The sequence below is a fragment of the Pseudoflavonifractor phocaeensis genome, assembly GCF_038439875.1.
Taxonomy (GTDB): Bacteria; Bacillota; Clostridia; order Oscillospirales; family Oscillospiraceae; genus Vermiculatibacterium.
The window spans coordinates 223,968-279,214 of sequence record NZ_JBCDMT010000004.1 but is presented as its reverse complement, the minus strand read 5'-3'; the positions used below and the strand labels follow the sequence as shown (position 1 = coordinate 279,214).

The 55,247-nt window shown below is 60.9% G+C and carries 59 protein-coding genes, 1 other RNA gene and 1 other annotated feature (2 of these 61 cut by a window edge); of the genes, 44 read left to right on the top strand and 16 right to left on the bottom strand.

Annotated features, from left to right (window positions below; translation table 11 throughout):
• The 6 genes from pknB to spoIVA all read left to right on the top strand — a co-directional run.
• A protein-coding gene (gene pknB / locus AAEU42_RS08580; RefSeq protein ID WP_342233123.1) for a Stk1 family PASTA domain-containing Ser/Thr kinase crosses the window boundary here: on the top strand, positions 1-1,829 show its 3' portion. It extends 220 nt beyond the left edge of the window; only the last 1,829 of its 2,049 coding nucleotides appear in the window; the start codon falls outside the window, past its left edge; its stop codon occupies positions 1,827-1,829.
• A 2-nt stretch (positions 1,830-1,831) separates the two neighbouring features.
• A complete protein-coding gene (rsgA, locus tag AAEU42_RS08575; protein WP_342233122.1) occupies positions 1,832-2,710 on the top strand; it encodes a ribosome small subunit-dependent GTPase A in 879 nt (292 codons plus the stop codon).
• Entirely contained in the window at positions 2,695-3,342 is a 648-nt protein-coding gene (locus AAEU42_RS08570; protein WP_342233121.1) for a thiamine diphosphokinase, read from the top strand. The genes rsgA and AAEU42_RS08570 overlap by 16 nt, the downstream gene beginning before the upstream one ends.
• An 88-nt stretch (positions 3,343-3,430) precedes the next feature.
• Entirely contained in the window at positions 3,431-3,586 is a 156-nt protein-coding gene (locus AAEU42_RS08565; protein ID WP_342233120.1) for a hypothetical protein, read from the top strand.
• Between the two features lie 160 nt (positions 3,587-3,746).
• Complete coding sequence (locus tag AAEU42_RS08560) at positions 3,747-5,273, top strand: DUF3794 and LysM peptidoglycan-binding domain-containing protein (RefSeq protein WP_342233119.1); 1,527 nt, start codon at positions 3,747-3,749, stop codon at positions 5,271-5,273.
• Between the two features lie 13 nt (positions 5,274-5,286).
• Positions 5,287-6,765 carry a stage IV sporulation protein A gene (gene spoIVA, locus AAEU42_RS08555; RefSeq protein WP_342233118.1) on the top strand — a complete coding sequence of 493 codons (1,479 nt, stop codon included), beginning with the start codon at positions 5,287-5,289 and terminating at the stop codon, positions 6,763-6,765.
• Between the two features lie 47 nt (positions 6,766-6,812).
• Here the strand turns inward: spoIVA and AAEU42_RS08550 are convergent, their stop codons facing one another.
• Positions 6,813-7,709: an EamA family transporter gene (locus tag AAEU42_RS08550; RefSeq protein WP_342233117.1), complete on the bottom strand. Its 897-nt coding sequence runs from the start codon at positions 7,707-7,709 to the stop codon at positions 6,813-6,815.
• Between the two features lie 298 nt (positions 7,710-8,007).
• On the bottom strand, positions 8,008-8,622 hold the full coding sequence (locus AAEU42_RS08545; RefSeq protein WP_342233116.1) for a Crp/Fnr family transcriptional regulator: 615 nt from the start codon (positions 8,620-8,622) through the stop codon (positions 8,008-8,010).
• 98 nt (positions 8,623-8,720) lie between these two features.
• Between AAEU42_RS08545 and leuC the strand changes: the two genes are divergently transcribed.
• Genes leuC through leuB form a run of 3 tightly spaced genes read left to right on the top strand, consistent with a single transcriptional unit; the run spans position 8,721 to position 11,563 of the window.
• Positions 8,721-9,980: a 3-isopropylmalate dehydratase large subunit gene (gene leuC, locus AAEU42_RS08540; RefSeq protein WP_342233115.1), complete on the top strand. Its 1,260-nt coding sequence runs from the start codon at positions 8,721-8,723 to the stop codon at positions 9,978-9,980.
• 15 nt (positions 9,981-9,995) lie between these two features.
• Positions 9,996-10,481 (top strand): 3-isopropylmalate dehydratase small subunit, encoded by a 486-nt coding sequence (locus tag AAEU42_RS08535; protein ID WP_342233114.1) that lies wholly within the window; start codon positions 9,996-9,998, stop codon positions 10,479-10,481.
• On the top strand, positions 10,478-11,563 hold the full coding sequence (leuB, locus tag AAEU42_RS08530) for a 3-isopropylmalate dehydrogenase (protein WP_342233113.1): 1,086 nt from the start codon (positions 10,478-10,480) through the stop codon (positions 11,561-11,563). The genes AAEU42_RS08535 and leuB overlap by 4 nt, the downstream gene beginning before the upstream one ends.
• Positions 11,564-11,577: 14 nt before the next feature.
• On the opposite strand, the gene AAEU42_RS08525 is transcribed toward leuB, so the two are convergent.
• A complete protein-coding gene (locus AAEU42_RS08525; protein WP_342233112.1) occupies positions 11,578-12,432 on the bottom strand; it encodes a glycosyltransferase family 2 protein in 855 nt (284 codons plus the stop codon).
• 125 nt (positions 12,433-12,557) lie between these two features.
• Here AAEU42_RS08525 and AAEU42_RS08520 point away from each other — a divergent pair, with 125 nt between their 5' ends.
• Genes AAEU42_RS08520 through ruvX form a run of 4 tightly spaced genes read left to right on the top strand, consistent with a single transcriptional unit; the run spans position 12,558 to position 14,476 of the window.
• Positions 12,558-12,842 carry an ArsR/SmtB family transcription factor gene (locus AAEU42_RS08520; protein WP_342233111.1) on the top strand — a complete coding sequence of 95 codons (285 nt, stop codon included), beginning with the start codon at positions 12,558-12,560 and terminating at the stop codon, positions 12,840-12,842.
• Complete coding sequence (locus AAEU42_RS08515; RefSeq protein ID WP_342233110.1) at positions 12,839-13,696, top strand: NAD(P)/FAD-dependent oxidoreductase; 858 nt, start codon at positions 12,839-12,841, stop codon at positions 13,694-13,696. The genes AAEU42_RS08520 and AAEU42_RS08515 overlap by 4 nt, the downstream gene beginning before the upstream one ends.
• Before the next feature lie 30 nt (positions 13,697-13,726).
• A complete protein-coding gene (gene trxA, locus AAEU42_RS08510; RefSeq protein WP_342233109.1) occupies positions 13,727-14,047 on the top strand; it encodes a thioredoxin in 321 nt (106 codons plus the stop codon).
• 12 nt (positions 14,048-14,059) lie between these two features.
• Positions 14,060-14,476 (top strand): Holliday junction resolvase RuvX, encoded by a 417-nt coding sequence (ruvX, locus tag AAEU42_RS08505; RefSeq protein ID WP_342233108.1) that lies wholly within the window; start codon positions 14,060-14,062, stop codon positions 14,474-14,476.
• Position 14,477: 1 nt separating this feature from the next.
• On the opposite strand, the gene AAEU42_RS08500 is transcribed toward ruvX, so the two are convergent.
• The 6 genes from AAEU42_RS08500 to AAEU42_RS08475 form a co-directional block, all read right to left on the bottom strand.
• On the bottom strand, positions 14,478-14,837 hold the full coding sequence (locus tag AAEU42_RS08500; protein ID WP_342233107.1) for a TSUP family transporter: 360 nt from the start codon (positions 14,835-14,837) through the stop codon (positions 14,478-14,480).
• Entirely contained in the window at positions 14,837-15,199 is a 363-nt protein-coding gene (locus AAEU42_RS08495; protein ID WP_342233106.1) for a TSUP family transporter, read from the bottom strand. The genes AAEU42_RS08500 and AAEU42_RS08495 overlap by 1 nt, the downstream gene beginning before the upstream one ends.
• Positions 15,200-15,241: 42 nt before the next feature.
• Positions 15,242-15,970 carry a tRNA threonylcarbamoyladenosine dehydratase gene (locus tag AAEU42_RS08490; RefSeq protein ID WP_342233105.1) on the bottom strand — a complete coding sequence of 243 codons (729 nt, stop codon included), beginning with the start codon at positions 15,968-15,970 and terminating at the stop codon, positions 15,242-15,244.
• 68 nt (positions 15,971-16,038) lie between these two features.
• Positions 16,039-17,799, bottom strand: a complete 1,761-nt coding sequence (locus tag AAEU42_RS08485; RefSeq protein WP_342233104.1) for a peptidylprolyl isomerase — start codon at positions 17,797-17,799, stop codon at positions 16,039-16,041.
• A 182-nt stretch (positions 17,800-17,981) separates the two neighbouring features.
• Positions 17,982-18,174: non-coding RNA, 6S RNA (ssrS, locus tag AAEU42_RS08480), on the bottom strand.
• Between the two features lie 17 nt (positions 18,175-18,191).
• On the bottom strand, positions 18,192-18,497 hold the full coding sequence (locus AAEU42_RS08475; protein WP_342233103.1) for a DUF1292 domain-containing protein: 306 nt from the start codon (positions 18,495-18,497) through the stop codon (positions 18,192-18,194).
• A 215-nt stretch (positions 18,498-18,712) separates the two neighbouring features.
• On the opposite strand from AAEU42_RS08475, the gene AAEU42_RS08470 reads away from it, so the two are divergent.
• The 29 genes from AAEU42_RS08470 (at position 18,713) to fba (ending at position 46,076) form a co-directional block, all read left to right on the top strand.
• Positions 18,713-21,424, top strand: coding sequence for a transglycosylase domain-containing protein (locus AAEU42_RS08470; RefSeq protein WP_342233102.1), 2,712 nt, complete (start codon positions 18,713-18,715; stop codon positions 21,422-21,424).
• A gap of 198 nt (positions 21,425-21,622) precedes the next feature.
• The gene (locus tag AAEU42_RS08465) at positions 21,623-22,063 is read left to right on the top strand and encodes an ACT domain-containing protein (RefSeq protein WP_342233101.1); all 441 of its coding nucleotides are present in this window, start codon (positions 21,623-21,625) and stop codon (positions 22,061-22,063) included.
• A gap of 42 nt (positions 22,064-22,105) precedes the next feature.
• Positions 22,106-23,320 (top strand): homoserine dehydrogenase, encoded by a 1,215-nt coding sequence (locus AAEU42_RS08460; protein ID WP_342233100.1) that lies wholly within the window; start codon positions 22,106-22,108, stop codon positions 23,318-23,320.
• A 59-nt stretch (positions 23,321-23,379) separates the two neighbouring features.
• On the top strand, positions 23,380-24,612 hold the full coding sequence (locus tag AAEU42_RS08455; RefSeq protein ID WP_342233099.1) for an aspartate kinase: 1,233 nt from the start codon (positions 23,380-23,382) through the stop codon (positions 24,610-24,612).
• Positions 24,613-24,725: 113 nt separating this feature from the next.
• Positions 24,726-26,324, top strand: a complete 1,599-nt coding sequence (hisZ, locus tag AAEU42_RS08450; RefSeq protein WP_342233098.1) for an ATP phosphoribosyltransferase regulatory subunit — start codon at positions 24,726-24,728, stop codon at positions 26,322-26,324.
• A 7-nt stretch (positions 26,325-26,331) separates the two neighbouring features.
• Positions 26,332-27,606 (top strand): histidinol dehydrogenase, encoded by a 1,275-nt coding sequence (gene hisD / locus AAEU42_RS08445; RefSeq protein WP_342233097.1) that lies wholly within the window; start codon positions 26,332-26,334, stop codon positions 27,604-27,606.
• A gap of 12 nt (positions 27,607-27,618) precedes the next feature.
• Positions 27,619-28,197, top strand: coding sequence for an imidazoleglycerol-phosphate dehydratase HisB (hisB, locus tag AAEU42_RS08440; protein WP_342233096.1), 579 nt, complete (start codon positions 27,619-27,621; stop codon positions 28,195-28,197).
• 11 nt (positions 28,198-28,208) lie between these two features.
• Positions 28,209-28,817, top strand: a complete 609-nt coding sequence (gene hisH, locus AAEU42_RS08435; RefSeq protein WP_342233095.1) for an imidazole glycerol phosphate synthase subunit HisH — start codon at positions 28,209-28,211, stop codon at positions 28,815-28,817.
• Positions 28,814-29,542, top strand: a complete 729-nt coding sequence (gene hisA / locus AAEU42_RS08430) for a 1-(5-phosphoribosyl)-5-[(5-phosphoribosylamino)methylideneamino]imidazole-4-carboxamide isomerase (protein ID WP_342233094.1) — start codon at positions 28,814-28,816, stop codon at positions 29,540-29,542. The genes hisH and hisA overlap by 4 nt, the downstream gene beginning before the upstream one ends.
• Entirely contained in the window at positions 29,532-30,287 is a 756-nt protein-coding gene (hisF, locus tag AAEU42_RS08425; RefSeq protein ID WP_342233093.1) for an imidazole glycerol phosphate synthase subunit HisF, read from the top strand. Before hisA ends, hisF begins: the two co-directional genes overlap by 11 nt.
• A 55-nt stretch (positions 30,288-30,342) precedes the next feature.
• The gene (gene hisI / locus AAEU42_RS08420; RefSeq protein WP_342233092.1) at positions 30,343-30,669 is read left to right on the top strand and encodes a phosphoribosyl-AMP cyclohydrolase; all 327 of its coding nucleotides are present in this window, start codon (positions 30,343-30,345) and stop codon (positions 30,667-30,669) included.
• Position 30,670: 1 nt separating this feature from the next.
• Positions 30,671-30,997: a phosphoribosyl-ATP diphosphatase gene (gene hisE / locus AAEU42_RS08415; RefSeq protein WP_342233091.1), complete on the top strand. Its 327-nt coding sequence runs from the start codon at positions 30,671-30,673 to the stop codon at positions 30,995-30,997.
• Between the two features lie 3 nt (positions 30,998-31,000).
• On the top strand, positions 31,001-31,456 hold the full coding sequence (locus AAEU42_RS08410; protein ID WP_342233090.1) for a GNAT family N-acetyltransferase: 456 nt from the start codon (positions 31,001-31,003) through the stop codon (positions 31,454-31,456).
• A gap of 105 nt (positions 31,457-31,561) precedes the next feature.
• On the top strand, positions 31,562-32,095 hold the full coding sequence (gene ruvC, locus AAEU42_RS08405; protein ID WP_342233089.1) for a crossover junction endodeoxyribonuclease RuvC: 534 nt from the start codon (positions 31,562-31,564) through the stop codon (positions 32,093-32,095).
• 13 nt (positions 32,096-32,108) lie between these two features.
• Positions 32,109-32,714, top strand: coding sequence for a Holliday junction branch migration protein RuvA (ruvA, locus tag AAEU42_RS08400; RefSeq protein WP_342233088.1), 606 nt, complete (start codon positions 32,109-32,111; stop codon positions 32,712-32,714).
• On the top strand, positions 32,714-33,070 hold the full coding sequence (locus tag AAEU42_RS08395; protein WP_342233087.1) for a DUF6054 family protein: 357 nt from the start codon (positions 32,714-32,716) through the stop codon (positions 33,068-33,070). The genes ruvA and AAEU42_RS08395 overlap by 1 nt, the downstream gene beginning before the upstream one ends.
• Positions 33,067-34,113, top strand: coding sequence for a Holliday junction branch migration DNA helicase RuvB (gene ruvB, locus AAEU42_RS08390; protein WP_342233086.1), 1,047 nt, complete (start codon positions 33,067-33,069; stop codon positions 34,111-34,113). The genes AAEU42_RS08395 and ruvB overlap by 4 nt, the downstream gene beginning before the upstream one ends.
• Positions 34,110-34,859 (top strand): AAA family ATPase, encoded by a 750-nt coding sequence (locus tag AAEU42_RS08385; protein ID WP_342233085.1) that lies wholly within the window; start codon positions 34,110-34,112, stop codon positions 34,857-34,859. Before ruvB ends, AAEU42_RS08385 begins: the two co-directional genes overlap by 4 nt.
• A 20-nt stretch (positions 34,860-34,879) precedes the next feature.
• Complete coding sequence (gene glmM, locus AAEU42_RS08380; protein WP_342233084.1) at positions 34,880-36,232, top strand: phosphoglucosamine mutase; 1,353 nt, start codon at positions 34,880-34,882, stop codon at positions 36,230-36,232.
• Between the two features lie 86 nt (positions 36,233-36,318).
• Positions 36,319-36,951, top strand: a complete 633-nt coding sequence (locus AAEU42_RS08375; protein ID WP_342233083.1) for a sigma-70 family RNA polymerase sigma factor — start codon at positions 36,319-36,321, stop codon at positions 36,949-36,951.
• A 77-nt stretch (positions 36,952-37,028) separates the two neighbouring features.
• Entirely contained in the window at positions 37,029-37,310 is a 282-nt protein-coding gene (locus AAEU42_RS08370; RefSeq protein ID WP_342233082.1) for a zinc-ribbon domain containing protein, read from the top strand.
• A gap of 128 nt (positions 37,311-37,438) precedes the next feature.
• On the top strand, positions 37,439-38,221 hold the full coding sequence (locus AAEU42_RS08365) for a type III pantothenate kinase (RefSeq protein WP_342233081.1): 783 nt from the start codon (positions 37,439-37,441) through the stop codon (positions 38,219-38,221).
• A gap of 88 nt (positions 38,222-38,309) precedes the next feature.
• Positions 38,310-38,909, top strand: coding sequence for an ECF transporter S component (locus AAEU42_RS08360; RefSeq protein ID WP_342233080.1), 600 nt, complete (start codon positions 38,310-38,312; stop codon positions 38,907-38,909).
• Positions 38,910-39,027: 118 nt separating this feature from the next.
• Complete coding sequence (locus AAEU42_RS08355; protein ID WP_342233079.1) at positions 39,028-39,390, top strand: BlaI/MecI/CopY family transcriptional regulator; 363 nt, start codon at positions 39,028-39,030, stop codon at positions 39,388-39,390.
• Positions 39,383-41,179: a M56 family metallopeptidase gene (locus tag AAEU42_RS08350; protein WP_342233078.1), complete on the top strand. Its 1,797-nt coding sequence runs from the start codon at positions 39,383-39,385 to the stop codon at positions 41,177-41,179. Before AAEU42_RS08355 ends, AAEU42_RS08350 begins: the two co-directional genes overlap by 8 nt.
• A gap of 144 nt (positions 41,180-41,323) precedes the next feature.
• Positions 41,324-42,517, top strand: coding sequence for a pyridoxal phosphate-dependent aminotransferase (locus tag AAEU42_RS08345; RefSeq protein WP_342233077.1), 1,194 nt, complete (start codon positions 41,324-41,326; stop codon positions 42,515-42,517).
• A 135-nt stretch (positions 42,518-42,652) separates the two neighbouring features.
• Positions 42,653-44,089 carry an adenylosuccinate lyase gene (purB, locus tag AAEU42_RS08340; RefSeq protein WP_342233076.1) on the top strand — a complete coding sequence of 479 codons (1,437 nt, stop codon included), beginning with the start codon at positions 42,653-42,655 and terminating at the stop codon, positions 44,087-44,089.
• Between the two features lie 23 nt (positions 44,090-44,112).
• Complete coding sequence (locus tag AAEU42_RS08335; RefSeq protein WP_342233075.1) at positions 44,113-45,102, top strand: ATP-dependent 6-phosphofructokinase; 990 nt, start codon at positions 44,113-44,115, stop codon at positions 45,100-45,102.
• 38 nt (positions 45,103-45,140) lie between these two features.
• A complete protein-coding gene (gene fba, locus AAEU42_RS08330) occupies positions 45,141-46,076 on the top strand; it encodes a class II fructose-1,6-bisphosphate aldolase (RefSeq protein ID WP_342233074.1) in 936 nt (311 codons plus the stop codon).
• A 94-nt stretch (positions 46,077-46,170) separates the two neighbouring features.
• Here fba and AAEU42_RS08325 read toward each other — a convergent pair whose 3' ends face one another.
• From AAEU42_RS08325 to AAEU42_RS08310, 4 genes are all read right to left on the bottom strand, one after another.
• A complete protein-coding gene (locus AAEU42_RS08325) occupies positions 46,171-46,629 on the bottom strand; it encodes a phosphate-starvation-inducible PsiE family protein (RefSeq protein WP_342233073.1) in 459 nt (152 codons plus the stop codon).
• 13 nt (positions 46,630-46,642) lie between these two features.
• On the bottom strand, positions 46,643-47,671 hold the full coding sequence (locus AAEU42_RS08320; protein ID WP_342233072.1) for a threonine aldolase family protein: 1,029 nt from the start codon (positions 47,669-47,671) through the stop codon (positions 46,643-46,645).
• 24 nt (positions 47,672-47,695) lie between these two features.
• A complete protein-coding gene (locus AAEU42_RS08315) occupies positions 47,696-49,378 on the bottom strand; it encodes a glutamine--tRNA ligase/YqeY domain fusion protein (RefSeq protein WP_342233071.1) in 1,683 nt (560 codons plus the stop codon).
• Positions 49,379-49,453: 75 nt separating this feature from the next.
• Positions 49,454-49,807 (bottom strand): arsenate reductase family protein, encoded by a 354-nt coding sequence (locus AAEU42_RS08310; RefSeq protein WP_342233070.1) that lies wholly within the window; start codon positions 49,805-49,807, stop codon positions 49,454-49,456.
• 101 nt (positions 49,808-49,908) lie between these two features.
• Positions 49,909-50,151 (top strand) — a binding site (T-box leader).
• A 64-nt stretch (positions 50,152-50,215) separates the two neighbouring features.
• On the opposite strand from AAEU42_RS08310, the gene tyrS reads away from it, so the two are divergent.
• Entirely contained in the window at positions 50,216-51,442 is a 1,227-nt protein-coding gene (gene tyrS, locus AAEU42_RS08305; protein WP_342233069.1) for a tyrosine--tRNA ligase, read from the top strand.
• Positions 51,443-51,483: 41 nt separating this feature from the next.
• Positions 51,484-52,641, top strand: coding sequence for an AI-2E family transporter (locus AAEU42_RS08300; protein ID WP_342233068.1), 1,158 nt, complete (start codon positions 51,484-51,486; stop codon positions 52,639-52,641).
• A gap of 38 nt (positions 52,642-52,679) precedes the next feature.
• On the opposite strand, the gene dapB is transcribed toward AAEU42_RS08300, so the two are convergent.
• The 3 genes in view from dapB to asd are tightly spaced (at most 30 nt apart) and all read right to left on the bottom strand, a layout consistent with a single transcriptional unit that may run on beyond the window.
• A complete protein-coding gene (dapB, locus tag AAEU42_RS08295) occupies positions 52,680-53,444 on the bottom strand; it encodes a 4-hydroxy-tetrahydrodipicolinate reductase (protein WP_342233067.1) in 765 nt (254 codons plus the stop codon).
• A gap of 27 nt (positions 53,445-53,471) precedes the next feature.
• The gene (gene dapA / locus AAEU42_RS08290) at positions 53,472-54,362 is read right to left on the bottom strand and encodes a 4-hydroxy-tetrahydrodipicolinate synthase (RefSeq protein WP_342233066.1); all 891 of its coding nucleotides are present in this window, start codon (positions 54,360-54,362) and stop codon (positions 53,472-53,474) included.
• Positions 54,363-54,392: 30 nt separating this feature from the next.
• A protein-coding gene (gene asd, locus AAEU42_RS08285; protein ID WP_342233065.1) for an aspartate-semialdehyde dehydrogenase crosses the window boundary here: on the bottom strand, positions 54,393-55,247 show its 3' portion. The gene runs 231 nt beyond the window's last position; only the last 855 of its 1,086 coding nucleotides appear in the window; its start codon lies beyond the right edge, outside the window — the gene reads right to left on this strand; its stop codon occupies positions 54,393-54,395.

The following is a 55,247-nucleotide window of genomic DNA, read 5'->3' as shown; positions in this document are numbered from 1 at the left end:
TCTCGGTGTACGACGTGTCCCGTTCCCCGGAGCTGGATTATATTGTCATGGAGCTGATCGAGGGAATCACCCTGAAGCAGTACATGCAAAAGCGGGGCGGAAAGCTCTCCTGGAAGGAATCGCTCCACTTTATCACCCAGATCATGAAGGCGCTCTCCCACGCCCACAGCAGGGGCATTATCCACCGGGACATCAAGCCCCACAATATTATGGTCCTGCGGGACGGGAGCGTGAAGGTGGCCGATTTCGGCATCGCCCGCCTGGTCTCCGCCTCCCAGAACACCATGACCCAGGAGGCTCTGGGCTCGGTGCACTATATCTCACCGGAGCAGGCCCGGGGCAGCCGGATCGACGCCCGGAGCGATATCTACTCCGCCGGCGTGGTCCTCTATGAGATGCTCACCGGCCGTCTGCCTTACGAAGGGGATTCCCCGGTGGCGGTGGCCATTCAGCATATTAACTCCATCCCGCTCTCTCCCAGGGAGCTGGAGCCCTCCATCCCGGAGGCTATGGAGGAGATCACCATGAAAGCCATGGCCTCCGACATGGATAAGCGGTACCTCTCCGCCGACGCCATGCTGGCGGACCTGGAGGAATTTCGGAAAAATCCCAATATCAGCTTTGAGTACACCCCCGCCGATCTGCTGGTGGGGGAGGGGGACGAGCCCACCCAGGTCCTGGGGGCCAATACGCCCCAGATGGTGGCCGGCCGCCCGGTCCATACGGAGCGCTATGAGGAGCCCAAGGCCAAAAAGGAGCGGCCCGCGCCGGTGCGGGAGCCCGCCGAGGACGAGGACGACTATGACAGCGACGGCGGGGGCAAACGGGCCTTGGTCATTGTTATTGCCCTGCTCCTGTGCGCGGCGGGGATCGGCGCTTTCCTGTGGGTCACTGTGTTCAGCGGCATGACCGGCAATAAAACCTATACCGTCCCGAACCTGGAGGGCTACACCCTGGAAGAGGCCCGGGAGTTGCCGGAGATCAAGGAAAACGGCTTTACCGTAGTTGAGGGCAAACAGGTCGTCAGCGAGACGGTGAAGGCCGGCCAGATTGCCTCCCAAACCCCTGCCGCCGAGAGCGCGGTCAAAGAAGGCAACCGGGAGATCTCCGTAGACATCAGCATCGGAAACGGCGGTCTCTCCATGCCCGACGTCTACAACCAGGATCAGCGGGTGGCCACCGCCACTCTGAACGGGATGGGCCTCCAGGTCAATGTAGAGCAGTCCAACTCCTCCGAGATCACCAAGGGTAACGTGATGTCCCAGTCCCCGGCGAAGGGAGAGCGCGTGAAGGAGGGCCAGGATGTCACCATCGTGGTCAGCCTGGGCGTGGACGTGGATCAGGTCACCTTGATCCCGCTGACCGGAATGACCCTGGAAAAGGCGACCCAGGCCGTCACCGACCTGGGCCTGAAGCTGGGAAAGGTGGATCCGGTGCCCAGCGCGGAGTTTGAGGCGGGACAGGTCTGCTATCAGAGCATTCCCGTGGGGACATCCGTCCCCGCCGATACGGTCATCAACCTTCAGGTCAGTACCGGACCCGATACCGGGGCGCCCACGGAATCCGAAACCCCTGCGGAGTCCGTTTCGCCGGAGCCCACGGCACAGCCCACCGCCAAGCGCAAGGATGTGGTCGTCCCCCTGCCGGATGACCGGGAGACCGTCTATGTGCGGATCACCGTGGGCGGGGTGGAGCAGATCCCCAGCCAGCCGGTGGACACCCGGATCAGGCAGGCCCGCTTCACGCTGGAGGGCACCGGGACCCAGCAGATCGTGGTCTATATCGACGAGGTGCAGACCCAGAGCTATGCCCTCAATTTTGACGAATGAGCATGGAAGGGATCATTTTTAAAGCCCTCTCCGGCTTCTATTACGTGGACTGCGGCGGCCGGACCGTCACCTGCCGGGCCCGGGGGAAATTCCGCCACGAAAAGATAAAGCCGCTGGTGGGGGACCGGGTCTCCGTCACGGTCCAGGCGGATGGGTCGGGCACGGTGGATACCGTTCTGCCCCGAAAAAATGAGTTTCAGCGGCCGGCGGTTGCCAATATCGATCTGTTGGTGGTGGTGGCCTCCGGCGCCGTCCCGGTGACGGATCCCTTCCTCATTGACCGTGTGGTGGCCATGGCGGAGCGCCGGGGCTGTGAAAGCGTGATCTGCTTCAATAAGTGGGATCTGGAGCAGCCCCAGGGGCTCTTTGAGACCTATCAGAAAGCCGGTTTCCCCACCCTCCGGGTGAGCGCGGAGAACGGGGAGGGGATCGATGCCCTCTCCACACTGATTGCCGAAAAGGTATGTGCCTTTACAGGGAATTCCGGCGTGGGCAAATCCAGCATCCTGAACGCTCTGGAGCCGGGGTTCCACCTCCAGGTGGGGGACGTCAGCGACAAGCTGGGCCGGGGGCGGCACACCACCCGTCACGTGGAGCTCTACCGGCTGAAAAATGGCGCAGTTGTGGCCGACACCCCGGGATTTTCTTCCTTTGAGGAGGAGACCGGCGTGGGCTGCGCCCCGGAAGAGGTCCAGTATGCCTTCCGGGAGTTTGCCCCCTATCTGGACCGGTGCAGGTTTGTGGGCTGCGCCCATGTAAAGGAAAAAGGCTGTGCGGTGCTGGAGGCCCTGGCGGCTGGGGAGATTGCCCAAAGCCGGCATGACAGCTACGTCCGGCTCTATGAACAGGCCAAGGAGGTGCCCGAATGGGAACGGAAATGACCGCCCTCATTTTCGGCTCCATCCCTTCCGAGGGCTGGGATTATCTGAAAACCTACTGCCCGGCTCCCGGACTGGTGATCTGCGCGGACGGCGGGATCAAGTGCGCCAGGGAGGCGGGGTATGCTCCGGACCTTCTGGTGGGGGACTGGGACTCAGGCGGCGGGCCGGAAGAGGGGATCCCCTCCGTCACACTGTCCCCGGAGAAGGACCTGACCGATCTCCAAGCGGCCGCGGAGCTGGCCTTGGAGCGTGGATTCCGGCAAATCGTCTTTTGTGCCTGCGTGGGCGGTCGGCTGGACCAGACCGCCGCCAACCTGACCCTTTTGGAGTGGGTCCATGACCATGGGGGAGAGGCTAAAATCCTGGACAGGGGCAACGAGGTCCGCTTTTGGGACGGCAGGCCCCTGACCCTGGACGGGGACGCCGGTTACCGCTATCTCTCTTTGGTCCCGCTGGACCGCACCATCACGGGAGTCCGTCTGCGGGGGGTAAAGTACCCCTTGACGGACGCCACGTTGACCCGGGGGGACACCCTCTCCATCAGCAACGAGGTGTCCGGGCCACAGGCCGTCCTCTCCGCGGACACCGGGCGCATGCTGGTCATTCGCAGTCAGAAATACACGGAAAAGTGAATCATAAGGCGCAGAACCAACGGCCGCTCTCTTTCGTATACTGGGGTATCCAGGAAGAAAGGGGGCGGCTTTTTTGCTGTCGGATGAGATGAAACGGAATTTAGGCCTGGCCGCGGCCTGTACCGGAGGGGTGGCCGTGCTGCTGTTTCCCGCCAGTCTGGTCACGTTGGGACTGGGCGTGGCGCTTGGCTATAAGGGCCAGGACTACATCAAGTCTCTGCTGGGGGGAGGTGAGGGAAAGTGAAGATCGTCGTGGTAAAGTCTCCGAAGGCCCTGCGCGGGATCCTGAAAAGCATCTTTGGTTTAAAGTAGACTTTCCAAAATGACATACCGGTCCACCCTTGTACATATAAATGCACAGAAGAAACGAGGCGGGATGCCTGTACAAGGAGTGGAACACGCTTATGGAATTAGAATTGGACAGGACGCAGATGAATGGTTATGATGCCCTGCTGGACACTACCCTGCTCCGGGAAGAGACCCTGGAGATGATCGTGCCGGACGCCTGCCCCGATATCCTTCGGGTCGTAGAAACCGATGGAAAGGTCCTTCTGCGCAGCAAGGAGGCCATGGAAGGGCGGGTGGAGATCTCCGGGACCTTTAAGGCTTGTGTGCTTTATCTCCCCGACGGGGAGAGCGGTCTGCGGCACCTGGAGGTCTCCATCCCCTTCACGTGCAGCGCCGAAGGGCGGGAGATCGGCCCCAGCTGCAACGTGGTGGCCAGTCTCCGGCTGCACCATGCCGACACCAGGGCGGTAAATCCCCGCAAAGTCCTGGTGCGGGCGGAAGCGGCCGTAGATGTGGCCGTCTACGCTCCCATGACGGAAAGTGTCTGCGGTCAAGTGCTGGACGCGGCGGAGCAGAGCGTGGAACAGCTCACCGAGACACGGGAGGTCTACGTCACCGCCTGCGTCCAGGAAAAGCCCTTCTCGCTCTCCGACGAGGTGGCCCTCTCCGCCAGCAAGCCGGCGGCCGCGGAACTGCTCAAAAGCCGGGTGGAGCTGTGCCGGGGGGAGTCCAAGATCATCGGGAACAAGCTCATTTTCAAAGGGAGCGCCAACGTCAGCCTTTTCTACCGGGGAGAGGATGACGGCGTATATTCCTCCTCGGCGGAGCTGCCCTTCTCCCAGATCATGGAGGTCTCCGGGGTGGGGGAGAGCGCGGAGTGTGACCTGTCCTTCACCCTGACCGGCGCCAGCTGTTCCCTTGATCCCGGAGGGGACGGGCGGACCGTGTCGGTCTCTCTGGAGGCGCTGTCCCAGTCGGTGGTGCGGGAATCCAGGATGCTGGAAGTCCTGAGCGATGCGTACAGCACCAGCCAGCCCATGGCGGCGGACTGGGAGAATTACCCCATGTCCGAGCGCGTGGACCGGGGTGTCCGCAGCCAGAGCGTCCGGGAGGTCTGGGAGACCGGCGGCCCCATCCGGGACGTGCTGGACTGCCGCCTGGCAGTGGGCCAAATCGTGAAAAGCAGGGAGGGGGAGCGGATGGTCCTCACCGCCCAGGTGGAGGTGACCGCCCTCTATATCGGGGAAGACGGGAGTCTTTACTCCGCCCAGCGGCAGATGAGTGTGCCCTGCGCCCTGGACCTCCCGGAGGAGAGCCAGTGCTTCTGCCAGTGCGAGGGGGTGGGAGATGTCTACGCCACCCCAGCCGCCGGAGGCATCGAGGCCCGGTTCACCTTGGACTTCCGTTACTGCGCCACGGCACGGCGGCAGATCACGGCCCTTTCCGCCCTCCGTCCGGCCGAGGCGGCGGAGGTGGAGGGCCCCCAGCCCTCCCTGGTGCTGCGGATGCTGGAGGGGGGAGAGCGGCTGTGGGATGTGGCGAAGGCTTACGGCACCACCATCGCCGACATCATGAGCGCCAATGAATTGGCAGACGAGGCCGCCGCCATGGGCAGGCTCCTGCTCATTCCCAGGAAGCGGTAAGGGGGAGAGGAAAATGGAAGAAAATAAGCTCTACGACGATATTGCCCAGCGCACAGGAGGGGACATCTACATCGGTGTGGTGGGGCCGGTCCGCACGGGCAAGTCCACCTTCATCAAGCGGTTCATGGAGACTCTGGTCATCCCCAACATCGAAAATGTCTACCGGCGGGAGCGGGCCCGTGACGAGCTGCCCCAGAGCGGCTCAGGCCGGACGGTGATGACCGCCGAGCCCAAGTTCGTACCCGAGGAGGCCGTCCGGGTGGATATGGCTGACGGGGCCTCCTTCGCCGTCCGCCTCATCGACTGCGTGGGTTATATGGTCCCCGGCGCCGTGGGCCAGACCGAGGACGACGCCCCGCGGATGGTGACCACCCCCTGGTATGACCACGACATCCCCATGACTGAGGCTGCGGAGATCGGGACGAGAAAGGTCATTGCCGAGCACTCCACCATCGGCATCGTGGTCACCACCGACGGGACCATCACCGACATTCCCCGGGAGGACTACATCGAGGCGGAGGAGCGGGTCATTACCGAGCTCAAGGAGCTGGGCAAGCCCTTCCTGGTCCTCCTGAACTCGGCCTATCCCCAGTCTGACCGGGCCAAGGCCATCCAGGCCGACATTATGGACCGCTACGACGTGACCTGTATGCGCTGCAACTGCCTGGAGCTGGATGAGGAGGACGTCACTTCCATCATCAAAGGGGTCCTCTATGAGTTCCCCGTCAAGGAGCTGGACCTTTTCCTCCCCCCCTGGGTGGACGCCCTGCCCTATGACCACCCCATCAAAAACGGCCTCTACGCCGCCATCCGGGAGGGCTCGGCGGAGATGCGGCGGGTCCGGGACGTGGATGGAGCCATGGCGGCCATCGGCGCCTGTGAGAGCGTCAGCAGCACCAGAGTGACCACCATCAACCTGGGCGCCGGTCTGGCCGCTGCCACACTGGACCTGCCCAGAAGCCTCTTTTACGATACCATCTCGGCCCAGTCCGGCTTCACGATTGCGGACGACGGGGATCTCATGAGCCTGCTCACCGATTTGGCCAGCGTAAAACGGGAGTACGACAAGGTGGCCCAGGCCCTTCAGGAGGTCCGGGAGACGGGCTACGGCATCGTGGCCCCCAGCCCGGAGGAGCTGAAGCTGGAGGAGCCGGAGATCGTCAAGCAAGGGGGCCGCTACGGCGTGCGCTTGAAGGCTTCCGCCCCCAGCATCCATATGATTCGGGCGGACATCGAGACCGAGGTGTCCCCCATCGTGGGCAGCGAGAAGCAGTCGGAGGAGATGGTGGGCTATCTGCTCCAGGAGTTCGAGGGAGACACGGCCAAGATCTGGGACTCCAACATCTTCGGAAAATCTTTCCACGAACTGGTGGGAGAGGATTTGAACACCAAGCTCAAGCGGATGCCGGACGATGCCCGGGAAAAACTCCGGGAGACCCTGCAAAGGGTCATCAACGAGGGATCCGGCGGGCTCATCTGCATTATCCTGTAATGAAGAAGCGGGGAGACGAAATTTCGTCTCCCCGCTTCTTTGATTTGTTACTCCTGGCCCAGGATCACGATGCCGATGGCCGCCACGGCGATGACGGCGTACTGGGCTTTGGTGAGCTTCTCCTTCAATATGATTCGGCTCCACAGCAGGGAGGCCACACAATAGGAGGAGATCATGGGGGCGGCCACGATGACGTTGTCCCCGATGGCGAAGATGTAGGCGAACTGGCCGGCGGTCTCACAGAGGGCCGCCGTCAGCTTGTACCCCTCCCGGCGCTCCGGCCGGATCTTCTGCTTTTTGATGAACACCACGTAGATGAAGGCGAAGACAGCCATCATCAGGAAGGTGAGCTCATAGGCGATATTGGCCTGCTCCTCGGCGATGACGGTCCCAAGCAGGAGGCCGTCCACGAAGGTGCCCAGGCCGTCGATGAAGCAGTAGAGGAGAGGAAAGGCGATGGCGATGATGCTTTTGGAGTGCTTGGCGTCGGCCGTAAGGCCCTCCGCGGCCCGGAGAGCGTCGTCCTTCCGTTTTTCGATGACCGACAGGGCAAAGACGCCGGCGCACACCAGAACCACGCCGAAAAGCTGAAGGCCCGACATAGTCTCGCCCAAAAAGAAGAAGCACAGAATGGCGGCCACCGCGCCGGAGGAATTGCAGACGGGGGAGGAGATGGACAGCTCGATGTACCGAAGGCCCACATACCCGATGATCATGGAGAGGATATAGCAGAAGGAGGCGGGCAGGTAGGTGATGATGTCCCCCAGAGAGAAGGGGGTGCCGGTGGCGATGAGGATGATGGCATGGGCGCCCATCACGAGGCCCACGGCCATGACCATCTTCCAATGACTGTACTTATCGTCGGGCTTGGAGCCCATCTTGGAGAAGAGATCGGAGCCGCTCCAGAAAAGAATGGCGATCAGGGACAGGATGAACCAATTCATATAATGTTGTCCTTTCAAATAGTTAACTCATTTTCCTTGAAAGGACAGTGCGGGAGGCGGCCTGCGGGGGAACCGGGTGTTGTGCCAGCACTGGACACGTTTGGCTGGTCGGTGGATCATAAGGCAAAGCCGCCTCCTTTCCTTGGCCTAAAAGGGCCATCGGAAAGGTATTATACTGGATTTTCCACCTCTTCGCAATCTTTTTCTTTCTCCGGTCAGTAACGGCAAGGAAGATGGCGGAGCCCTCTAAGGCTGTACTATATGACACAAAAAAGAAGGCAGAACCCGTCTGGATTATTTACGGCTCGGACGCGGCGAAGCGTTCCATGGCCCCACGGTCCAAAAGGCGGAGGGAGCGGTATCCCGTCTCCAGCCAGCCCTGGACGGAAAAGCGGGAGAGAACCCGGCTCACCGTTACCCGGCTCACTCCCACGGCGGAACCCAGCTCCTCGTGGGTGACGCGGATCACGCCGTCCTCGCCGGCCCGCTCCAAAAGGACGCTGGCCAGCCGGTGATCGGCAGGACGAAAAGAAATATCGTCCACGTGGCCAGACAGCATCCGCACCGTCCGGGCCAGGTAACGGAGCATGGGGAAGGCCAGCTCCGGGTGGGACTGAAAGACCCGGTCCAGCTGGGCCCGATCCACAGCGACCGCCCGGCACTCGGAGACAGCCACCGCGGAGGACACCCGCGGGCACTGGTCAAAAAAAGAGGCCTCACCCATCAAATCGCCGGCCTGATGAATGGTGAGGAGCCGCTCTGAGCCCTCGGGGGAGCTGATAAAGCTTCTGACGGTCCCCTCCGTCAGGTAGTAAAAGGAGTCCGCCTCCGTTCCCTGGAGGTAGATCATCTGTCCGGCGGAATAGCGCTTGGCCTGCCGTCCCTCCGCCAAAGGGGACCAATCCTGTCTCATATCCTTCACCTCTTTCTGGAATTGTAGCACGTGTTACATTCTTTTGGCAAGAACTCTGTCATACTGTTTTCAACAAAACCGCAAGGAGGGACCCGAAGATGGGAATGACCATGACGCAAAAGATCCTGGCCAGGCACGCCGGGCTGGAGCAGGTGGAGGCCGGACAGCTCATCGAGGCCAAGCTGGATCTGGTGCTGGGCAACGACATCACCACCCCGGTTGCCATCACGGAGTTTGAGAAGGCGGGGCTGACCCAGATCTTTGACAAGGACAAGATCGCCATTGTCCTGGACCACTCCACCCCCTGCAAGGACATCAAGTCCGCCCAGCTGTGCGCCCAGGCCCGGGAGTTTGCCCACCGCTTCCAGGTCACCCATTTCTACGACGTGGGCCAGATGGGCATTGAACACGCGCTGCTGCCCGAGAAGGGCCTCGTCGCCCCAGGGGAGGCAATCATCGGGGCGGACTCCCACACCTGTACATACGGCGCGCTGGGGGCCTTCTCCACCGGCGTGGGCTCTACCGACATGGCCGCGGGCATGGCCACCGGCCTGGCCTGGTTCAAGGTGCCCTCCGCCATCAAGGTGACCTTGACGGGCAGACTGCCCCAATATGTGGGCGGTAAGGATGTGATCCTCCACCTCATCGGCACCATCGGTGTGGACGGCGCCCTTTACAAATCCCTGGAGTTCGCCGGCGAGGGCGTGGCCTCCCTCTCCATGGACGACCGCTTTACCATCGCCAACATGGCCATCGAGGCGGGGGCCAAAAACGGCATCTTCCCCGTAGATGAAAAGACCCGGGCCTATCTGAAGGACCGGGTGGACCGCCCCTGGGAGGCCGTGGAGCCCGACGCCGACGCGGTCTACGACCAGGAGGTGGTCATCGATCTCTCCGCCCTGCGGCCCACTGTGGCCCTGCCCCATCTGCCCTCCAACACCAGGACGGTGGACGAGGCGGCGGGGATGCCCGTTCAGCAGGTGGTCATCGGCTCCTGCACCAACGGACGGCTGAAAGACCTGGCGGAAGCTGCCGAGATCCTCAAGGGGAAAAAGGTTTGCGACGGGGTGCGGTGCATCGTCATTCCCGCCACCCAGCAGATCTACATGGACGCCATGAAGGCGGGCTACGTGGAGATCTTCATCGAGGCTGGCTGCGCCGTCTCCACCCCCACCTGCGGCCCCTGCCTGGGCGGGCATATGGGCGTCCTCTCCGACGGGGAACGAGCGGTTTCCACCACAAACCGCAATTTTGTGGGCCGCATGGGCCCCGTCAGCTCGGAGATCATCCTGGCCAGCCCCGCCGTGGCGGCGGCCACCGCCATCACCGGCGTCATTACCGACCCGGCCAAGGTCTAACGGAGGTGTAAAGGAATGAAAGTTTACAAGTATGGCGACAACGTGGATACCGACGTCATCATCCCCGCCCGCCACCTGAATAACCCGGACCCCAAGGCCCTGGCCTCCCACTGCATGGAGGATATCGACGCCGCCTTTGCCTCCACTGTAGAGGAGGGGGACATTATGGTAGGCGGCGCCAACTTCGGCTGCGGCTCCTCCCGGGAGCATGCCCCTTTGGCCATCAAGGCCAGTGGGATCAAATGCGTCATCGCCAAGAGCTTCGCCCGCATCTTTTACCGCAACGCCATCAACATCGGTATGCCTATTCTGGAGTGTCCCGAGGCGGTGGACGGTATCGGGGCGGGGGATACGGTCAGTGTGGACTTTGCCACCGGCAGGATCGTCAATGAGACCAGCGGGGCCTCCTGGCAGGCCGCGCCCTTCCCGGCGTTCATCGACGGCATCATTCAAAGCGGGGGCCTGCTGAAGTCCTTGAAAGCCCGGGGGGTGGCGAAATGAACTATAAGATCGCGCTCATCCGGGGCGACGGCATCGGCCCCGAGGTGGTGGACGAGGCGGTGGGTGTCCTGAACACCGTTGCGGAAAAGTTCGGCCACCAGGTGGAATATGTGGACGTCCTGCTGGGCGGCTGCGCCACGGACGCGGTGGGAAAGAGCTATCCCGACGGCACCGCCGAACGGTGCAAGACCTGCGACGCCGTCCTGCTGGGCGCCGTGGGCGGCCCAAAATGGGGGGCCGACAAGCCCGCCGAACAGCGGCCTGAGACGGCTCTGCTGGCCCTCAGAAAGGATCTGGGCCTGTATGCCAATCTCCGACCCGCCAGCCTGCGCCCCGCCATGACGGACGCCTGCCCGCTGAAAAAAGAGACGGCGGATAAGGGCATCGACCTGATGATGGTCCGGGAACTCACCGGCGGTATTTATTTCGGCAAGCGGAATAAATACCAGACCGAGGACCGGGGAATGGAGGCCACCGACCTGATGGCCTACTCCGAACAGGAGATCGAGCGCATCGGCCGCCGGGCCTTTGAGCTGGCCCGGCTCCGCCGGGGCAAGGTGTCCAGCGTAGACAAGGCCAACGTATTGGAGACCTCCCGGCTGTGGCGGAACGTGATGCACCGCCTGGCGGCGGAATATCCCGACGTCCAATATGAGGATGTGTTGGTGGACAACTGCGCCATGCAGCTGGTACGGGACCCCGGCCAGTTCGACGTGGTGGTTACCGAGAACATGTTCGGCGACATCCTCTCCGACGAGGCCTCCATGGTCACCGGGTCCATCGGGTTACTGCCCTCCGCCTCCATCGGGGACGGCGCCCCCGGCCTTTATGAGCCTATCCACGGTTCCGCCCCCGACATCGCCGGGCAGGACAAAGCGAATCCCATCGCCACCATCCTGTCTGTGGCGATGATGTTCCGCTACTCCTTCCAGAGGGCGGCCGAGGCCGACGCTATCGAAAGGGCGGTCGATGCCGTCTTGGCGGAGGGCTGGCGCACACCTGACATCGCCAAGCCCGGCGAAAAGGCGGTCGGCACCCGGGAGATGGGACGTCTCATCCGTGAAAAAGTAAATATGATATAAAAAAACCGCCGGTCTCAGACCGGCGGTTTTTCTTCCATGCCCAGCTTGGGGGAGAGGGGAGGGACGGACCCGTCCGTGGCGGCGGAGAGGAGATAGCGGTAGATCCCCGCTTTTTGCTCCTCGTAGAGGTCCAGCTTTTGATAGAGCTCCTTGTAACAGTCAAAAGTCATCCGCTTGGTGGCGATGGTCCTGCGGAGCGAAGCCTGTGTGTTCACCAGGCTGTCCTCCCGCTTGCGGTAATAATAAAGGGGCTTGGGCACGGTGGCGATGAGACGGGCATATTCGATGTAGTCCAGGTTGAACAGAAAGTCCTCGCACCAGCTCACCTGAGAGGAACAGCGCAAATGCTGTGCCTCCACGATGGAGCGGCGGTAAAACTTGTTCCAGAGCACGCCGTAATAATAGTTGGCGGGAGCCTTCATCATCTCCCCGGCAAATTCCTGGCGGGTGAGGACTCCCTCGGTCTTGATATGCCCCCTCTGAATAAGACGGCCGCCGGCAACCCGGTAAAAATGCACCAGGACCAGGTCGGCCCCCGTACTCTCGGCGGTATGGACAAAGGTCTCGGTGGCGTCGGGCGTGAGCCAGTCGTCCCCGTCCACAAACTGAAGGTACTTTCCCTGGGCCTGGTCCATGGCCTGGTTCCGGCTGTCGGAGACGCCGGAGTTTGGCTTGTCGATGAGACAGAACCGGCTGTCGGCACGCTCATAAGAGCGGCAGATGTAAGGGGAGGCGTCGTCGCTGCCGTCGTTGACCAGCAAGACCTCAAACTCCCGGTAAACCTGTGCCTTGATGGAGTCCAGGCATTGCTCCAGATAGGGAGCTACATTATAGACGGGGACGATGATGGATACCAGTGGTTTTCCCATGGAGGCACCTCGCTTTTCATGATTCCGTGTGCCTGTCTATTGTAGCAAAAAATTTTTTAAAAAGAAAGGGTTGACAAATTAGAACATTTGAATATAATGATATTGTAAACGATGGAGGTGAGGACGTGGAACCCCAATACGAGGAGGAGGCAGAGCTTCTGAAGGCACTGGCCCATCCGGTACGGCTTGAGATTGTCCATGGACTTTTGACCTGCGGCTGCCGAAACGTGGGATGCATGGTGTCTCACACCGGCCAGTCCCAATCCTGCGTATCCCAGCACTTGGCCCGTCTGAAGGCCGCCGGGGTCGTGAAAGCGGAGCGGTCCGGCAATGAGGTCTATTACGATCTGGACGATCCCCGGGTGGCCGGTCTGCTTCGGGCCCTGTTCCGGGAGGAGGGAAACACATGAGCTATGATATCATCGTCATCGGTGCCGGCCCCGCGGGGCTCTCCGCCGCCGTTCAGGCCCGGGCTAGGGGAAAGACGGTCCTGGTGGTGGCGGGAAGCGATAAGGACAACGCCCTGTACAAAGCCCAGCGGATCGACAACTACCTTGGGCTGCCCGGGCTGACGGGAGCGGAGATGCTGGCCCGTTTTTCCGACCACGCCCGGGAAAACAGGGTGGAGCGCCGGATGGGGAGAGTCCTCTCCATCATGCCGGTGAAGGACCGCTTTTATGTCAGCATCGACGCTGATATGGAGGAGGCGGGCGCCGTCATTCTGGCTCTGGGCGTGAGCCGGGGAAAGAAGTACTCCGGCGAGGCCGAGTTCCTGGGCCGGGGAGTCAGTTATTGCGCCACCTGTGACGGCGCGCTCTACCGGGGCAAGCCGGTGGCCGTGGTGGGCCTCAGCGCCGACGCCCCCGAGGAGGCGGCCTTCCTCTCCGGCCTTGGCTGCCAGGTAACCTATGTGGCGGTGAAACGGCCTCAGGAGTTGGAGGAGGGCATCCCCTTCGTCAAGGGCGTCAAGCTGGAGATCCGGGGGGAGAAAACGGTCACCGCTCTGGTGGCCGACGGGGAAGAGCTCCCCTGCGACGGTATCTTCCTGCTCCGGCCCTCCCTGGCGCCCACCGACCTGCTGCCCGGACTGCGCGTGGAGCAGGGTTACATCACCGTGGATCGGAACGGACAGACCAGCGTCCCCGGCGTCTTTGCCGCCGGAGACTGTACCGGATTGCCCCTCCAGGTCTCAAAGGCCGTGGGAGAGGGAATGATGGCTGGGCACCGTGCCGCGGAATATTTGGACCGTCAGAGACAAAACTAATACCAACACACAGAAAGGGAGAATTTTATTATGGCACTCATTCATTTCAATCAGGCGGGTTTTGATAAGGCTCTGAACGCCGGCGGGCTCATGATGGTGGACTTCTGGGCCACCTGGTGCGGCCCCTGCAAGATGCTCACCCCCGTGATGGAGAGCCTGGCCCAGGATTACGAGGGCAAGGCCGTCACCATCGGGAAGGTGGACGTGGACGAAGAGGGCGCGCTGGCCCAGCGATACGGCGTCATGAGCGTCCCCACCGTCATCTTCTTCAAGAACGGTGAGGAGATCGACCGCAAGGTGGGCGCTATGCCTCCCGCCGTATACTCCGCCGCCATCGACGCGAATCTGTAATTCATGAGGATCATGGCCATCGATTACGGCGACGCCCGCACGGGCGTCGCCGTGTCCGACCCTACCGGGTTTCTTGCGGGGTTCACCACCGTGATCCAAAGCCATAACGCCGACTTTGTGGCCGCCGAGCTGGCCCGTCTGGCCAGGACCCAGGGGGCGGAGGAACTGGTGATGGGCTTTCCCCGGAATATGGACGGCACGGAGGGCCCCCGGGCGGAGCTCTACCGGGCCTTTGCCCAAAAGGTGGAGGAGACGGCCGGGATGCCGGTCCGCCTCTGGGACGAACGCCGCACCACCGTGGAGGCCCACGCCATCCTGTCCCAGGCGGGGAAAAAGACCAAGCAGCACAAAAAAAACGTGGACGCCGTAGCGGCCACGTTGATTTTGGAGGGATACCTCATATACAAAAAGGCGCACCCCGACGGCTGAGTCACTGTTCCTCAGCCGGTTTTCGAAAGAATTCGGAGATCCCTACATAGATCAAAAAGTACCCGAAAAACCGGTGCAGCTGATCCACGTCCAGACTGGTGGCCACCCAGGCCGCCAGGGCCGTGCCTACCAGGCCCGTCAATATGGCCGGGATAAGAACGGCCTTTTCAATGAAGCCGTTTTTGATATGGGCGGGGAGGGCGGCGGCGGCGGTGGGGAGAAAGTAGACCAGATTGATGCCTTGGGCCAAGGTCTGGGGGACCCCCGCCCAGGCGGTCATATAGATGAGCAGCAGGGTCCCCCCGCCGATGCCGAACCCGGAGAGTACCCCTGTGACCGCCCCGGCAAAAAAGGCGGCCATCAGCGGAAAAAGGCGGCCTGGACGCCTGCGTAGAGAATGAACAGGGCAAAGATCCGCCGCAGCCAGAGCATGTTCAATTTTTTAAAAAGCTTTCCCCCCAGGATCCCGCCCAGACAGCCTCCCAGCAGATAGGGGAGGGCCTGCATCAGATCCAGCCCTCCCCGGAGCAGATAAATAACGGAGGATAGGGCGCACAGGGGCAGGATCACGGCCACGGAGGTGGCAAAGGCCTTCCGGTCACCCAGTCCCCGCCAGCGGGAGAGGAGGGGGACCAGGAGCATCCCGCCGCCGCCGCCGAAGAAACCGTTGATCAGCCCGGCGGTACCGCCCGCCACCGCCGAGCGCAATGTATTTTTCTCCATAAAGCATCTCCTCCCCGCCTAGTTTGGCAGGGAGGAGATTTTTTATACCGGAGAGAGCCGTTCCGTTTCCGTCAGGCGAAGCACCACATCCCCCGCCAGCATGAGCCCGGCGCAGGAGGGGACCCAGGCCACACTGCCGGGAACACTCCGCCGTCCGGGCGGAGGAGCCTCCGGCTGGCTGGGCTTTTGGGGCGGCTCGGCGGACCAGAGCACCCGGTGATGGAGGATGCCCCGCTCCCGCAGCTCCTTGCGGACCACCCTGGCCAGAGGACAGCCCTGGGTCTTGGAGATATCCGTGATGCGGAACTGGGTGGGATCCAGCTTGTTGCCTGTGCCCAGAGCGGAAATGATGGGAATTTCTCTGGACAGGGCGGTCTGGATCAGATCCAGCTTACAGGAGACAAGGTCGATGGCATCGACGATATAGTCGTAGTTTCCGGCAAAGAAAGTTTCCCGGTCCTCCGGCGTATAGCGGTAGTTCATCGGGCGAAGGCGGCAGAAAGGGGAGAGCTGCTCAATCCGCCGGGCCATGGCGTCGGCCTTGGGCTGGCCGATGGTGGCGTGGGTGGCCTCCAGCTGCCGGTTCAGATTGGAAAGGCCCACCTCGTCGCAGTCGGCCAGCGTCAACGCCCCGACACCGGAGCGGGCCAAGGCCTCCGCGCACCAGCTGCCCACGCCCCCCAGCCCCAGCACGGCCACGTGGCTGCGCGCCAGCTTATCCATGGCCTTCCGGCCCAGGAGCATTTCCGTGCGGAGAAACGCTTCATCCATAGTATCACCTCTTTCAAAAAGAGACCGCCCCGCGGAAGTGTCCCACGAGGCGGTCCCAACTATTCAAATCAAGCCGCGGGGCTCTCGGAGGGCTCGCCGCCCTCACTCTCAGCGGGAGCGCTCTCCGCGGGCTCGCCGCTTTCAGTGGGAACTTCGCTCTCCGCGGGGGCGATGGTGTTCTTGTCGCCCACGTACTTCATGCCATCGGCGGCCACGGCCTCCACGCTGGCGTCGATCTCCTCCATCCAGGCGGACTGGTCAGAGCTCTGCTTGGCGGAGATGGCCACGCTCTTCCAGTAGGGCTCCTCTACCTTTTCGAAGTAGATGATGTGCCAGCCCTGCTGGCCGGACTGGGTGTTCTCCACCAGGCCGGTATCCCCCGGCTGGCGGGCGGGATCGAAGATCCATTCGTCAAAGGCGGGGAACATCTGGCCCTGACGGACATAGGTGTACTCGCCGCCCTTGGAGGCGGAACCGCCGTCGGCGGAGTGCTCCTTGGCCAGCTTGCCGAAGCTCTCTTCCGTGGCCTCACCGGACTTCCACTCCTCCAGCAGGGCCTCGGCCTCCGCCTTGGCGGCGTCTAGGGCCTCCTGGGTGGGGGTGTCGGAGGACTCGTCCACGTCGGCGGTCTCGGGATCGTCCTTGGGAAGCTCAGCCTTGATGAGGATATGACGGATATCCACGGTGGAGTCCTGCACCAGGTGGCGGTCCATAAACAGAACCACGTAATAGCCGCTGGAAGCCTCCACGGAGGCCACGTCGCCGGCCTTGCGGCCGGAGTCCATCAACCAGGAGGCGATGGCGGAGTTGTTGTTGGTAAGGACACTGCCCTGGACCTCTTCGCTCAGGGAGTAGTTGGGATCCGCATAGGCCTCTTTGGAGGTCTCGGAGACATACTTGGGCGCGGCGGCGATGAAAGCGTCCTCCGAATCCGCGGCGGATTTGATCTCCTCCACGGCGGCTTCAGCCTTGGCCTTGGCGGCGTCCTTGGCGGCCTGCTTCTCCTCGTCGGTGGCGGTCACTGTGTTGCCGTCGGCGTCGGTGAGGGGATCACCGTTCTCGTCGGTGGGATTGGCGGCGGTGCCGTCGACGAAGAAAGAGCGGTAGGTGTAGCTGTCCAGATCGTTGGGATGCTCGTCATAGTAAGCCTGGAGATCCTCGTCGGCATAGGAGATATTGTCCTGATGATACTGCTGATACTCAGAGGCCAGAACGGCGTTGGTCAGGTTGCGGGTAAAGACCTTCTCATTCACGCCGTTGCCGTAGACCTGGGCAAAGTAGGAGCCCCGGGTCAGTCCGTTCTGCGCGCAAATCTTGTCGATCTGGGCCATGGTCTCATTGATCTGCGCCTTGCCGTCCTCAGAGAGGGTGTAGCCCTCCGCCTTGGCGGCCTTGCACAGCGCGGTGACCTGCTTCAAGCTCTCCAGCGCGGACTCACGGAAGTAGTCGGCGTAGGTCTGGCCGTCGGCTTCGCTGTGCCACTGGGCCCCGTCGGCCTTGGAGGGGTCGTAGCCGGAGGAGATCCCGTACTGGGCGTAGAGCTGATACATGGAATACTCATTGTTGCGGGCCTGCACGTAATAGTACTGCAGGTCGGGCACTTTGTAGTCCACGCCGTCCACGGTTGCGGCCACAGCGCCCTTCTCCCAAAAGCTGGAGTTCCACACCAGAAGGGCTACGGCGGCGACGGCGCAGATGACGCCCACCACCGAGTAGATCACTTTTTTCCGCTTGGCGGCTTCGGCCTCGGCCAGCTCTTTCAGCTCACGCTGGGTCAGCCCCGCACCGGCCATGTCCTTGCGCTGCTTTTTCTTATCGGATGCGCTCATGCAGTTCAGTCCTCTCATTTTTTACCTGTCCTCAGGAAGATATCCTCCTGAAACGGGGCGCCCTGGATACCAGAGCGCTCAACGCATTTTGTTATTATACAGGAAAGCCAACTTCCTTGCAAGACCTAAACCGTCTGAAAAAAGAAAAAACCGCTGAAAACAGCGGTTTTAGTCAAGACAAAGATTCCCCCGCCACAGCCGTGTGGACTCATTTAAAACCTGCACGTCTCCGGCAGGTGGGTCGCCTCCACGTCGCTTTACCGCTTCCAACTTCCAGCCCAAGGGCCGGGAGGCCTGCGACCCGCTAAGTGAGTGGGCGTCCCGTTTCATAAATGTGGGTTTAAATAAAGCCCATCACGCACCAGGCAGGGGAGAGCCATATGCGGAGGGGATCACTCCCCCTCGTTTCCTTCTTCCTCACGGAACAGATCTTCCATGAATCTGTCATAGACCTCTTCCAGTTCTTCCTCGCTGTCCAAAGTGGAAAGCTGCTCCTCACCGTTCTCCTCGACGACCTTCAGAATGATGAGACCGCTCTCTTCTTCGTCGTTCTCCTCTTCGCTCTCGTCGGTGTCGGCAGGGAAAAAGGCCATGTAGACCTGTCCCTTGTGCTCTATGGTGTCCACATGTTCCAGCTCAAATTCATTCCCGTCCTCGTCGGTGATGGAGATAAAATCGGGGCCGTATTCTTCGCTCATGCCGCTCGCCTCCCTTTCGTGCCTTTATTGTACCCCGGCCAGTTTAAAAATGCAAGGCCGGAGGTTTGAATTTTTTGTCATGTCACTTGTCATCTGGATACATATCCAAAAAATGTAAATTTTTAGGGTGGACAAACTGGCAACTCGTGGTATAATGTAAAAACTAGTCCCAGTCCATTTGTTCTATCTCAGACCACCATTCCGGAGGTGTCACCGTGGCTGAACAACATACGAACCATCCCCAGGAGCCGACCAACGGCCAGCCCCCCCGCAAGCGCAAACGCAAGGGCGGCGTTGCCCGCAGGATCCTGACCGTGATCGGCACGCTGTTTCTGGTATTTGCCATCACAAGCTCGTTTCTGGCCTGCTTTGCCGCCGTCTATATCAAGAACGTGATCCTGCCCGAGACGGCGCTGGACGTGGCCGATTATCCCATGAACCTCTCCAGCACCATCTATTATACCGACCCTGTAACGGGGGCGGTGTCGGAATATGAGACCCTCCACGGGGATCAGAACCGGGTGTGGGTGGAATATAAGGACATTCCCCAGGACCTGATCCACGCCGCCGTGGCCATCGAGGACAGGCGGTTTTATGAGCATCACGGTGTGGACTGGATCCGAACGGCGAAGAGTGTTCTCACCATGTTTACGGGCGGGAAGATCCAGGGCGGCTCCACCATCACCCAGCAGCTTATCAAAAACCTGACCACCTATGACGACGTGACGGTCAAGCGCAAGATCCTGGAGATCTTCCGCGCGCTGGAGTTTGATAAGAAGTACTCCAAGGACGTGACCCTGGAGTGGTATTTGAATTATATTTACTTCGGCCGCCGCTGCTACGGCGTATATACCGCCGCCCACGAGTACTTCGGCAAGGACGTCTCCGAGCTGAGCCTGGCCGAGTGCGCCAGCCTCATCAGCATCACCAACAATCCCTCTTTGTATAATCCCTATACTTACCCCGAAAACAACAAGTTCCGCCAGGGGCTTGTTTTGGACGCCATGTGCAAAGAGGGCTATATCAGCGAGGCGGAACGGGACGCCGCCAAAGCCGAGGTCCTGGATTTCCACAGCGCCCAGGCCGGAGAGCAGAACAGCACCGTTTACAGCTGGTACACCGAGCAGGTCATCACCGATGTTACCAACGACCTGATGGCCCAGTACGGGTACTCCGAGACCGTCGCGAAGGACCGGGTCTATTCCGGCGGCCTGTCGATTTACGCCTGTGTGGACCCCAACGTCCAGAAGGCTGTGGACAACATTTATTCCAACGTGGAGAATCTGCCCTATACCTCCGCATCGGGCCAGCAGCTTCAGTCCTCCATCGTCATCGTGGACCCCCAGGGCAACGTGGTGGGTCTGTCCGGCAAGATGGGGGAGAAGACCCCCAAAGACACCCGGGGCTGGAACCGTGCCACCCGCAGCCTGCGGCAGCCCGGCTCCGCCATCAAACCGCTCTCCGTATATGCCCCCGCATTGGAGATGGGTCTTATCACGCCCTATACCGTCTTTGATGACAGCCCCCCCATGCTGTTGGAGGGGAAGCCATGGCCCTCCAACGTCAACCACCGCTACACCGGACTGATGACCGTCAACGAGGCCGTGACCAACTCCACCAATACGGTGGCGGTCCGGGTCCTGGAGGAGGTCACGCCCAAAGTCTCCTATGAATATCTGGTGGACAAGTTCGGCGTGGATTCGAACCATCTGGTGATGAGCCGGATCATCAACGGGAGAGAGTATTCCGACGTGGGCTATGCCCAGCTGGCCCTGGGCGGCCTGACGGACGGCGTGTCCACCCTGGACATGGCCGGCGCCTACGCTGTGTTCCCCCGCAACGGCGTCTATATCCAGCCCCGCACTTATTCCAGGGTATTGGACGTCAATGAGAAGGAGATCCTTACCAAGGAAGCCGTGGGGGAGCCGGTCCTGAAAGAGGGTACGGTCTACTATATCAATCAGATGCTCAAAAACGTGGTCAGCCAGGGCTCCGGCACCTACGCCAACTTCTCCGGCATGACCATCGCCGGTAAGACCGGTTCCACTACCTCCAACAACGACCGGTACTTTGTGGGCTATACCCCTTATTACACCGCCGCCGTCTGGGTGGGCTATGACAATCCGGAGCGGGTAAGGGCATCCGGCAACCCGGCGGCCACGCTGTGGAAGCAGGTCATGAGTCAGGTCCACGAGGGGCTGGAAAAGAAGGACTTCCCAAAACCGGATAATTTGGTGCCGGTGGCGTACTGCCTGGACAGCGGGCTGCGGGCCACCGACGAGTGCAAAATCGATATGCGTGGAAACCGCACCGCCACAGGCTATCTGCTGCCGGAGGACGTGCCCTCTGAAAACTGCAACGTCCATAAGGCCGTAGAAGTATGTACCGCCGATCCGATCCTCAACGACGCGGGGGAGGCCACCGGCCGGTATCACCTGGCCGGGGAGTTCTGCCCGGATGTCACGGCCGGGGCGGATGGACAGACCACCAAGGGGCGGACCAGAGTTTCCGTCGTGGATATGGCCCGGGACTACCTTGGAGGCGTGATTCCCGAGGACAACGGGTATTTCCTCAGCGCCCTGGAGGAAGCGGGTACCTGCCACGTCCACACCTCTGAAATCATCGACGAGCCGGAACCCTATGATCCTGCAAAATTCGATATCACAAATCCCTCCACTTGGCCCTCCAAGAGCGATGATCCCAATTTTGATCCCGGCGACCCTGCTACCTGGCCAAATGTTGGGGGGCACGTTCCCCCGCCTACCGTCCCGCCGGAGGAAAGCAGAACGCCGACTCCGGATGTGACCCACTCGCCTCAGCCCTCACAGCCGCCCAGCACCCCGCCTCCGGCTGTGAGCAGTACTCCGGAGCCTCAGCCCCCCACCGGCGGCGGGGATGACGATCCGATCCTGCCTCCGGAGGCATAAAGATACCATTTTCGAAAGAGCACGCGCAAGCGTGCTCTTTCGTGATTTCCGGCAAAATAACTTCACTTTTTTGTGTGGATGTTAGGCATATTTTTATGCCGCCGTCCATTGCGCTTCCCGCTTCACTGTGCTAAAATATATTTCAGCTCACATACAAATGACTTCCTCATGTGGACAAATGGGAGGCACAGACATAAGATGGGAAAGCTGCCACAATACTTTATCGTAGACGCCGAGGCACTGCCTGAGATCTTTCTCAAGGTGGCGGAGGCAAAGCGCCTGCTGGAAACCGGCGAGGCCGGGACCGTCAATCAGGCCGCCCGGAAAGTGGGCATCAGCCGCAGCGCCTTTTACAAATACAAAGATGCCGTGCGCCCCTTCAACGACATGCTCAACGGACGTATCGTCACGTTTCAAATCCTGCTGAAAAATGAGCCGGGCGTCCTGTCGGCCGTTTTGAACATTTTTGCCCTCAGCGGAGCCAACATCCTGACCATCAATCAGGGCATCCCCGCCGGCGGCGGCGCCGCGGTCAGCATCGGTGCCGAGACCTCGGGGCTTGCCATGACGATGGAGGAGCTTCTGGCTCAGGTGGCCCGGGAGAAGGGCGTGGTCCGCTGCGAGATCCTGGCGGGCTGATCTGACATTTTGCTGGGCCAAGGCCCGAAAGGAGAAAATTCAATGACGAATGTAGCCATCCTTGGGTTTGGCGTTGTGGGTTCCGGCGTGGCCGAGGTGCTCAAACGCAACGGCCCCCATATCGACGCTAAGGTCCACGCCCCTGTGGAGCTGAAGTATATCCTGGACGTGCGGGATTTCCCCGACAGTCCTTTCGCGGAGTTTATCGTCCACGATTTTTCCGTGATCGAGAACGACCCCGACGTAAACGTGGTGGTGGAGACCATCGGCGGCGCCAAGATTGCCAAGGAGTTTACGGAACGGGCGCTGAGGGCGGGGAAGAGCGTGGTCACCTCCAACAAAGAGCTGGTGGCTGAGCACGGGTACGAGCTGATGCGTCTGGCTCAGGAGCACGGGGCCTGTTACCTTTACGAGGCCAGCGTGGGCGGCGGCATCCCCATCATCCGCCCCCTCAAGCAGTGCTTGGCCGCCAACGAGATCACGGAGATCTGCGGTATCCTCAATGGAACCACCAACTATATCCTTACCCGCATGATTCGGGCGGGCCTGTCCTTCCAGGACGCCCTGAAAGAGGCTCAGCAGAACGGCTACGCGGAGCAGGATCCCACGGCCGACATCGAAGGCCATGACGCCTGCCGCAAGATCTGCATCCTGGCCTCCCTGGCCTTCGGCCGCCATATCTATCCCGCCCAGGTGCCCACCGAAGGGATCACCGGGGTCACTCTGGCCGATGTGGCCTACGCCGAGTCCTGCGGCAGGAAGATCAAGCTGCTGGGCCGGGCCATCCAGGGAGAGGATGGCAAAGTCCGGGCCTTCGTGGCTCCCCACCTGGTCCACGGGGAAGCCCCTCTGGCCGGAGTAGAGGACGTATTCAACGCCATCGCCGTCAAGGGCAACGCCATCGGAGACGTGATGTTCTACGGCCGGGGCGCCGGAAAGCTGCCCACAGCCTCCGCCGTGGTGGCCGACGTGATGGACGCCGCCCGGAACGCGGACCGGCCCAAATATCTGGACTGGGGTCCCGGCGGCGAGGATGTGACAGTCCCGCCCGAGGATGTATCCAGCCCATGGTATGTCCGGGCGGACGCCGCCGCCGATCAGATCCGCTCGGCCTTCTCCGAGCCCGCTTTCCTGGCCCGGGCAGGCGCGCCCGCGGGGGAGACCGCCTTCCTGACCCGGTCTATGACCCGGGGAGAGCTGATGGAAAAGCTGGAGGGGCTCCAGCCCCGTTCCGTCTTTCGTATCCTGGAGAACTGACGGCGGCACCCGCCCCGGCATAAAATAGTCTAGAAGCCTACAAGGGGGTACTTGTTCACATGGGACTCATTGTGCAAAAATTCGGCGGGTCTTCCGTTGCGGATGCGGACCGCATCCGCAACGTGGCCCGTATTATTACTGAGACATACAGGCGGGGACACAACGTGGTGGCCGTCCTCTCCGCCCAGGGCGACACCACCGACGACCTCATCTCCAAAGCCAAAGAGATCAATCCCCACGCCTCCAAGCGGGAGATGGATATGCTGCTCTCCACCGGCGAGCAGATCTCCTGCTCCCTGTGCGCCATGGCAATCGAGGCCATGGGCTATTCGGTGGTCTCGCTCACCGGCTGGCAGGCAGGGGTACAGTCCAACTCCTCTTACGGGAACGCCCGCATCAAGCGGGTGGTCACGGAGCGGATTCTGACCGAGCTGGACAAGCGATCTATCGTCATTGTCACTGGCTTCCAGGGCATCAACAAATACGGGGATATCACCACACTGGGACGGGGCGGCTCGGACACCTCGGCGGTGGCCCTGGCCGCCAGCCTGCACGCCGACCTCTGCCAGATCTACACCGACGTAGACGGCGTCTATACCGCTGATCCCCGGCTGGTCCCCGAGGCCCATAAGCTGGAGGAGATCACTTTCGACGAGATGCTGGAGCTGGCGACTCTGGGCGCCCAGGTCCTCCACAACCGTTCGGTGGAAATGGCAAAACGTTATAACGTCAATCTGGAGGTCCTCTCCAGCTTCTCCGGCAATCCGGGGACGAAAGTCAAGGAGGTTGTGAAAATCATGGAGAAATCCCATGTCAGCGGCATCGCCAAGGATAAGAACGTGGCCCGGCTGGCCCTGGTCGGCCTGGCCGATGAGCCCGGCATCGCTTTCCGGATCTTCTCTCTGCTGGCCAAGGAGAAGATCAACGTGGACATCATCCTTCAGTCCATCGGCCGGGGCGATACCAAGGACATCAGCTTCACCGTGGCCAAAAGCGACACGGGGGAGGCCACCCGCCTTCTGGAGGAGAACCGGGACTACATCGGGTTTGACCACATCGACGTCAACGACAACATTGCCAAGATCTCCATTGTGGGCGCCGGCATGATCAACAACCCCGGCGTGGCCGCCACCATGTTTGAGGCCCTTTTCAACGCCGGGATCAATATCCATATGATCTCCACCAGTGAGATCAAGGTTTCCGTCCTGGTCGATCTGGAGGACGCCGACCGGGCCGTCCAGGTGGTCCACAAAAAGTTCTTTGACGAGATCGAGATGCAGAGCGCTATTTAAAATAAGGGGCAGGGGAGGGGCGAGAGACAAAATCTCGCCCCTTTTCCTATTGACAGCCGCACAATAATGTAGTATATTAGCGTGGTAAAGTGCAAAAGCAAGAGGTGGAGCATATGAACATCATTACCACGCCGGAGGGGACCAGGGACCGTCTGTTTGCCGAGTGCCAGCGGTTTCGCGGCGTCCAGCGGGAACTGACGCAGCTGTTTCACGCCAATGGGTACGAGGAGATCAGTACCCCGGAGGTGGAATATTACGACCTGTTTCTCCAGTCGGGCAACCCCATCCCGCAGGAGGCCATGCTGAAAATCGTGGACCGCTCCGGCAAGCTGATGGTGATGCGCCCCGACTGCACCGCCCCCATTGCCCGGGTAGCCGCCACCAAGCTGAAAACGGTGCCGCTGCCCCAGCGTCTCTACTATAACGAGACGGTCTTTCGATCCGGTGACGCCAACCGGGGCGGCAGCAGTGAGATCCCCCAGTGCGGCATCGAGCTCCTGGGTGAGGGCGGGCTGGAGGCCGACGTGGAGGCCGTCTCCATGGCGGTGGCCGCACTGAAAGCGGTATGCCCCAACGGGTTCCACATCGAACTGGGACACGCCGGGCTTTTCCCGGTCCTGGCCGACCAGATGGAGATGCCGCCGATCCAGGTGGAGGAGATGCGCAAGCTCATCGAGGGCAAGCATTTCGCCGCTTTGGATGATTTCCTCCAGAGTTATAAGGGGAAGCCCGCCTATGCGCTGCTCTCCCGGCTCTCCCGGCTGTTTGGCGGCGTGGAGGTGCTGGATGAGGCCGAATCCCTGGTGGGTCCCAGGCCCGAACTGCGCTATCTCCGCGACCTTTTCGACGCCCTGTCCCAAACCGGGAACCAAGATTATGTCCGCTTTGACTTGGGCCTGGTGCATCAGATCGATTATTATACCGGGGTGATCTTCCGGGGCTACGCCCAGGGAGCGGGAGCCCCAGTCCTGTCTGGGGGCAGGTATGACAACCTGTTGGGGGCTTTCGGCCGGCCGGCGCCCGCCGTGGGCTTTGCCATGGACGTGGATCTTCTGTCAAGGGAAACCTCTGTACAGCCTTCCACTGCCCGGCTTCGGGTGGCCCTCACCAAGGGCCGGCTTCAGGATAAGACTGTGGAACTGCTGGAACGGGTGGGGCTGGACTGTTCCCCCGTGAAAAATCCCGGGCGGCGGCTCATCCACAGCCTTCCCAACTACCCGCTGGACGCCGTGCTGGCCAAGGCCCCCGACGTCATCACCTACGTGGAGCACGGTGTGTGCGACCTGGGCGTGGTGGGGAAGGACACCATTCTGGAACATGGGAGCCCCTTCTATGAAGTGCTGGACCTGGGCTTCGGAAAATGCCGCTTCGCCCTTGCGGTAAAGGAAAGGACGGACTTCTACGGCACCTACAAGACCCGCCGCGTCGCCACAAAATACCCCAATGTGGCCCGTCGCTTCTTCGAGGGGAAGGACATGGATGTGGAGATCATCAAAATCGAGGGCTCCGTAGAGCTGGCCCCCATCCTGGGTCTTGCGGACGCCATCGTGGATATCGTGGAGACCGGCGCCACCCTGCGGGAAAACGGTCTGGTCCCCATTGAGGACGTGGCCCCCGTCTCGGCCCGTCTTATCGTGAATACCGCCGCCATGAAGCTGAAAAAGGCGGAGATCCTAGATTTTATTGGCAAGTGCCAATCCGGATTGGAGTGAGGGCCCTATGCTGAATATCGTCACCGCCAACGGCTCGGAGGAGCGGGCCGTCATCGCCGCCATGCGGGCCCGGGCCGCCCAGGTAGGGGCGGACATTGATGCGGCCGTCCAGGCCATTATGAATAGGGTAAAGGAAGAAGGCTTTCCGGCTGTCGCCCGATACAGCCGCCAGTTTGACTGCCAAGAACCCTATGAGATCTCCCCGGCGGCCTTACAGTCGGCCTATGACCGCTGCCCCCAATCGCTGATCCAGGCGATGGAACGGGCGGCTGCCAACATCCGGGACTATAATGAAAAGCTGTTGATCCGCTCCGAGACCTGGACCTCCCCGGACGGCGGCAAGGTAGGCAGAATTGTCCGGGGCTTGAGCCGGGTGGGGATCTACGTTCCGGGGGGGACTGCGGCCTATCCCTCCTCGGTGCTCATGAACGCCGTGCCTGCCAAGGTAGCGGGGGTGGAAGAGATCATTATGGTCACTCCGCCCACCGAGAATTTGAACGATGCGGTCCTGGCCGCCGCCAAGATCGCCGGGGTGGACCGGGTCATCGCAGTGGGCGGGGCCCAGGCGGTCGCCGCCCTGGCCTATGGTGCGGGCTTCATCCCAAAAGTGGATAAGCTGGTGGGGCCCGGCAACGCCTTTGTGGCCGCCGCCAAGCGGATGGCTTACGGGACCCTGGATATCGATATGGTGGCGGGACCCTCGGAAGTTTTGGTTATCGCCGACGAAACCGCCAACGCTAAATTTGTCGCCGCCGACCTTTTGAGCCAGGCGGAGCACGACAAGCTGGCCTCCGCCGTGCTCCTCACCACCAGCCCCGGACTTTCCCGGGCGGTGGACGCCGAAATGATACGCCAGACCGGCTACCTGGAGCGCTCTGAGATCATGGAGGACTCCATCCGGGACTATGGCTGCGCCATCGTATGCGAAAACATGGAGCAAGCGGTTTCCCTTGCCAACGAGATTGCCCCGGAGCATTTGGAAATCGTCACCCAGGACCCGGAAGGGATACTGCCCGGCATCAAAAACGCCGGGGCGGTGTTCCTGGGCGGCTGGTCTCCGGAGCCGCTGGGGGACTATCTGGCCGGACCCGACCATGTGCTCCCCACCTCCGGAACTGCGCGGTTCTTTTCTCCGCTGTCCGTGGCCAGTTTCCTCAAGACCATGAGTGTGATACAATATGACCGTGAGACCCTGGCCCCTGTGCGGGATGAGATCATCACCCTGGCGGAGAGTGAGGGGCTCACCGCCCACGCCAATTCCATCAAAGTCCGTTTTGAGTAAGGGGGAAAACCTATGTCCCGCACCGCTTTGATTACCCGGGAAACCAAAGAAACCAAAATCACTCTCGAGCTGACTCTGGAGGGCGGCACCGTGGCGGTGGATACCGGCATCGGCTTTTTTGACCACATGCTCACGGCGATGGCCTTCTACGCCGGGTTTGGTCTGAAGCTGAAGGCCGTGGGAGACCTGTACGTGGATGGACACCACACGGTGGAGGACGTGGGGATCTGCCTGGGGCTGGCCCTGAAAGAGGCTCTGGGAGAAAAAAAGGGCATCGCCCGGTTCGGCACCGCTTTTGTTCCTATGGACGAGGCCCTTTGCCGCACGGTTTTGGATATCTCCAACCGTCCCTTTTTGGTCTATGAGGCTCCGATGCCCCAGCCCATGATTGGAAGCTACGACTCCTGCCTGACAGAGGAGTTCATGCGGGCGTTTTCAGTGAATAGTGGAATCACTTTACATATCGTATGTCTCTATGGTGGAAACGCCCATCACATAACCGAAGCCATTTTTAAGTCCCTGGGGATGGCGCTGAAATCGGCTGTTCTTGTAACAGGCGGCGGCGTCACTTCCACCAAGGGTGTACTGTAACGGGTGGGGCCATGGGACAAATCGTAATCGTGGATTATGGTGTAGGGAATTTGAAAAGTGTCTCCAACGCGATGGGCTATTTAGGTTTTTCCACCTGCATTTCCGGCGACCGCACTGATTTGGAGCGGGCTGACGCCATTATCCTTCCAGGGGTCGGGGCCTTTCCAGACGCGGCGGAAAAGCTGAAAGCGCAAAATCTGGATAGGGAACTTGCTTTACAGGCTGACAAAAAGCCCATCCTGGGCATCTGCCTGGGGATGCAGCTTTTATTTGATATGGGCCGCGAGGGCCGCCCCACCGCGGGCCTGGGCTTTGTCCCCGGCTGGGTGGAACGGATCGAGACCCCTTATAAGCTGCCTCACATCGGCTGGAACAGTCTGAGGTTTCAGAACGACAGCCCCATTTTCCGTGGTCTGTCCGACGGCACTTTCGTCTACTTTGTGCACTCCTTTTGCGGACAGGCAAAAAATGACTCGGATGTCGCCGCCTGGACGGACTACGGCCCGCCGATGGTGGCGGCAGTCCGGCACGGAAATGTGTTCGGCTGTCAATTTCACCCGGAAAAGAGCGGAGAGGCCGGCCTTCAAATCCTAAAAAACTTCGGGGAGTTGAACCAATGATCCTGTTACCTGCCATCGATTTGAAGGACGGACAGTGTGTTCGTCTGCAAAAGGGAGACTTTTCCACCACTCATCAGGTGGCGGACAGCGCCGTGGAGACCGCCGCCCTCTTCGCCGCCGCGGGGGCGAAGTGGCTCCATATGGTGGATCTGGATGGGGCCAGGCACGGGCAGAACAAGAACGCCGCCCTGGTGGCCCAGGTGGCCGGGCACTCCGGCCTGCAGGTCGAGTTGGGGGGAGGGCTCCGTTCCATGGAGGATTTGGCTGCCGCCGACGCCATGGGGGTCTCCCGCATGGTCATCGGTTCCGCCGCCGTTAGTGATCCAGATTTTGTTGCCCGGGCCGTCAAACACTATGGGGATCGGATTGCTGTGGGGATCGACTGTTTGGGCGGAAGCGTCCGCACCGCGGGCTGGGAGCGGGATTCCGGGCTGGATGGGGTCTCCTTTGCCCAGGAAATGGAACAAATCGGTGTAAAGTATATTATTTATACAGATATTGATACAGACGGCATGTTGGCGGGCCCATCCTTTGAACAGCTGGAGAAACTCCGCTCCAGCGTGTCCTGCCGGATCATCGCCTCGGGAGGCGTCACGACCCTGGCGGACATCGGGCGTCTGCGGGATATGGGGCTCTACGGCGCAATCGTTGGAAAAGCCTATTATGCCGGAACCCTCGATTTACAACAAGGGATCGGAGAGGCGGGGGATCAAGATGCTGGCTAAACGGATCATCCCATGCCTGGATGTGAGAGACGGCCGGGTGGTAAAAGGCGTTAACTTTGTTCAGATCCGGGACGCCGGAGACCCGGTGGAACTGGCAAAGTTTTATTCCGACCAGGGCGCTGACGAGATCGTGTTTCTGGACATCACTGCCACCAGCGACGGCCGGGCCACGGTGGCGGATGTGGTGGAGCGTACCGCCGGGCAGGTCTTTGTCCCGCTGACGGTGGGGGGCGGCATCCGCACCTTGGAGGATTTTCAGCTTCTCCTGCGGGCGGGGGCGGATAAGATATCCATCAACTCTTCCGCGGTCCAGGACCCCACCCTGATTTCCAGGGCGGCGGAGCGTTTCGGCTCCCAGTGCGTGGTGCTGGCCATCGATGCCAGAGGACGGCAAGACGGCACCTGGGAGGTAGTGACCGCCGGCGGCCGTGTTTCTACGGGACTGGACGCCGTGGTGTGGGCCAGGGAAGGACAACGGCTGGGCGCCGGAGAGATTCTGCTGACTTCCATGGACGCGGACGGCACAAAGAAGGGCTTTGACCTCCCTCTGACCAGGGCGGTCACCTCCGCCGTCTCCATTCCCGTCATCGCCTCCGGGGGCTGCGGCTCCCTGGAGCATTTTGCGCAGGTGTTTGAGGAGACCGGCTGCGACGCCGCTCTGGCCGCTTCGCTGTTCCATTTTGGGGAGCTGACCGTCCCCCAGGTCAAAGACTATCTGAGAGCCCGAAATATCCCCGTACGATGAGGAGACGCCGCCGGATACCAGCGGCGCCGCGCACACCCGAGAGAGGAGGAGCCCCTTGTTTGATTTGGATCAACTGTTTCAAAAGTCTGACTTGATTCCCGTCATTATCCAGCATTTTGAAACTGGAAACGTCCTGATGCTGGGCTTTACCAATCGGGAAGCGGTGGAGCTGACCCTAAAGACCAAGACCGCCTGGTTCTGGTCCCGAAGCCGGGAAAAGCTATGGAACAAGGGGGAGTCCTCCGGCCACTTTCTGCATGTAAAGCGGGTTTTGACCGACTGCGATACGGATACCCTGCTTTATTTTTGCATCCCGGAGGGGCCCACCTGCCACACGGGGAAGGACTCCTGCTTTTTCAATTTGATTTGGGAGGAACCGTAACATGAACGATACCCTTCAGACGCTTTACGATGTGATCCTCAGCCGGAAGGCGGAGCCCCAGGAGGGGTCCTACACCGCCTATCTCTTTGACAAGGGTTTGGACAAAATCTTAAAAAAGGTGGGGGAGGAGTGCGCCGAGACCATCATCGCCGCAAAGAACGGCATGGAGGAGGACACGGTGGGGGAGATCTCCGACCTCATCTATCACCTGATGGTGATGATGGCGGAGCTGGACATCCCCCTCTCCGCCGTGCTGGCGGAGCTGAACCGGCGCGGGCAGAAGATCGGCAATCTCAAGCAGTTCCACGTCACGGACAAGGAGAGCTGACCTGTGGTCATCCGGCAGATTTACAGCCACAAAAAAGCCTATCTGGACCTGCTTCTCCTGGGAGATGAGCAGGAGGATATGATCGACCGTTATCTGGATCAGGGAGAGCTGTTCGTCTTGGAGACCAACGGTACAGCGGCGGCGGAATGCGTCGTCACTCAGGTCGGCGGCGGCATCTATGAAATCAAAAACATCGCCGTATCGCCTCCGTACCAGCGCAGAGGGTTTGGAAGGGCCTTAGTGGATTTTCTGATCCGTCACTATCCCGACTGCACCGCCCTCTGGGTCGGGACAGGGGAGAGCCCCGCCACGCTGGATTTCTATCATGCCCTCGGCTTTCGGGAGTTTCGCCGCGTCAAAGATTTTTTCCTCCAAAATTATGACCACCCCATCCTCGAGGGGGGCGTACAGCTCAAAGATATGGTCTATTTGAAGCGGGAGGGTCCCGCTTCGTCATAAAACGCACTCTCACACCGTTGAGAGTGCGTTTTATTGGGTTGCGTTACAGGGTGAGAAATGATAAAATAATTATTATCTGTGGCTGAGAAAGGGGAGGGGCGAAACTTGATCGTTTTGGGCATCGACCCCGGCTTTGCCATCGTGGGTTTCGGCGTGCTCCGCTCGGAGCCCGGAAGCCAGTCTCTTGTCAGCTGCGGCGCCATTACCACCCCGGCGGGGCTCCCCCTGCCCACCCGCCTGCTGCAGATCGACCGGGACATGGGTGAATTGCTGGAGACCTTTCATCCCGACGCCATGGCGGTGGAGGAGCTCTTCTTTACCAATAACCTTACCACCGGGATCGGCGTGGCCCAGGCTCGGGGCGTGATCCTGACCGCCGCGGAGCGGGCGGGCGTGCCGATCTATGAGTACACGCCCTCTGAAGTCAAGCTGGCCGTGGTGGGATACGGCAAGGCGGAAAAGAAACAGGTCATGGATATGACCAAGCGGCTTCTCCGACTGAAATCCGTCCCCAAGCCGGACGACGCCGCCGACGCCGTGGCCATCGCCCTTTGCCACGCCCGCTCCCACACCTCCCGGCTCCAGGCGCCGGACGACGCCAAGCCCGGCAGCGGCCGGTACGCGGTGCGAAACAAATAGGAGAGATATTGATATGTTTTATTATCTTAACGGCACCGTCACCCACGTGGCCCCCTACCTGGCCGTCATCGACTGCGGCGGCGTGGGTTATGCCTGTCACACCACGAACGTCACCTTGTCCGCACTGAAGCTGGGAAAGCCCGGGAAACTGTTTACCCACCTGAATGTCCGGGAGGACGCCATGGAGCTTTACGGCTTCGCCACGGAGGAGGAGCTCAACTGCTTTCAAATGCTGATCGGCGTCTCCGGCGTGGGGCCCAAGGCGGCGCTGTCCATCCTCTCCTCAGCCACCGCCGAACAGCTGGCCCTCGCCATCATTACCGGGGACGAGAAAGCCCTGACCATAGCTCCCGGGATCGGGAAAAAAATTGCCCAGCGCATCATTCTGGAGTTGAAAGATAAGCTGGCGAAGGGCCAGCTTGGGACGATGTCCGGGGAGCGTTACGGCGGTACCGGGGTCACGGTCATCCCGGAGAACAAGGCCAGCGAGGCCTCCGCCGCCCTGGCTGTTTTGGGATACGGCCAGAGCGAGATCGCCGTGGCGCTCAAGGGCATCGACATGGACACCCTCACGCTGGAACAGGTTATCAAGCAGGCGCTGAAAAAGATGGTGAAGTAATGGCGAAATATGAGTGCCGTCTGACCGGCGATTTTGACCGGGTGCTGGCCCTCCTGGACCACGGGATCCTGGAGGGCAGCATCTCTGCCTCCTTTGAGGACGGAAGCGATTTCAGTTCCGGCGAGGTTCGCTGCGCGGTCCGGGTCTATGAGCGGTTCAGCTACGCCGGCGGCAACCGGGTCAGCCTCAATCTGACCTTGGTGGGAAGGGGAGAGGAGCTTTATCTCTCCGCCATCACCTCCGGCGGGAGCCAGGCCATGTTTTTTAAAATCAATACCTGGGGCGAAGAGGCCTTTCTGGACTGCCTCGTAGAGGTCGTTTCACAATACCAAAAGGAAGGGGGCCAGGGACATTGAGCATCGATTTTTCCGACAGCGGCTTTGAGACGGAGGAGCCGCTGGTCGCCACATCACTCCTTCGTGAGGACGAAAACGAGGGGTCTCTGCGCCCTAAGACCCTGGCCGAATATGTGGGCCAGCAAAAGGCCAAGGGGAACCTGGAAATTTTCATCCAGGCCGCAAAAATGCGCAATGAGCCGCTGGACCATGTGCTCCTTCACGGCCCCCCGGGCCTTGGCAAAACCACGCTGGCGGGTATCATCGCCAATGAGATGGGGGTCAATATCCGTATTACCTCCGGCCCCGCCATTGAAAAGCCGGGGGACCTGGCCGCCCTGCTGACCAACCTCAATGAAAACGACATCCTTTTCGTCGATGAAATCCACCGGCTCAACCGCCAGGTGGAGGAGATCCTGTATCCCGCCATGGAGGACTACGCCATCGACATCATCATCGGAAAGGGGCCGTCGGCCAACTCCATCCGGCTGGACCTGCCCAAATTCACCCTGATCGGCGCCACCACCCGGGCCGGTCAGCTCTCTGCCCCGCTGCGGGACCGGTTTGGCGTCACCCTCCGTCTGGAGCTCTATACTCCCGCCGAACTGAGCCGCATCGTGGCCCGTTCCGCCGGGATCCTGGAGGTCCCCATCGAGGGGGATGGAGCCATGGAGATCGCCAGGCGGAGCCGGGGGACCCCCCGGATCGCCAACCGGATGCTCCGCCGGGTCCGGGATTTCGCCCAGGTTCGGGCGGGGGGTGTCATTACCCGGGGGGTGGCCGACGAGGCCCTGTCCGCCCTGGAGGTGGACCACCTGGGGCTGGACGCCGTGGACCGGCGTATGCTGGAGAGCATCATAGAAAACTACCGGGGCGGCCCGGTGGGTCTGGAGACTCTGGCCGCCACCATCAATGAGGAGGCCGTCACCCTGGAGGACGTCTATGAGCCCTATCTGATGCAGCTTGGTTTCCTCACCCGCACGCCCCGGGGCCGCTGTGTCACCCCCAAGGCCTATGAGCACCTGGGCATCCCCTTTCTCGGGATGGAACAGCTGTCTCTATGAACCGGCAATATCTGCGGGAGATCCTGCTGCGAAGCCCCCTTCCGCCGGACTCCTATTTGAATGACCTCCCAGCGGTCCGCTATCTGGCTCAGGGGCACCGGCTTATCTTAGACGCCCCTGTCTCTTTTTTGGTCGGGGAAAACGGCACGGGAAAATCCACGCTGCTGGAGGCTGCCGCCGTAGCCTGCGGCTTCAACGCCGAGGGCGGCTCCCGCAATTTCCGTTTTTCCACCAGGGACACTCATTCAGAGCTGGGCGGATATCTCACTGTTGTGCGGGGCGATTACCCTCAGGACGGCTTCTTCCTGCGGGCGGAGAGCTTCTATAACGTGGCAAGCGAAGTGGATGACCTGGATCGCATAGACGACCTGCTGGACAGCTACGGCGGCGTCTCCCTTCACAAGCAGTCCCATGGGGAGAGCTTTCTCGCCCTGGTCCAAAATCGGTTCGGCGGGCACGGTTTATATCTGCTGGATGAGCCGGAGGCCGCCCTGTCTCCCACCCGGCTCATGAGCCTGATGATCCTGCTCCGCCAGCTGACGGAGAAAGGCTCCCAATTTCTGATCGCCACCCACTCGCCCATCCTCATGGCATTTCCAGGCGCCCGCATCTACGAGCTGTCGGATACGGGGATCCGCCAGACGGCATATCGGGAGACCGAGCACTACCGCCTGACCAAGCGCTTTTTGAATGACCCGGAGTCCATGCTGCGGGAGCTATTCGAGGACAGCGACGAAACCAACTGACGGAAAGGACTGTCATCACTATGGGAAAATTGTTCGGTACCGATGGGATCCGCGGCGTGGTCAACGAAAATCTGAACGCCGATCTGGCCTTTGAGGTGGGCTGCGCCGCCGCGCAGGTCCTGTCCAAGGATACGGGGAAGGCAAGGCCCCTGGTCACCATCGGCAAGGATACCCGTATCTCCTCCGATATGCTGGAGGGCGCCCTCATCGCGGGGCTGTGCTCCGCCGGGGCCGACGTGCTCCACCTGGGCGTCATCCCCACCCCCGCCGTGGCCTTTCTCACCATCGCCAACAAGGCCGACGCCGGGATCGTCATCTCCGCCTCCCACAACCCCTTTGAGCACAACGGCATCAAGATCTTCAACGGCCAGGGCTTCAAACTCTCCGACGCGCTGGAAAATGAGATCGAGGACATCGTGCTGTTCAACAAAAAATCGCCCCTGCGCACCGGGGCCGATATCGGCCAGGTCACTTATGCCGACCAGCAGGAGGCCGACGCCTATATCGACCATCTGGTGAGCACCGTGGACACCGATCTGGCCGGCCTGCGCATCCTGGTGGACTGCGCCAACGGCGCCGCCTCCGCCACCGCCGGACGGCTCTTTGACCGGTTCCCCAAGCTCCACACCGATATCATCAACGCCGACCCCAACGGTGTCAATATCAACCAGGACTGCGGCTCCACCCATATCGGCCACCTGGCCGCCATGGTCAAGGCCGGCGGCTATGACCTGGGCATCGCCTTTGACGGCGACGCCGACCGCTGTCTGGCCGTGGACGATCTGGGGAGCGAGATTGACGGCGACCAGGTCCTGGCCATCTGCGGCACCGACCTCCACGACCGGGGGCTGCTGGACGGGAATACCCTGGTGGCCACCGTTATGAGCAATCTGGGCCTTCACCTTTTTGTGAAGGAAAAAGGCCTTACCCTTCTCTGTACCGATGTGGGGGACCGCAACGTGCTGGAGCAGATGGAGGCGGGAAACTTTGTCCTGGGCGGGGAGCAGTCCGGCCATACCATCTTCCGCAGATACGCCACCACCGGCGACGGGGAGCTCACCGCCCTCCAACTGCTGGCCGTGGTCCACAAGTCCGGCCAGAAGGCCTCCCAGCTGGCCTCTATGTGCAGCCGCTACCCCCAAATACTGGTGAACGTGCCCATCGCCAGCAAGGAGAAGAAAGAGGCCATCATGGCCTCCCAGCAACTCCTGGACGCCGTCTCTCAGGTGGAGGGCGAGCTGGGGGGCAACGGCCGCGTTTTGGTGCGCCCCTCGGGCACGGAACCGCTGATCCGCGTCATGGTGGAGGCCAAGGAGGAGGGGGACGCCCTTTCCTTTGCGGAAAAGTTGGCAAATATCATAAAAATTCTGTAACTGTTTTTCCTTTTCGGAAATAAACTGCATAAAATATTCTTGACAAACCTCTGTTTCTCTGGTTATAATGAAAAAGGAGATTTGAAATGGAGCCATTTCCCGCCCTCCAAGGACAATCAGATGAGTCGCTGTGTACCCGTGCCGCATCAGGTGATCGTGTCGCAGAGGAGTACTTGGCCATGCGGTATAGTCGCTTGGTGCGTATTTGCGCCCGTCCCTACTTTCTGGCAGGGGGGGACAGCGAGGATCTGATCCAGGAGGGAATGATCGGACTGCTCTCCGCCATCCGGGGGTTTGAACCCGGAAAGGAGGCCGGCTTCCGCACCTACGCGGAGGTCTGCATTCGAAACCGGCTCCGCTCCGCCATTAAAGCTGCGGCAAGAGACAAGCACACACCCCTCAATCACTCTGTCTCCCTCGGTACCCCTCTGTTTGACGGGAATCCCGAACCCTATGCCTATGGCCCAGATTACCAGTGCGCGGAAAACCCTGAGGACATGGTCATCAGCAGGGAAGAGCGGCAAGGCCGGATGCAGGCCCTTCGGGGCAGGCTCTCCAGCTTCGAGAGAACGGTCATGGACCTCTATCTCGACGGGCTCTCCTATGCGGAGATCGCCTCTCAGGTGGGCAAACCACTCAAGTCGGTGGACAATGCCGTTCAGCGCATCCGGCGCAAGGTCGCGCCATTCTTTTCTTCCGGCGATATCAGCGTAAGCTGAGCGCAATATTACAATGTCCCAGCACTAATCGGAATGTATCCGGACCTGGGCAAACGAGTCAAAGAGAGGGTAAAATCATGTACGAAGACAAGACGCTTGTATGCAAGGAATGTGGCCAGGAGTTCGTGTTCACCGCCGGTGAGCAGGAGTTCTACGCTGAGCGGGGTTTCCAGAACGAGCCTCAGCGCTGCAAGAATTGCCGTGACGCTCGCAAGCAGGCCGCCCGCGGCCCCCGCGAGTACTTCACCGCCACCTGCGCTGCCTGCGGCGGCGAGGCCAAGGTTCCCTTTGAGCCCAAGTCCGACCGTCCTGTTTACTGCAGCGAGTGCTTCGCCCGCATGCGTGAGCAGCAGCAGTAATCTCTGATTACCGCATCCAAAAAGGAGAGACGCAAATGCGTCTCTCCTTTTTTTGTCTCCGGGTTGCATTTTCCCTTCTCCATGGTATACTATTAACGCATAACACAGTGTGAAAGGAGCTGACAGGCATGGTGCTGACTGCGGACATCGGCAATTCCACCACCACCCTGGGCCTATTTGACGGGCAGGGCAGGCTGACCGTGCGCTCCAACTTCTCCACGGACGCCCACGCCACTCAGGATCAGTTCGCCATCCAGCTCTTCTCCGTCCTTCAGCTCTACCACGTGGACGCCGGGCAGATCACCGGCGGCATCATCGCCAGCGTAGTGCCGCCGGTGACGGCGGCTATGGCGGGGGCCATCCAGCGTTTGATCGGGAAGCCGCCCCTCATTGTGGGTACCGGGATCCGTACCGGACTCAACATCCGCTCCGACATGCACGCCCAGCTGGGGGCCGACATCGTGGCCTGCTGTGTGGGGGCCATCGCCAAGTATCCCTCGCCGGTCATTGTGGTGGACCTGGGCACCGCCGTCACCTTTTCCGTGCTCCGGGGCAATATCTACGAGGGCTGCGTCATCGCGCCCGGCGTTCGGGTCGCTCTGGAGGCCCTCTCCCGGCAGGCCGCCGAGCTGCCCCATATCTCCCTGGCTGAGCCCTCCTCCATCCTGGGCCACAACACGGTGGACGCCATGCGCGCGGGCGCGCTCTACGGCAACGCCAGCCTGGTGGATGGGATGATCACCCGGCTGGAGGAGGCCACCGAACCGGCGGCCAGCGTTGTGGCCACCGGAGCCTGTGCCGACGACGTGGTGCCTTACTGCCGCCGGACCATCCTTTGCGACCCCGATCTTCTCCTGGACGGACTTTATCTGCTTTATCAGAAAAACACCGAATCCAGGCGGCGGGGCTGAATCTCTCTGTGCTCACCGGCGAAGGCCGTGGGTAAATATAATGCGCTGCATCTCTGGAAAAGAGAGCGGCAGCAGGAGGTAAACAAGCATGAACCAGAAAACCAAGACCCTGACAGGACTCGCGCTCTTCACAGCAATCATCGTCGTACTCCAGCTCCTTGGCTCCTTCATCAAGTTCGGCCCCTTCACCATCTCCCTGGTCCTCATCCCCATCGTCGTGGGAGCCGCCGTATACGGCCCCAAAGCGGGGGCATATCTGGGCGGCGTATTTGGAGTGGTGGTTCTCATCGCCTGTATCGCGGGCTGGGACATTGGCGGAAATATGCTGTGGAACGCCAACCCCTTTTTGACGGCTCTGATCTGCGTGGGCAAGGGCGTCCTGGCCGGGCTTGCCGCCGGGGCGATTTATTCCGCGGTGGCACATAAAAGCCGTATGGTCGGCACGGTCCTGGCCGCCATCGCCTGCCCCGTGGTGAACACCGGCATTTTCCTGCTGGGCTTGAACCTGCTTTTCCCCCAGTTCTTGGCGGACTGGGCGTCCGCTGCGGGCGCCGATATCGCCACCTACATCCTCACCGGTCTGGTGGGCATCAATTTCCTGGCGGAACTGGTGCTGAACATTGTGGTCAGTCCGGTCATCGTCCGCATCATCGGCGCCCGGCTCGGCACCCCCAAAGCCCTTTCCTAATTCAATCCCCGGCCCATTTCAAATGTGGGCCGGGGATTCTTCTTGACAAAATAGGTTTGTCGGAATAAACTTGATATGGAGATTTCTTACGACAAACCTCGTGGGAAGGGGTGAGAAAATGAAAGACTGCAAGCTCTACGACGCCGAATACCGATTGATGGATCTGGTGTGGCAGCTGGAGCCGGTGAACTCCACCGCCCTGGCCAAACGGTGCACCGAGCTCTTTGGCTGGAATAAATCCACGGCGTTCAATCTCATCCGCAAGCTGTCGGGGCGCGGATTTCTCCGCAATGAACAGGCCACGGTAACCACGCTGGTGGGCCGGGAAGATGTGATGCGCTATGAGAGCAGAGCTGTGGTGGAAAAGTCCTTTGGGGGCTCTCTGCCCGCCTTTGTCGCCGCCTTCCTGAACGGGCGGAAGCTGACGGGGGAGGAGACGGAACAGCTGCGGAAGATGATCGAGGAGGCCGGCGATGAGTGAATTTTTCTCCCGGGTCCTGCCGGAACTTTTCCAGGCAAATCTGACGTTAAGCTTCACTTTGGTCATATTGGGCTACGCCGCCGTTTTGATCCGGAGCATTTGCTCCTTGAAGCGGGATTGGCCCCGGTGGCCCTGGCTGATCTTGTGGACAGTCCTTTTTCTACGGTCCATCGTCCCCGCCTCCGATTCCAGTCCGTGGAGCGTATTGAATCTGACCTCTCTCACCCCCCGGCAGACCGTGGACGCGCTGTCCGCGAGCTACACGGGAGACACCCGCACCATCTTTGCATCCGCCGATCAGGATGCCTATGAGCGCGGGGTCCGGGGCGGGGGAGAGGTCATCAAAGCGGGCGGGGAAAACGCTTATGTCGTCACTGGCGCGGATGGGGCCTCGCCCCCGCCCACCGTGGAGACCGTTTGGTTTCCGCGCCTCTCCCTGGCCTGGGCCGCGGGGGTCCTCGGCATTTTGACCTGGGGCGCTGTCTCCTATTTCCGTCTGAAGCGCCGCGTGCGGGCCGCGGTCAAAACGAAGGATGGCGCCTGGGAGAGCGATCTGGTGGATGCCCCCTTCGTCCTTGGCTTTTTCCCACCCAAGATTTACCTCCCCCTTGCTTTGGAGGAGGAGAACCGCCGGTGGGTCCTCCTCCATGAACGGGCCCATATCCGCTGCGGACACCCCTATCTCAAGGCCTTCGCCTTTCTGGCCCTGGCCCTCCACTGGTACAATCCAACCATGTGGATCATCTGGCACGAGTTCTGCAAAGACCTGGAAACCGCCTGTGACGAAACCGTCTTGTGGAGCACGGGGGAGAAAAAGGGCTATTCTTCCGCTCTGCTCTCCTTGGCTTCCGTCCGCCCGATCCAGGCGCCGCTGGCCTTTGGGGAAACCGGCGCAAAAGAGCGTATCCAAAAGGCGCTCTCCTGGCGGCGGCCAACGGTGCTGCTTACCGCCCTGTCTCTTGTCGTTGTCCTTGTCAGCGGGACCGTCCTGGCAGCCGGTCCGGTCAGCCTTCCCGAAAACGCCCCCGCTCTGTCCGTCACTACCAATATTCAAAGCGAGCCGGCGCGGCTGACGGGGAAGCTCTACCGGCAGAAGGATCATCTCCTTGAGCCCCCGGACTGGGAGGGGACCCCGATCCTGCCGGTGACCGCGCTGCCCTATGTTTTCCTTTGCTTTGATGATGATCCGCCCAGCCGGATCGAAGCCTACGACTATCTCCCGGAGCTGCCGGGGGAGAATGGGACCGAGTGGGGCTTATCATCGGTAAACCGGCGCGGGGCGCCGGGAGCCCTGGAATACGGCCTGCATCTGGTTACTCCCCACAGGAATTCCACCGGAGAGGGCCTTCAGGTCCGGGGCGTCAAGCTGTTATGCGAGTGGGGCGTTGGACTTCAAAAGGTATATGCCCAGTATGTATTCCGCCTCTATGGCCCCGCAGAGAGCGCGGATCATCTCCGCACCCTGCCCGCAGCCATGGTGGAAGGACAGGAGCTGCCCCTGACGGAGGGAATGCCCAGCCGTTCCATTACGGTCACGGACCCGGAGGCGGTGGTCTATATCGCTGGTCCCCAGGATGGAACCGTATCTTACCAGATCAGGATTTGTGACGCGGATCAGGATTGGCGTCAGCTCTCAGCCAGCACGGGGGAGGCGTCACGCCTCTCCACCCACGGCTCCGGGCTGGCCGGTCATAAAACCAGCGGATCTATCGGGGTGGAGGCAAAATATACTTACGTCGACGGCTCCGCCCGCACGTGGAGGGGCCTGATCCACGTTTCACCGCGGTAAGGCAAGTCATTTAAACCAAAAACAGCTCTTGTTTTCAGCATAGTTGCGCAATAATGGAGAAACCCGGGGCGGGGACTTGCAAAAACGCGGGGCCCCGCCTATAATATTGTCGTGTTTGAAATTGTTACCATACGGGAGGAATGAATGGTGAAAGAGCTTTCCCGGATCGCCCGAGGCGTACGCGCCTCCACCACCATGGCCATTGACAGCCTCTACAAGCAGATGAAGGCGGAGGGGCAGGACGTGATCGGCTTTGCCGCGGGTGAACCCGATTTCAATACCCCTGACCATATCAAGGAGGCCGCTTACCAGGCCATCCGGGATAATTTTACCCGCTACACCCCCGCCTCCGGCATGGTGGAGCTCAAGCAGGCCGCCTGTGACCGTATGAAAGCCGACTGCGGCGTGGACTACACCCCCGCCCAAGTAGTGATTGCCAGCGGTGCCAAGCATATGGTCTACCTGGCGCTCCGGGCCTTGGTGAACCCGGGGGACGAGGTGATCCTCCCCACCCCCGCCTGGGTGAGCTACTATGAGCTGATCCGCATCGTGGGCGGGATCCCGGTCATGCTTCCAGCCTCGGAGGAAGAGGACTTCAAGATCACCCCCGAAAAGCTGGAGCAGGCCATCACCACCCAGACCAAAGCCATCATCCTCAATAACCCCTCCAATCCCACCGGCATGGTCTATGACGCCGGCCAGCTCCAGGCCTTGGCGGACGTGTGCGTCAGGCATGACCTCTATATCATAGCCGATGAGATCTACTATGGCCTGCTCTACGACGGAAAGACGTTTACCAGCATCGCCTCCCTGGGGGAGGAGGTCAAGCGCCGGACGATCCTGGTCAACGGCGTGTCCAAATCCTACGCCATGACCGGATGGCGCATCGGCTACGCCATGGCGGAGCCGGAGATCGCCAAGCTGATGGCCGACTACGTCAGCCACTCCACCGGTTCTCCCTGCTCCATCTCCCAGAGGGCCGCCATGGCGGGGCTCACCGCGTCCCAGGAAGAGGTCCACACCATGCGGGAAGCTTTTCAGGCCCGCCGGGATTACATGGTGGAGCGTATGAACCGGATCCCCGGGGTAAGCTGTATTCGCCCCGAGGGCGCTTTCTACGTCATGATGAACATTCAAAAGCTGATTGGGCGGACCCTCGGCGGCATCACGATCCGGGACGACAACGATTTTGCCACCGCCTTTTTGAAACAGGGCCTTGTGGCGGTCGTGCCCGGCGAGGGCTTTGGCGCTCCCGGCTTCGTCCGCTGGTCTTACGCCACCTCCATGGAAAATATCAAGGAGGGTCTGGATCGGCTGGATCGCTTTTTGGCAAACTGATCTCATAAAAAGGGCGGACGAGTCTTGCACCCGGCCGCCCTTTTGTGATAATATGGTTTCAGATTTTTGAATTGCTGAAATAATTTTTCTTTTCCAAGAAATTCTGCAATTTTTTGAAATGAGGGCTGACCATCTATGAGCACAAATGTTTATGAGACTCCTCTGTCCTCCCGGTACGCAAGCCCCGAGATGCTCCGGCTGTTCTCTCCGGACAAGAAATTCTCCACCTGGCGGCGGCTCTGGGTGGCCCTGGCCCGGGGGGAGATGGAGCTGGGGCTTCCCGTGACCCCGGAGCAGGTGGCCGAGCTGGAAGCCCACGTGGACGATATCGATTACGCCGCCGCCGCCCGCTGGGAAAAAGAGCTGCGTCACGACGTGATGGCCCATATCCACGCCTATGGCGAGCAGTGCCCTACGGCGATGCCCATTATCCACTTGGGCGCCACCAGCTGCTACGTGGGGGATAATACCGACATGATCCTCATGCGTGAGGGGCTGATGCTGATTCGGGAAAAGCTGGTGAAGGTGCTGTCCTACCTGGCGGATTTCGCCGAGCGGTATAAGTCCCTTCCAACCCTGGGCTTTACCCACTTTCAGAGCGCCCAGCTGGTGACGGTGGGGAAGCGGGCCACCCTTTGGATGAATGAGCTCCTTATGGATCTGGACGAGGTGGAATACCGTATCTCCCGCATGGCCCTGCTGGGCTCCAAGGGTACCACCGGCACCCAGGCCAGCTTCTTGGAGCTGTTCGAGGGGGATCACAAAAAGGTCAAGGCCCTGGAGGAGAAGATCGCCGCCGAAATGGGTTTTGACTCCGTGGTCCCGGTCTCGGGGCAGACCTATTCCCGGAAGGTGGACGCCGCCGTTTTGGCCACCCTCTCCGGCATCGCCCAGTCGGCCAGCAAGTTTGCCAACGACCTGCGCCTCCTGTGCCACCTGAAAGAGGTGGAGGAGCCCTTCGAGACCCACCAGATCGGCTCTTCCGCCATGCCCTATAAACGCAACCCCATGCGCTGTGAGCGCATCTGCGGGCTGGCCCGCTATGTGATGGCCGACGCCATGAACCCCGCCTTCACCGCCGCCACCCAGTGGTTTGAGCGGACGCTGGACGACTCCGCCAACAAGCGGGTATCCGTGCCCGAGGCATTCCTGGCCGTGGACGCCATCCTGAACATCTATGCCAACGTGGCCTCCGGGCTGGTGGTCCACGAGAAGGTCATCGCCAGGCACGTGACGGAGGAACTGCCCTTCATGGCCACCGAGAACATCATGATGGACGCCGTGAAGCGGGGAGGGGACCGTCAGGCTCTCCACGAGCGGATTCGTCAACTTTCCCTTGAGGCCGGGCGTAATATCAAGGAAGAGGGGCTGCCCAACAACCTCATCGACCTGATTGCCGCCGAGCCCATGTTTGGCCTGACCCGGGCTGAGATCGAAGCCCATCTGGACCCCGCCCGGTATATCGGCCGCTGCCCCCAGCAGGTGGAGGAGTTCCTCCGGGACGACGTCCGGCCCGTGCTGAAGCGGTATGCTTCAGCCTTGAAAAAGAAAGATACAGAATTGACCGTTTGAGAGAGAAAAGGGAGGAACACAATATGGGTAACGCCATTCGCCGCATCGGGGTCCTCACCAGCGGAGGGGATGCCCCCGGTATGAACGCCGCCATCCGCGCCGCGGCCCGGACCTGCTTCCACTTGGGCATCGAGTGCGTGGGCATTCGCCGGGGCTTCAACGGCCTGATCAACGGGGACGACGAGGTCCTCAACTATTCCCGGGTCAGCGGGCTGACCCGGATGGGCGGCACCATGCTCTATTCCGCCCGCAGCGCGGAGTTCCGTACCGAGGCCGGGATCGAGAAGGCCGTCAACACCTGCAAGCTGCTCGGTCTGGACGGCATCGTGGGCATCGGGGGAGACGGCACGTTCCGGGGCCTTCACGATCTGGCTGACCACGGGATCGCCGTCATCGGCGTCCCCGGCACCATCGATAACGACATCGCCTGCTCCAGCTATACCATCGGCTACGACACCGCCTGCAACACGGCGGTGGAGTGCATCGACAAACTCCAGGACACCATGCAGTCCCACGAGCGCTGCTCCGTGGTGGAGGTGATGGGCCACCGGGCCGGGCACCTGGCCCTCTACGTGGGACTGGCCTGCGGCGCCACCGCCGTTCTCATTCCGGAGAAGCCGGTGAACTTTGAGGAGGACGTCATCGAGCCCATCCGCCGGGCCCGCCTCAGCGGCCGCACCCATTTCATGATCATCGTGGCTGAAGGGGTTGGAAGCTCCTACGACGTGGCCAACAAAATCAAAGAAGCCACTGCCCTGGATACCCGGGTCACTGTTCTGGGCCATATTCAGCGGGGCGGCGCCCCCTCCGCCCGGGACCGGGTCACCGCCACCCATATGGGCTATTCCGCCGTCATGCTCCTGGCCAGCGGAAAGACGGACCGGGTGGTCTGCATGCAGGATGACAAGTATATCGACTATGACATCACCGAGGCCCTGAGTATGAAAAAGGGCCTGGATGAGGACAAATACACTGTGATGCGCACTATGATCGGCCAGCACAACAAGGTGTGAGCCGTTTCGCCCAATTTAAAACAAAGGAGTTGTAAGTCATGCCACTGGTCACTTCTGCCGAAATGTTCAAAAAAGCCTATGAGGGTGGGTACGCCATCGGTGCCTTCAACGTCAACAACATGGAGATCGTCCAGGGGATCACCGAGGCAGCCGCCGAGGTGCGGGCCCCCATCATCCTCCAGGCCTCCGCCGGGGCCCGGAAGTACGCCAAGGCCGTGTACCTGCGCAAGCTGGTGGAAGCCGCCGTGGAGGACACCGGCCTGCCCATCGTTCTGCATCTGGACCACGGCGCCGACTTCGAGGTCTGCAAGGACTGTATCGACGGCGGCTTCACCTCCGTCATGATCGACGCCAGTTCCAAGCCCTTCACCGAGAATATCGCCCTGACCAAGAAGGTGGTGGAGTACGCCCACGACCACGGCGTGGTGGTGGAGGCCGAGCTGGGCGCCCTGGCCGGCGTGGAGGATGACGTTCAGGTCTCCGCCGAGGATTCCCACTACACCCGCCCCGAGGAGGTGGAGGAATTTGTCTCCAGGAGCGGCTGTGACTCCCTGGCCATTGCCATCGGCACCAGCCACGGTGCCTACAAGTTCAAGCCCGGCACCAAGCCCCAGCTGCGCTTCGATATCCTGGAAGAGGTCTCCAAGCGGCTGCCCGGATTCCCCATCGTGCTTCACGGCGCCTCCTCCGTGCCTCAGAACTTTGTGAAGATCATCAATGACCACGGCGGCAAAATGCCCGGCGCCATCGGCGTGCCCGAGGAGCAGCTCCGCCAGGCCGCCCGGATGGCTGTCTGTAAGATCAACATCGACTCCGATCTGCGTTTGGCCATGACCGCCGGTATCCGGGAACATTTTGACGCCCATCCCGACCATTTTGACCCCCGCCAGTATATGGGCGACGGGCGCAACTATATCAAAGAGCTGGTCAAAGACAAGATCGTCAACGTCCTGGGTAGCGACGGCAAGGCCTGACCACCGACAAGCAAAAAACTGTGTCAACAAGATTGAACCATTCAATTTTGACAGAAAAAAGCCGCCGGAAAACCTTCCGGCGGCCTTTTTTGTCCTAATGTACGTTCTCCGGCTCTCTTTCCTCTTCCCGCTGATGAATGAAGGGAAGGTGGACCGAGTGGTCCTTGTCGTCCAGACCAGGGATGAAAAGGTACTTGCGAATGATAAAAAGAATGGCCAAAGCGCCCACCATCAGTAAGGTCTCCACCGGGTTGGTGTGCTCTACCACCATCTGCCGGGCAGTGGCAAAGAGGACCACCTCCACCACCGAGCTCATATTATGACGGCAAAGCATTTTCAGAAATTCGATTCCGATGACCACGTTAAAAGCGGCGGCCAAAAAAGAGTGGAAGGAATTTGCGTCACCTTTGGAATCCCATAAAACGCCTACCTCCTGAATGACCGCAAGCAGCGCCACACAGATGGCCGCCACCAGGACCACCCCGACCAATATCTCCAAAAACTGGGCCAGGCGGTAGAGGAGGTTGGGAAGTTGATTGCGGAGATCGTTCATAGGCGGGCTCCTTTCAACCCATTTTTTTCAATTCGGCCAACAGGCCCTCCACACTCTCCTTCGGGGTGGCGAAGGAGGTCACGAAACGGATGATGGTATGGTCCTCGTCAGCCTTGGACCAGATCTCATAGCTGCACAGTTTGCTGAGCTGCGGCAGGAGCTTGTCGGGAACGATGGGGAAGATCTGGTTGGTGGGGGAGTCCACCATCATGGGCACCCCCAGATTTTTCAAGCCGCCCTGAAGATACTGGGCCATCTCCACGGCGTGACCCGCGATCTTGAAATAGAGCCCGTCCCGAAGAAGCGCCTGAAACTGGACCCCCAGCAGCCAGCCCTTGGCCAATACCGCGCCGTGCTGCTTCTTCATGCGGAAGAAGTTCCCCTGGAGTGCGGGGTCCAAGATGACCAGCGCCTCGCCCATCATAGCGCCGTTTTTGGTTCCGCCGATGTAAAAGGCGTCGGTCAGGGCGGCGATGTCGGCCAGCGTCAGGTCGTTGACTGCGGAGGCCATGGCGCAGCCCAGGCGGGCGCCGTCCAGGAAGAGGAGCAGGCCGTTGTCCCTGCAGCACTTGGACAGGGCGGTGAGTTCCGTCTTGGTATAGACAGCGCCGGTCTCGGTGGCGTTGGAGATATACACCAGACGGGGCTTGGTCACGTGCTCATCCCTGCCACCCTCCACCAAAGGCAGGATGTGGGCGGGGGTGAGCTTTCCGTCCCCGGCCACCTGGGCCTGCATCAGCTTGTGGCCGGTGGCCTCCACGGCACCCGCCTCATGGCCGTTGACGTGGCCGGTGTGGGCGCAGATCACGCTCTCCCAAGGCCGCAGGAAGGAGGCGATGGCGACAAAATTGGTCTGGGTGCCGCCCACCATAAACTCCACGCTGGCCTGGGGGGCTTTACAGAGATCCTTAATCAGGTCGGCACAGGTCTTGCAGTAGTCATCGGCGCCGTAGCCGATGACGCTCTCGGAGTTGACCCCGGCCAGGGCCGCCAGCACCTCAGGATGGCAGCCCTCGGAATAGTCGTTACGGAAGTTGTACACAAAAGCATCTCCTTTGACGTAGGATCAAAATTTAAAGCTGTCCTTCAGGCTCACCGCCCGGTTAAATACCAGGTGGGCGGGGGAGGAGTCCTTGCTGTCGGCGCAGAAATAGCCCTGACGCATGAACTGGAACCGGTCCTCTGGCTTCGGCTCGCCCAGGCCGGCCTCCACCTTGCAGCCCGTGAGGATCTCCAGGGAATTGGGGTTCAGGCAGTCCAGGAAATTCTTGTCTCCGGCGTCCGGGGCCTCGTCGGCGAAGAGATTGTCATAGAGCCGCACCTCCGCGTCCAGGGCGGTGGCGGCGTCCACCCAGTGGAGGGTGGCGCCCTTCACCTTGCGGCCGTCGGCGGGATCGCCGCCCTTGCTGTCGGGGTCATAGGTGGCCAAGATCTCGGTCACATTTCCCTCGTCGTCCTTCACGCACCCGGTGCAGGTGACGAGGTAGGCGCCCTTCAGGCGGCACTCGGGGCCGCCGGGATAGAGCCGCTTGTACTTGGGCACCGGCTCCTCCAAAAAGTCCTCGGCCTCCACCCAGAGGTTCCGGGAGAAGGTGACGGGGCGGGTCCCGGCCCCGGGGTCGCCGGGGATATTCTCCACCTCAAAGGTCTCGGACCGGCCCTCAGGGTAGTTGGTAATGGTGAGTTTTACCGGGCGGAGGACCGCCATCACCCGGCGGGCCGTGCGGTTCAGGTCCTCCCGCAGGCAGTGTTCCAGGAAGCCGAACTCCACTACGGAGGCCGCCTTGGTGACGCCGTTGCGCTCGGAGAAGTCCCGGATGGCGGCGGGGGTGTAGCCCCGCCGGCGCAGGCCGCAGAGGGTGGGCATCCGGGGGTCGTCCCAGCCGGAGACCTTGCCCTCCTCCACCAACTGGCGGAGCTTACGCTTGGACATGACGGTGTAGTTGATGCCCAGCCGGGCGAACTCGATCTGCCGGGGCTTGGAGGGCACCGGGCAGTTCTGGATGACCCAGTCGTAGAGGGGGCGGTGGTCCTCAAACTCCAGGGAGCAAAGGGAGTGGGTAATCCCCTCCAGGGCGTCCTCCAGGGGATGGGCGAAGTCGTACATGGGGTAGATGCACCACTTATCGCCCTGACGGTGGTGGCGCATGTGGTTGATCCGGTAGATGACCGGGTCCCGCATGTTGAAGTTGCCCGAGGCCAGGTCGATCTTGGCCCGCAGGGTATACTTCCCGTTGGGGAACTCTCCGTCCTTCATCCGCTGGAACAGGTCAAGGGACTCCTCAACCGGCCGGTCCCGCCAGGGAGAAGTGGCGGGGGTGCCCACGTCGCCCCGGTGGGCCTTGAACTCCTCTGGGGTCAGCTCACAGACATAGGCCAGGCCCTTTTTGATGAGCTCCACGGCGTATTCGTACATCTTGTCAAAGTAATCCGAGGCGAAATAGAACCGGTCGCCCCAGTCGTAGCCCAGCCAGTGGATGTCCTCCTGGATGGCGTCCACGTACTCCTCGTCCTCTTTGGTGGGGTTGGTATCGTCCATCCGCAGATTGCACATGCCGCCGTACTTCTCGGCGGTGCCAAAGTCGATGAAAATGGCCTTGGCGTGGCCGATGTGAAGGTAGCCGTTGGGCTCCGGCGGAAAGCGGGTGTGGACGGTCATGCCCTCATACTGCCCGCCCTTGGCGATATCCTCGTCGATAAAATCGTGGATAAAATTCTGGCTCATGACAGGCTTTGTCTCTTCCGGCATGGCACACACTCCTTTTGTTCAGCATAAAATTTATTTTACCCTTTCAGGTAAAAAAAAGCAATCTATTTGTACCTGTTAATCGGATAGGCGCTGGCTCCACTCCGGCTCCCGGAATCCAAACAGGGCAAAGTCCTCTCCCACCAGGATGGGCCGCTTCACCAGCATCCCGTCAGTGGCCAGCAGCTCGTACTGCTCCGCCTCCGTCATGGTGTCCAGCTTGTCCTTCAGCCCCAGGGCCTTATATTGAAGGCCGCTGGTGTTGAACAGCCGCCGGAGGGGGAGCCCGCTCCGGCGGTGCCACTCCTTCAGCTCCCCGGCGGTGGGGTTATCGGTCTTGATGTCCCGCAGCTGAAAGGAGAGCCCGCGGCCCTCCAGCCACGTCTGGGCCTTCTTGCAGGTGGAACATTTCGGGTAGCAGACAAACAGCATTTTAATTCCTCCTTATTCCTGTTTCTATCCTACGAGAACATGCCGCTCTTGTCAACAACTTCCAGGTGTTGACAAACGGTCACAGTCATATTATAATGTCCCATACAGCGATGAAGAGGATCAGTAATCCATATCCCCGCCCCGCAGAGAGCCCCTGTTTGGTGAAAAGGGGAGGGCAGGCATGGACGAATACCCCTCGGAGCCGATGCCTGAACCGTACTTGACCCAGTAGGGCATGCCGGGACGCGCCCGTTAAAGCGCCGCCGTGTGACAGCACGGCCTGAGGCCGTTTTCCGTAAGGGGACGGTGAACCAGAGGTGGTACCGCGTTTATACGCCCTCTGTCCAACGGGACAGGGGGCGTTTTTGCACCCCTGTTTGAAACAAAGAGGAAAAGGAGAAAAGAAACATGACAGTCTACGAAGAATTGCAGGCCCGGGGCCTCATTGCCCAGGTCACCGACGAGCCGGAGATCAAGGAGCTGATCAACAGCGGCAAGGCTATCTTCTATATCGGCTTCGACCCCACCGCCGACTCCCTCCACGTGGGCCATTTTATGGCCCTGTGCCTGATGAAGCGGCTCCAGATGGCGGGCAACCGGCCCATCGCCCTCATCGGCGGGGGCACCGGCATGGTGGGAGACCCCTCCGGCCGTAGCGATATGCGCCAGATGATGACCCCGGAGACCATCCAGCACAACTGCGACTGCTTCAAAAAGCAGATGGAGAAGTTCATCGAGTTCGGCCCCGGCAAGGCCATGATGCTCAACAACGCCGACTGGCTCATGAAGCTCAATTACGTGGAGCTGCTGCGGGAAGTGGGCTCCTGCTTCTCCGTGAACAACATGCTCCGGGCCGAGTGCTACAAGCAGCGCATGGAGAAGGGCCTGAGCTTCCTGGAGTTCAACTATATGATTATGCAGTCCTACGACTTCTACCACATGTTCCAGACCGTGGGCTGCAACATGCAGTTCGGCGGCGACGACCAGTGGTCCAACATGCTGGGCGGCACTGAACTCATCCGCAAAAAGCTGGGGAAAGACGCCTACGCCATGACCATCACCCTGCTCCTCAACTCCGAGGGGAAAAAGATGGGCAAGACCGCCTCCGGCGCCGTGTGGCTGGACCCCAACAAGACTACCCCCTACGAGTTCTACCAGTACTGGCGCAACGTGGGCGACGCCGACGTTTTGAAGTGCCTGCGCATGCTCACCTTCCTGCCTCTGGAGCAGATCGACGAGATGGACAAGTGGGAGGGGGAGCGGCTCAACACCGCCAAGGAGATCCTGGCCTTCGAGCTGACCAAGCTGGTCCACAGCGAGGAGGAGGCCCAGAAGGCCCAGGATGCCGCCCGGGCCCTCTTCGTGGGCGGCGGCGACCTGGCCAATATGCCCACCACCACCCTTACCTCCGCCGACTTTACTGACGGCTCCATCGGCGCGTTGGATTTGATGGTGAAGTGCGGCTTGGCCCCCTCCAAAAAGGAGGCCCGCCGGCTGGTGGAGCAGGGGGGTGTGGAGGCCGCCGGCGCGAAGGTGACCGACCCCACCACCCGCTTTGACGCCGCCGCCTTTTCCGGCGAGGGCCTCATGCTGAAAAAGGGCAAGAAAGTTTTCCACCGGGCCGTGACAGAATAAGACCGCTGTGCTAAAATGAAAGTCAAAGGACGGTGACGCTCTTGCCGAAAGAAAAATGGTACCATCTGGACAGCCGGGGGCTTTCCAATCTAATTGTTGTCTGCGTCGGCGTGATCCTCTATCTGGGCCTGACCCATCTGCCCCAAGTCCGCATGGCCATCGACTCTTTTCTGAGCGTGCTTTCTCCCTTTATAGGCGGTTTTATGATCGCGTACCTGCTCAATACCCCCACCAATTTCTTTGAGCAAAAGGTCTATCACAAATTCCGGCACCGCAGAGTCTTGTCCATCCTCACCGTCTTTCTCATCGCGCTGGCGATCATTCTGGTGCTTCTTCAGCTGGTACTCCCCCAGGTGGGAGACAGCATCGCCCAGCTCTTCGGCAACCTGTCCGGCTATCTGGAAAACCTGGACCGGATGGTGCGGGACCTGGTCCAGCACTTTGACCTGGAAGGGGAGGGCATCGTCGATCTGGTGGATACCTACAACGAGATCATCCGCCGGGCGGCGGGCTACCTCTCCGGCGCCGTGCCCGACCTCTTCAACTTCGGCGTGGCGGTGGGCAACGGAGTCGTCACCGGCGTCACCGCCATCATTGCCTCCATCTATATGCTGGCAGGGAAGGGCCGGCTCACCAGTCAGCTGAAAAAACTGATCTACGCCCTCTTTCCCGCCAAGGGCGTCAGCCGGATCCTCTCGGTCAGCGGCAGGGCCAACAAAATCTTCGTGGGCTTCATCAACGGCAAGCTCATCGATTCCGCCATCATCGGCGTGCTGTGCTTCCTGATGACCATGCTTTTCCGCATCCCCTACGCTATCCTTCTGAGTGTCATCATCGGAGTGACCAATATTATTCCCTTTTTCGGCCCCATCATCGGCGCCGTGCCCTGCCTGATGATCCTCATCATCGTAGACCCCTGGGCCGCCCTGCGGTTCACCATCCTCATCATCGCCCTCCAGCAGTTCGACGGCAATATCCTGGGCCCCAAGATTTTGGGCGACAGCACCGGCCTCTCCGCCATCTGGGTCCTGGTGGCCATCGTGGTGGGCGGCGGCCTCTTCAGCTTCCCCGGGATGCTGCTGGGCGTCCCCACCTTCGCCGTGCTCTACTCTCTGATGCGGGAGTGGGCCGACACCCGGTTGAAAGAAAAGGGCATCGACGCCAACGGAAACCCGCTGACGCCGTCCTCGGAATCATAAAAGAAAAAGCGCTGTGAACTTTCGTTCACAGCGCTTTTTTAAATGATTTGAGACACCAGGTCTTTCATGGAATAGAGACCGGGCACTCCGGCCCGCGACAGGAACCGGGCCGCCCGCAGGGCGCCGGAGGCAAAGACCTCCCGGCTCATGGCAGAGTGCTTCAGCTCGATCACCTCGTCCCGTCCGGCGAAGATGACCTCGTGGTCTCCCACAATGTTTCCGCCCCGCACCGAGGAGATGCCGATCTCCCGCTTATCCCGGGGCCTGCGGACGCTCTGCCGGTCGTACACATATTCAGGCGAATAGGGGAGCCCCTCCGCGGCCGCCTGGGCCAGCATGAGGGCCGTACCGCTGGGGGCGTCCACCTTCCGGTTGTGGTGCCGCTCCACGATCTCCACATCGAAGCCATCGCCCAGCGCGGCGGCGGCTTTCTCCACCAGCGCCGTCAACACGTTGACGCCCAAAGACATATTGCCGGAGCGGAAGATGGGGACTGTCAGAGCGGCGGTATCCACGGCGGCAAGCTGTTCCTCGGAATAGCCCGTGGTGGCCAGCACCAGGGGAATTCGGCGGGCCGTCCCGAATTCCAAAAGACCGGGAAGGGCCGCCGGGGAGGAAAAGTCGATGAGAACGTCGGCCTGGCCCGGAAACTCGGCGGGGGAGGAGAAAACGGGAAACTCCTCATTTTCCGCACCCAGCAAATCAAACCCGGCCGTGATTTCCACGTCGGGGGCCTCCCGGCAGACCTGGGCGACCACTCTTCCCATATGTCCGTTGCAGCCCGAAATGAGCACTTTGAGCATCTTTGAACGTCCTTTCCCGGAGTATCTTTACTTCAAAAGTCCCATGCGGACCATGGAGGCCCGCAGAACCTCCAGATGGGCGGGGGTCATCTCGCACAGGGGAAGCCGCAGCCCGCCCATGTCCTGTCCCGCCAGATTGAGGGCGGTCTTGATGGGGATGGGGTTCACGTCCACAAAGAGGGCGTCAATGAAGTCCATATACTCGATCTGGAGCTGGGCTGCGGCCTGATAATCCCCCTCCAGACACAGATGGCTCATCCGCACCATGACCTCGGGGACGATGTTGGCGGCCACGGAGATGACGCCCTTGGCGCCCAGGCTCATCATGGGCACCACCTGGTCGTCGTTCCCAGACCAGATGTAAAAATCCTCCCCGCAGAGGAACCGGGTATGGGCCAGCAGGGAGAAATTGCCGCTGGCCTCTTTCACTCCGTTGATCTTGGGATTCTCCGAAAGGGCCTTATATGTCTCGGCGGTAAAAGAAACGCCGGTGCGGGAGGGGACGTTGTAGAGGATGATGGGCAGGTCCACCCGGTCGGCGATGTACTCATAGTGCTTGATAAGCCCCATCTGGGTGGCCTTGTTGTAGTAGGGCGTCACCAGCAGAAGGGCGTCCGCCCCGGAGTCCTGGGCGTGCTGGGAGAGGTAGACAGCGGCGGAAGTATCGTTGCTTCCCGCCCCCGCCACCACCTTCACCCGGTGGTCCACCTTTTTGACGCAGTATTCCACCACGGCGATATGCTCCCGGATGGACATGGTGGCGCTCTCTCCGGTGGTGCCGCAGACACAGATGGCGTCCACGCCCCCGGCGATCTGGGTCTCGATGAGGCTGCCGAAGGCCTCATAATTCACTGCGCCGCTTGCGTCAAATGGAGTGACGATGGCGGTACAGGCGCCGCTGAAAACAGGTTCCCGCATGGTATCCCGTCCTTTCTGTCAGGGAAAAACTTATTTGTGGTCGATATAGCCTTGGGCGCAGAGGAGCTCCGCCAGCTCCACGGCGCCGCCGGCGGCGCCCCGAAGGGTGTTGTGGGAGAGGCAGACAAATTTATAATCGTACTGGGTATCCGGGCGGAGCCGTCCGATGGAGATGGCCATGCCGCCCTCCAGCTCCCGGTCCAGCCTGCACTGGGGCCGGTCCGGCTCCTCAAAGTAGTGGAAGAACTGCTTGGGGGCGGTGGGGAGGCCCAGCTTCTGGGGAATGCCCTGATACCCGGCCCAGATCTCCTTCATCTCTTCCATGGAGGGTTTCTTCTCAAAGCTGACGAACACGGCGGCGGTGTGGCCGTTGGACACGGGCACACGCAGGCATTGGGCGGTGATGGAGGGTTTGGAGGCGTTGACGATAACGCCGTTTTCCACCTTGCCCCAGACCTTCAGCGGCTCCTGCTCGCTCTTTTCCTCCTCGCCGCCGATGTAGGGGATGACGTTGTCCATCATCTCGGGCCAGGTCTCAAAGGTCTTACCGGCGCCGGAAATGGCCTGATAGGTACAGGCCAGCACCTTTTCCAAGCCGAACTTCCGCAGGGGGGAGAGGGCGGGGGCGTAGCTCTGGATGGAGCAGTTGGACTTGACCGCGATGAAACCCCGCTTGCTGCCCAGCCGCTTGCGCTGGGCGGGGATGACCTCCAGATGCTCCGGGTTCAGCTCGGGCACCACCATGGGGACGTCGGGAGTCCAGCGGTGGGCGGAGTTGTTGGAGACCACCGGGCACTCGTGTCTGGCGTAGGCCTCTTCCAAGGCCTGGATCTCCTCTTTCTTCATGTCCACAGCGGAAAAGACAAAGTCCACCTGGCTGACGAC

Bases quoted from the DNA above. Each gene is read 5' to 3' on its own strand.
- rsgA (WP_342233122.1), top strand. From the start codon at position 1,832: ATGGAAGGGATCATTTTTAAAGCCCTCTCCGGCTTCTATTACGTGGAC.
- AAEU42_RS08570 (WP_342233121.1), top strand. From the start codon at position 2,695: ATGGGAACGGAAATGACCGCCCTCATTTTCGGCTCCATCCCTTCCGAG.
- AAEU42_RS08565 (WP_342233120.1), top strand. From the start codon at position 3,431: ATGAAACGGAATTTAGGCCTGGCCGCGGCCTGTACCGGAGGGGTGGCC.
- AAEU42_RS08560 (WP_342233119.1), top strand. From the start codon at position 3,747: ATGGAATTAGAATTGGACAGGACGCAGATGAATGGTTATGATGCCCTG.
- spoIVA (WP_342233118.1), top strand. From the start codon at position 5,287: ATGGAAGAAAATAAGCTCTACGACGATATTGCCCAGCGCACAGGAGGG.
- AAEU42_RS08550 (WP_342233117.1), bottom strand. From the start codon at position 7,709: ATGAATTGGTTCATCCTGTCCCTGATCGCCATTCTTTTCTGGAGCGGC.
- AAEU42_RS08545 (WP_342233116.1), bottom strand. From the start codon at position 8,622: ATGAGACAGGATTGGTCCCCTTTGGCGGAGGGACGGCAGGCCAAGCGC.
- leuC (WP_342233115.1), top strand. From the start codon at position 8,721: ATGGGAATGACCATGACGCAAAAGATCCTGGCCAGGCACGCCGGGCTG.
- AAEU42_RS08535 (WP_342233114.1), top strand. From the start codon at position 9,996: ATGAAAGTTTACAAGTATGGCGACAACGTGGATACCGACGTCATCATC.
- leuB (WP_342233113.1), top strand. From the start codon at position 10,478: ATGAACTATAAGATCGCGCTCATCCGGGGCGACGGCATCGGCCCCGAG.
- AAEU42_RS08525 (WP_342233112.1), bottom strand. From the start codon at position 12,432: ATGGGAAAACCACTGGTATCCATCATCGTCCCCGTCTATAATGTAGCT.
- AAEU42_RS08515 (WP_342233110.1), top strand. From the start codon at position 12,839: ATGAGCTATGATATCATCGTCATCGGTGCCGGCCCCGCGGGGCTCTCC.
- trxA (WP_342233109.1), top strand. From the start codon at position 13,727: ATGGCACTCATTCATTTCAATCAGGCGGGTTTTGATAAGGCTCTGAAC.
- ruvX (WP_342233108.1), top strand. From the start codon at position 14,060: ATGGCCATCGATTACGGCGACGCCCGCACGGGCGTCGCCGTGTCCGAC.
- AAEU42_RS08500 (WP_342233107.1), bottom strand. From the start codon at position 14,837: ATGGCCGCCTTTTTTGCCGGGGCGGTCACAGGGGTACTCTCCGGGTTC.
- AAEU42_RS08495 (WP_342233106.1), bottom strand. From the start codon at position 15,199: ATGGAGAAAAATACATTGCGCTCGGCGGTGGCGGGCGGTACCGCCGGG.
- AAEU42_RS08490 (WP_342233105.1), bottom strand. From the start codon at position 15,970: ATGGATGAAGCGTTTCTCCGCACGGAAATGCTCCTGGGCCGGAAGGCC.
- AAEU42_RS08485 (WP_342233104.1), bottom strand. From the start codon at position 17,799: ATGAGCGCATCCGATAAGAAAAAGCAGCGCAAGGACATGGCCGGTGCG.
- AAEU42_RS08475 (WP_342233103.1), bottom strand. From the start codon at position 18,497: ATGAGCGAAGAATACGGCCCCGATTTTATCTCCATCACCGACGAGGAC.
- AAEU42_RS08465 (WP_342233101.1), top strand. From the start codon at position 21,623: ATGGGAAAGCTGCCACAATACTTTATCGTAGACGCCGAGGCACTGCCT.
- AAEU42_RS08460 (WP_342233100.1), top strand. From the start codon at position 22,106: ATGACGAATGTAGCCATCCTTGGGTTTGGCGTTGTGGGTTCCGGCGTG.
- AAEU42_RS08455 (WP_342233099.1), top strand. From the start codon at position 23,380: ATGGGACTCATTGTGCAAAAATTCGGCGGGTCTTCCGTTGCGGATGCG.
- hisZ (WP_342233098.1), top strand. From the start codon at position 24,726: ATGAACATCATTACCACGCCGGAGGGGACCAGGGACCGTCTGTTTGCC.
- hisD (WP_342233097.1), top strand. From the start codon at position 26,332: ATGCTGAATATCGTCACCGCCAACGGCTCGGAGGAGCGGGCCGTCATC.
- hisB (WP_342233096.1), top strand. From the start codon at position 27,619: ATGTCCCGCACCGCTTTGATTACCCGGGAAACCAAAGAAACCAAAATC.
- hisH (WP_342233095.1), top strand. From the start codon at position 28,209: ATGGGACAAATCGTAATCGTGGATTATGGTGTAGGGAATTTGAAAAGT.
- hisA (WP_342233094.1), top strand. From the start codon at position 28,814: ATGATCCTGTTACCTGCCATCGATTTGAAGGACGGACAGTGTGTTCGT.
- hisF (WP_342233093.1), top strand. From the start codon at position 29,532: ATGCTGGCTAAACGGATCATCCCATGCCTGGATGTGAGAGACGGCCGG.
- hisE (WP_342233091.1), top strand. From the start codon at position 30,671: ATGAACGATACCCTTCAGACGCTTTACGATGTGATCCTCAGCCGGAAG.
- ruvA (WP_342233088.1), top strand. From the start codon at position 32,109: ATGTTTTATTATCTTAACGGCACCGTCACCCACGTGGCCCCCTACCTG.
- AAEU42_RS08395 (WP_342233087.1), top strand. From the start codon at position 32,714: ATGGCGAAATATGAGTGCCGTCTGACCGGCGATTTTGACCGGGTGCTG.
- AAEU42_RS08385 (WP_342233085.1), top strand. From the start codon at position 34,110: ATGAACCGGCAATATCTGCGGGAGATCCTGCTGCGAAGCCCCCTTCCG.
- glmM (WP_342233084.1), top strand. From the start codon at position 34,880: ATGGGAAAATTGTTCGGTACCGATGGGATCCGCGGCGTGGTCAACGAA.
- AAEU42_RS08375 (WP_342233083.1), top strand. From the start codon at position 36,319: ATGGAGCCATTTCCCGCCCTCCAAGGACAATCAGATGAGTCGCTGTGT.
- AAEU42_RS08370 (WP_342233082.1), top strand. From the start codon at position 37,029: ATGTACGAAGACAAGACGCTTGTATGCAAGGAATGTGGCCAGGAGTTC.
- AAEU42_RS08365 (WP_342233081.1), top strand. From the start codon at position 37,439: ATGGTGCTGACTGCGGACATCGGCAATTCCACCACCACCCTGGGCCTA.
- AAEU42_RS08360 (WP_342233080.1), top strand. From the start codon at position 38,310: ATGAACCAGAAAACCAAGACCCTGACAGGACTCGCGCTCTTCACAGCA.
- AAEU42_RS08355 (WP_342233079.1), top strand. From the start codon at position 39,028: ATGAAAGACTGCAAGCTCTACGACGCCGAATACCGATTGATGGATCTG.
- AAEU42_RS08350 (WP_342233078.1), top strand. From the start codon at position 39,383: ATGAGTGAATTTTTCTCCCGGGTCCTGCCGGAACTTTTCCAGGCAAAT.
- AAEU42_RS08345 (WP_342233077.1), top strand. From the start codon at position 41,324: ATGGTGAAAGAGCTTTCCCGGATCGCCCGAGGCGTACGCGCCTCCACC.
- purB (WP_342233076.1), top strand. From the start codon at position 42,653: ATGAGCACAAATGTTTATGAGACTCCTCTGTCCTCCCGGTACGCAAGC.
- AAEU42_RS08335 (WP_342233075.1), top strand. From the start codon at position 44,113: ATGGGTAACGCCATTCGCCGCATCGGGGTCCTCACCAGCGGAGGGGAT.
- fba (WP_342233074.1), top strand. From the start codon at position 45,141: ATGCCACTGGTCACTTCTGCCGAAATGTTCAAAAAAGCCTATGAGGGT.
- AAEU42_RS08325 (WP_342233073.1), bottom strand. From the start codon at position 46,629: ATGAACGATCTCCGCAATCAACTTCCCAACCTCCTCTACCGCCTGGCC.
- AAEU42_RS08315 (WP_342233071.1), bottom strand. From the start codon at position 49,378: ATGCCGGAAGAGACAAAGCCTGTCATGAGCCAGAATTTTATCCACGAT.
- AAEU42_RS08310 (WP_342233070.1), bottom strand. From the start codon at position 49,807: ATGCTGTTTGTCTGCTACCCGAAATGTTCCACCTGCAAGAAGGCCCAG.
- tyrS (WP_342233069.1), top strand. From the start codon at position 50,216: ATGACAGTCTACGAAGAATTGCAGGCCCGGGGCCTCATTGCCCAGGTC.
- dapB (WP_342233067.1), bottom strand. From the start codon at position 53,444: ATGCTCAAAGTGCTCATTTCGGGCTGCAACGGACATATGGGAAGAGTG.
- dapA (WP_342233066.1), bottom strand. From the start codon at position 54,362: ATGCGGGAACCTGTTTTCAGCGGCGCCTGTACCGCCATCGTCACTCCA.